The sequence below is a fragment of the Rathayibacter sp. VKM Ac-2801 genome (assembly GCF_009834245.1).
GTDB lineage: Bacteria > Actinomycetota > Actinomycetes > Actinomycetales > Microbacteriaceae > Rathayibacter.
The window spans coordinates 169,716-225,551 of the sequence record NZ_CP047183.1; the positions used below are offsets into that span (position 1 = coordinate 169,716).

Sequence of the window (55,836 nt, forward strand, 5' to 3'; positions counted from 1 at the left end):
TCGCCGGCGTCGCTCTCGTGGCGCTCGCCGCGGAGCTCGCCATCCGGAGCGGCACCCTGCCCCGCTTCGACTACCCGCTCGTCTCGCCCGGCCTCGTGCTGCCGCTGATCGCCGTGGTCGCCTCGACGGTCATCGCCTCGTGGTCCGGATCGCGCCGCGTGCTCGCGGTGGCGCCCTCGCAGGCCGCCGGATCGTCCGCCGAGCCCCGCTACGAGGAGCTGCGCGGCCGCACCGCGCGCAACGTCACGGCGATCGTCTTCGTCGTGGTCGGCGCGCTGCTGCTCGCCGCCGGCGTGGTCCTCGGGCTCACCAACCCCGGCGGCGTCCTGCTCGGGCTCGTCGGAGGCATGGCGTCGTTCACCGGCGTGATCCTCGGGGCGCCCGTCCTGCTCCCTCCGCTCACGGCCCTCGTGGGCCGCGCCTTCGGCCGGGGCCCCGTCGCCCGACTGGCGTCGGCCAACGCCGTCCGCAACCCGGCCCGCAGCGCCCGCGCCGTCATCGGACTGGTCATCGGAGTGTCCCTGGTCACGATGTTCGCGGTCGCCGCCGCCACCTTCGGCTCGATCATGCAGCTGACGGGGGAGACGAACCCCGACGTGATCGCGGCGTTCGAGCAGTTCATCCAGGTGAGTACCGCGGTGATGAGCGTCCTGCTCGGCTTCTCGGTCGTCCTGGCGGCCGTCGGCATGGTCAACACGCTGTCGCTCAGCGTGCTGCAGCGCCAGCGCGAGCTGGGCCTGCTCCGCGCGCTCGGCTTTACCGGCTCGCAGGTGCGGTCGATGGTGGTGCTCGAGGCGGCGCAGATGATCATCGCTGCGGCGGTGCTCGGCATCGTGCTCGGCATCGTCTACGGATGGTGCGGTGCGATCTCGGTCTTCGGCTCGCTGCCGGGCGTCGGACTGATCCCGCCGACCGTCCCCGTGCCGATCCTCGTGGCGGTGCTCGTGGTGGGCGTCGTGATCACGGTCGTCTCGGCCGTGCTGCCCGCCCGCCGCGCCACGAAGGTGTCGCCGGTTGCCGCTCTCGCGGTGGCATGAGGGCCTGCGCGACCACGTCACGGAGAACCCGCGGCGTGTGATCGGCGCCCTCACCACGGAGAACCCACGGCCTGAGGGCCGGCGCCCTCACACCACTGAGAACCCCGCGGCGAGGGGCTCCCGCCCGCTGAGAGCGAGCAGGAGCTCCTCGCCGCGTCCGGCCCGGGCGGCCAGCCCGCCGGTCAGCGCGCAGCACGCCTCGACGGCCTCGGCGGGCAGCACGTGCGGGATCCCGGTGGCACGCGAGAGGTCGAGCGTGTGCACGACCAGCTCGAGCAGCCGGGTCCGGAGGTACTCGCCCAGCTCGATCGCGTGGCCGCCCACGGCGACGAGGCGTCCGGGACGCTGGGCGGCGACCAGCTCGACCGCGCGGCCCGCCGCCTCCGCCAGCACCTGCGCCGGCCGGTCGCCGAGCAGCCGCCCCGCCTCGACCCCGCGCTGCGCGACCGCCGCGGGGTCCGCGACGTTCCCGGCCAGCGCGGCGTAGTAGTCGAGGGCGTCCTCGATGGTCGGCTCGGGCGGCTCCGGAGCGAGGAGGTACGCCTCGACCGTCAGCACCGCCCGAGAGGCGTGGCCCGCGAGACCGCGGACGTCCCAGACGCCGAGCCCCGGCTGCTCCCACTGGTCGTCCCGCACCTGCGCGAGCAGGCCGACGAGGGCGGCTGCGGCGGACTCGAACAGCGCGGCGGTGCTCATGGAGCCATGCTGGCACGGTGCTCCACACTGGTCGCATGAGCAGTCCCCGCCGCCCCGGTCCCGTCACGCTCGTCGGCCGCTCGATCGTCCTGGAGCCGCTCGCCGCCGAGCACGTCGAGCCGCTCCGCCGGGCGATCGGCCGTCCCGAGGTGTTCGCGGGCGGCTACGGAGGAGGACCCGCCGGCCTCCCTCGCACGCCGGAGGACTTCCGCGCCTTCGTCGAGCGCTACTACCCGTGGGGCACAGGCCTGCCGTTCGCCGTGCTGCAGCAGGGGCGCGTCGTCGGCACGACCTCGCTGGCCGACTTCGACGAGACGCGCGAAGCGGCCCACCTCGGCTGGACCGCCTACGCGCCCGAGACGTGGGGCACCGCCGTGAACCCGGAGGCGAAGCGGCTGGTGCTCGGGCTCGCGTTCGACAGCGGCTACGAGCGGGTGAAGCTCCAGGCGGATGCGGTGAACGCGCGCTCGCGAGCCGCGATCCTCCGCCTCGGCGCCGTGCTCGAGGGGGTGCTCCGTCACGACCAGCGGCGGGCCGACGGGTCCTGGCGCGACACCGCCGTCCACTCGATCCTCGCGGACGAGTGGCCGGCTGTCCGCGACGCGCTCGATCGCCGGATCGACGCGGCGCTAGCGCTCCCTCCCGCAACCGCGCAACCGCTGACCGGCGAGCCGCGCGAGGAGTAGGAAGGAGGCATGGAACGCATCTTCTACGCCGGCAGCTCCGTGCTGACGGGTACCGTCATCGCGCGGTCGCTGCTGGCCTATGCGGAGGCGCTGGCACTCACCAAGGGCTCGGTCACGGTCGACATCCCGATCCGTCAGGAGTCCGGCAGGGCCGGACGGGCGGCGCTGCTCATCGGCCCGGCGAGCCAGCTGTTCTCGGAGTCCGAGGACGACGGGTCCGAGGAGATCGTCGACGAGGAGCTGGTCGAGCGCTTGACGCGAGAGACGGCCCGCCTGGGCGTCTCGCACCCCGTTCCCGAGCAGGACGGCGGCGCCGGACCCCTCTCCGCCGTCGACACCGAGATCCCGCGCTTCCACAGCGAGGACGACTCCTGGTGAGCGCTCAGCGCACCGGTAGGATCGAGACCCACGACTCCGCCCGTCCCTCCGCGGACGGGCGACTTCCCGAACGGAGCGCGGCCTGATGGGGCGTCTGATCTACGACTCGACCCTCGAGGCCGACTTCGACGACCGTCTGCTGGCGCACCTGCAGATCGTGATCGGCTCGAAGCTCGCGCGGAACGAGTCCTTCTACTTCTCCTGGAAGGACTCCCAGGCCGTCGGCGACGGCCGCACCTCGATCTGGCTGCACCCGGCCATCCCGCTGCGCTTCAAGTACCACGGCGGCCGAGCTCCGAACATCAATCCGGACTGGATCCGCCAGCTGCTGGCCGATTCGCACACCGCGCACGGGCTGCGGATCAGCGAGGAGCCGTCCGGCGGCGTCCGCCGTCCTGAGGAGGGTCTGCTGTGAAGCGCGTCGAGATCATCTACGGCGGGACGCCGTACAGCCTCACCGACACGTCGGCCGAGGAGGTCCGCCGTCGCGTCGAGCAGGCTCTCGACGGCTCCGCCTCGCGCTGGCTGATGGTGAACCAGGGCGAGGGGCAGCCGCGCGAGACGTCGATCCTCCTCACCCCCGGGGTCGAGTTCTCGGTCGCGGACGTCGCCGTCTGAGCGATCGGTGCTGCCCGACCGCACGTCGCAGGGCGAGCCGTCGGCGCTGAGCCTCCCGACCGGCCGCTGAGGTGCGGGCGGGACCGACCGCCCGCTCAGCGCGCCAGCACGCTGGGGAACTCGCCCGGGATCTCGCTCGCGAGGTAGCCGGCCGGGCCGATCCGCCGGGTGAGGAGCGTGTCCGCCTCCGTGTGCAGGTGCGCTCCCCACGCCGCCGCGCCCATCGGATCCACTCCGCGCGCTCGGAGGCCGGCCGTCGCTCCGGCGAGGACGTCGCCGCTGCCGGCGGTCGCCAGCCCCGGGTGCTCCTCGTCGATCCGCACCACGTCGCCGTCCGGGGACGCGATGGTGTTGAAGAGGCTCACGACCGCTCCGTAGCGCTCGGCGATGGCGACCGCCGCCTCCTCCAGGTCGCCGACCTCCTCGCCGAGCAGCCGCGCCGCCTCCTCCGTGTTGGGAGTGAGCAGGAGGCGTCCGGCGAGGCGCCGCGCCGCGCGCCGCTGCCCGGGCAGCACGCCGAGCGGGAAGGCGTCCAGGTGCACGGACGGCACGCCGTCGAGGAGGGGCGCCAGCGCGCGCAGGGTCGCCGTCGTCGACCGTGCGTCGTCCAGCCCCGGTCCGATCAGGGCGACGTCCGCCGAGGAGAGCTCGCCGGCGAGGACGTCGAGCCCTCGACCGGACACCGAGCCGTCACGGGTCTCCGGCAGCGCGACGACCCCGCACTCGGGCAGGGCGACGGCCGTCGCGGACGCCACGGACTCCGCGACGCAGAGCGTGATGCGCCCCGCCCCGGAGCGGAGGGCCGCGATGCCGGCCAGGATCGCGGCACCCGGCGTCTTGCGGGCCCCGCCGACGACGACCACGTCGCCGCGGGCGTGCTTCGATCCTCCCGGCTCGGGGAGGGGCCAGCGCTGCTCGAGCAGGGCCCGGGTGATCACGTCACTCATGGGGGTCTCCTTCTCCGGCTTCGCGGTCGTCGTGGCTGGTGACCGGGGCGCCGGTGTCCTCGAGGTGGCCGGTGCTGTTGAAGAGCGCGAGGCGCCATTCGCCGCCGTCGCGGACGAGTCGCGTCACGGAGGCGTTGGCGACCGGGGTCGACGCCCCGATGTCGAGGAGCTCGGTCTCGGTCAGCCCCTCGCAGACGTAGCGGAGGATCAGCACGACCGCGTCGTGGCAGAAGAGGACGACCGGACCCGCGGGGGCGGCGGCGTCGAGGTGGTCGAGCAGGGCCCGAGCGCGCAGGGCGAGGTCCGTCCACGACTCTCCTCCCGGCGGCCGGTAGTAGAACTTGCCGAGCCACTCGCGGCGCGCGGCCTCCTCGGGGTAGCGGGCACGGACGCCGGCGGCGGTGAGGCGGTCGGTGATGCCGAGGTCGCGGTCGCGCAGCCGCTCGTCGCTGCGCAGCGGGACGTCGATACCGGCGGCGTCGAACGCGAGCCGGGCGGTGTCGGCGGCCCGACGGTACGGCGAGGTCCAGGCGGCGGCCGGGGCGGGCTGGCCGGCGAGCCAGCGGCCCAGGGCGCGGGCCTGCTCCTCGCCGGCGGGCGAGAGCTCGACGTCGGCGTCGCGCCGGTCGACCGGGATCTCGTGGGCGCCCTCGGCCTCCGCGGCGCTCGCCGCCACGTTGGCGCGGCTCTCGCCGTGGCGCACCAGGAGGAGCTCGGTCGGGCCGGTCGTGCGGGGAGGAGTCATCCGTCCACGCTCCCTCCGTCGCGGGCTCGCGACCAGGGGTTTGCGCGGCGGTGGGAGGAGTTGCTACGAGGGCGCACCACCTTCGGCGCTCTCGGCGCGGTCCTCCGACTCCTCGGCGGAGACCGCCGCCACGACCGCGGCGAGGGTCTCGGGGTCTCCGAGGATGCGGAAGTGCCCGCCGGTCTCGATCCGCACGTTGACGGCGCCCTCGAGCATGCTGCCCTCGGGGATGTGCGGGTCGAACAGCCCGAAGACGGAGGTGATGCGGGCGTTCGCTCCCGACCGGCTCGTGAGCAGGAGCGTCGTGGCGTCGCGGGGGGAGAAGGCCCGAAGGCTCTTGAGCACCAGGTAGGGCGCGTAGCGGGAACCGCCGAACGGCGTCGAGACGGCGACCATCCGGTCGACCCGCCCGTCGGGATCCAGCTCGGTCATCACGTACTTCCCGATCAGGCCGCCCTTGCTGTGGGCCACGATCACCACGTCGCGCAGTCCGTGCTCGGCGAGGTATGCCGCGACGTCCTCGGCGGTGCTCGCGACCGGTCGGCCGTTGCGGCCGAGGCTGTCGAGGACGTGCAACGGGTGTCCGCGCTCGTGCAGCGGGTCGATGATCGGGCGGAGGAACGACCACGTCTCCCAGATCCCGGGGAGCACGACGATCGGCCGGCGGTCGCCGTCGAGGTAGTCGTCGGGGGCGCGGCGCGAGACGAAGCCGCGCACCTGCCAGGCGACGGCGTAGGCGTAGTCCTGGATCCACCAGGAGGCGTCGCGGACCACGCGCTGCACGCGGTTCATGCGGTGGCCTCGGCGGCGGCAGCCGCGGTGGGAGCGGGCGTGTCGCGGACAGCATCGGCGAAGCGGACGAGCTCCTCGGCCAGCCGGCCGGGCTCGGTCCGGGGGACGACGTGGCGGGAGGCCGCCGCTTCGACGAGACGGCCGTCGCGCGCGCGGGAGAGGAGCCGCTCGCACCAGTCGCGGGTCGCGATCGGGTCGCGGCGTCCGCGCACGATCAGGACGGGCCGCGTCACCTCGGCGAGCCGCTCCTGCACGGGGTAGTGGAGCATCTCGGGCAGCTGGGAGAGGTACCAGCGGAGGCTGCGCAGGTAGTCGGCCAGCAGGACCGCGTCGACGCCCACCGGCTCGCGGAGGCAGTCGCGGAGGAGGGCCATGCCCTGCCGTACGGCTCCCGGGCGCTCCGGGTCGACGACCGGGCCGATCAGCACTGCTCCCTCGACCAGCGCCGGGGCCCGCCGCGCCAGCTCGACGACCACCTGCGAGCCCATCGAGTGGCCGACGACCACGGCGGTCGTCACGCCGAGCTCGCGGAGCACGAGCTCGACCTGGCGGGCGTGGTCGTCGATGCTCACGCGCCGCCCGGGGCGCGGGTTGGCTCCGAAGCCCGCGAGGTCGACCCCGATCACCCGGCCGTGCGGCTTCAGCGCCGCGGCGAGCGGCGAGAAGGTGTGGTGCGACATCCCGATGCCGTGGATCAGGACGAACGTGCGTGCAGGGCCGGCCGGCCCGGTGTCGACCGTGCGCAGCGCGACGCCGTCGACCTCGTGTCGCACGGGAACGACTCTGCGGAGCGGTGGCGGTGGCATCGTCCCAGGCTAGGGATCGATGGCCGGGCGCGCGCGGGGGGTGCGCCCGGACCCGGCGTGGTCTAGGCCGGATCGGCCCTGTGGAGGGGGTCCCTTCCTCCAGCCCGCGGAACCGCGCGAGCTGCGGCGCGAGCACTCCGGCCCGGAGGCCGTGGTGCGCACCGGCGGCCTGCGGGCGCCCGCCGTGCGGGCTGTCAAGCGCCTCCTCCCCGGCGCCGCCTCTGCCTAGCCTCGGAGCAGGGGGTCGGCGCGCGTCGTCCCGCGGAGGGAGCACGACATGCGGATCGCGATCGTCGGGGCCACGGGCAATCTGGGCACAGCACTGCTGAGGCGCCTCCACGGCGAGGCCGGGATCGAGGAGATCGTCGGCATCGCGAGGCGGGCGCCGGGGCCGGGAGCCGAGGAGTACGAGGGCGTGCGCTGGGTCGAGGTCGACGTCGCCTCCAGCACGGCCCCGGGGCGGCTCCACGAGGCCTTCACGGGGATCGACGCCGTCGTGCACCTCGCCTGGGCGCTGCAGCCCAGCCACGACGAGCCGTTCCAGCGGCTGGTCGACGTCGGAGGCACCGCCGCGGTGCTCGCGGCCGTCGCCGCAGCGGGAGTCGGCCAGGTCGCCGTCGCCTCCTCGGTGGGCGCCTACAGCGCGGCGCCGAAGTCGGCCCGGGTCGACGAGGACTGGCCGACCGGCGGACTGCACACCTCGACCTACAGCCGGCACAAGGCGGCGAACGAGCGGGCGATGGACGCCTTCGAGGCCGAGCATCCGGAGATCGTGGTGACGCGGCTGCGTCCCGGCCTGGTCTTCCAGCGGGGTGCCGCCACCGAGATCGCCGGGCTCTTCGCGGGCCCGCACTACCCGACGCGGTGGCTGAAGGCCGTCCGCATCCCGGTCCTGCCGCTGCCCAGGACCCTGATCTTCCAGGGCGTGCACGCCGACGACGTGGCCGACGCCTTCTGGCGCGTGCTCGACCGGCGCGCGGGCGGTGCCTTCAACATCGCGGCCGAGCCCGTTCTCACTCCCGAGCGCCTGGCCCGAGCCGTCGGAGCCCGGCTGGTGACGGTGCCGTTCGGTCTCCTGCGCTCGATCGTCACCGCGACCTGGCACCTGCGCCTCCAGCGGACGGACGCGGGCTGGCTCGACATCGCGTGCAACGTCCCGGTGATGTCGACCGAGCGTGCCCGCGCGGAGCTCGGCTGGGCGCCGACGCGCACGGCGGAGGAGGCGCTCGCCGAGCTGATCGCCGGCCTCGGCGACCGGTCGACGGTGGCGGGGTCGCCTCCGCTGCGGGGCTGAGCCGAGCGGAGGCGACCCGTCGCGTCAGTCCTCGTCCGCCACGCGGATGAGGACCTTGCCGGTCGCGCCCTGCTCGACGGCGTCGTGGGCCGCTGCGGTCTCCTCGAGCGGGAACCAGGTCAGCGGGAGTCCCGCCTCCTCGCCCACCGGCAGCGCACCGTCGGCGAGGGCGGCGGTGATGTCCTCCGCCGCAGCTTGGAGCGCCTCCTCGCCGACCGTGTAGAGCAGCAGGCCCTGCCAGCGGGCGTTCTTGGCGAAGCTGGCGATGATCGGCGCGGTGAACGCATCGCCCTTGTCGTCGGCGTAGTAGCCGATGCTGCCGTGGTTCGCGAGGACCTCCACGTCGAGCGCGGCGTTCTGCGCGATGGCGACCTCGACGATGTGCTCGACGCCGTCGGGAGCGAGCTCGCGGATCCGGTCGGCGAGGCGCTCGTCGGGGTACTGCAGGACGTGCTGCGCCCCGGCGGCGCGGGCCAGCCGCTCCTTCTCGTCGCTGCTGACCGTGGCGATCACGGTCGCGCCCGCCCAGACGGCGAGCTGCACGGCCGCGTGCCCGACGGCTCCGGCCCCGCCCTGCACCAGGACGGTGCGGCCGGCGAGAGCGCCGGGGGAGAGGCGGGAGGGGCCGTGCTCGTGCACCGTGAGGGCGCGGTGAGCGGTCATCGCGGGGACGCCGAGACTCGCCGCGACGTCCATGCCGATCCCCTCGGGGAGGCGCACGACGTGCTGGGCGAGCAGCACGGTCGACTCCTGCGCGGTGCCGGTGGGCCGCTGGTGGGCCGACAGGTACATCCAGACGCGGTCGCCGACCGCCAGACCGTCGACGCCGTCGCCGACCGCGTCGACGACACCGGCGCCGTCCTGGTTCGGCACGACCTCGTCGAAGGCGAGAGCACCACCGGACCGCGCCTTCCAGTCGGTCGGGTTGACGCCGGACGCGAGGACGCGGACGCGGACCTCACCGGGCCCGGGCGAACGCACCTCCCGGTCGACGAGGGAGAGGACGGAGGAGTCACCGGTGCGGGTGTGGACGATGGATCGCATACCCAGGCCAAGCCCCGCCCGCCCCCCGCTATTCCCCGCCGCCCGTCCCGCCCCGATTCCCCGCCGCGAGATGCCAGTTGCGATCGCGACACGCCGAAGAACGCCGTCACAGGTGGCATCTCGCGGAGCGGAGGGCGGGGGGTGGGTACGCAGAAGGGCGGCGGACCCGGAGGTCCACCGCCCTGGCAGCGCTGACGGGTCAGTGCTGCACGTCCTCCTGGACGGCGTGCTTGGCCTCGCGGGCCGAGTCCTTCACGTCGTCGGTGGCGGAGGTCCCCGCCTCCTTGACGTTCTGCGCGGCGTCGGTCGCGGTCTCCTTGACGGAGGCGAAGGCCTGCTGCGCGGGCTCGCGCAGCTCGCTCGCCGCCTCCTTGGCCGCGTCGGTCACCTTGTCGACGACCGGCTGCGCCTGCTCCTTGACCCGGCTCGCCGCGTCCTTCTCCGCGTTCGAGGCGGGGAAGAGCGACGAGACCAGCAGACCGGCACCGAGGGCGATGAGGCCCACGGCGAAGGGGTTGCCCTCGGCCTTGGCCTTCGCCGAGCCGGCACCGCTCGAGAGCGAGTCGGAGGCGTCGTGCGCCGAGCCCATCACGCGGTCGCGGACGGAGCCGACGGCCGACTTGACCTTGTCGGTCTGACGCTGCGCGATGGCGCTCGGGCTGACCTTCTCGGCCAGCGCGTCGACGTCACCGCCGAGCTCGAGGCGCGTGCGCTCGATGTCGGCCCGGATCTCCTCGGGAGTCTTGTTCTGTCCTGCGTCGTACGTCATCGTCCTGCCCCGTTCGGCTTGAGGGTGTCGGGAATCTTCTTGAGGGAGTCGACCGTCTCGGGGACGCCGTCGACCTGCTTGAGGCTCTTGCGGCCGACCACGTACAGGATCGCGGCGAGGACGCCCCAGATCACTGCGACGACGACGCCCGACCAGCCGTTGCCGATCAGGGTCCCGAGGCCCCACCAGAGGGCGATCGAGAGGAAGAGCACGGCCATCAGCGCGGCGTAGCCCGCCCCGCCGAGGAGGCCGGCGCCCTTGCCCGCCTTGCCGGCGGACTCCTTGATCTCGGCCTTGGCCAGCGCCATCTCCTGGCGGATCAGAGTCGAGAGGTCCCGGGAGACCTCGCCGAGCAGATCACCGAGCGACGTCGAGCCGGCCCGCTGGTCGGCCGTGGGCTCCGTCGAGCGGTGCGCGCCGGAGAGGTCGCTCACAGCCGGGAGCCGTTCGGGAAGCCGCCGTCGAGCGGGTCGGCGACGGGCTCGGTCGGCGCGTAGTCGCGCTCGAGGGAGCTCGAGCCGACGGTGCCGTAGGCGGACGCGATGGGAGCGTCGTACGTGGACGCCGGGGTGGTCGAGACGGGGGCGTCGAACTCGGGCCCGTCGGCGTGGGTGGTCGCCGCCTTCTTCTCGTCCTTCGCGTCCGCGGTCAGGGCGCGGATGAGGCGCCCGCCGACCAGACCGGTCGCGGCGGCGATGAGGATGAAGGCGCCCGGACGGCGGCGGGCGAACGCGCGCACGTCGTCGAGGAGCTCGGACGGGTCGCGGTTCTCGAGCCATGTCGCCACGCCCTGCACGCGGGTGGCCGCCTGCGAGACGAGGTTCGATGCGGCGTTGTCGCTGCCGCCCTCGCCGTTGGCCAGCGCGGTCAGGTCGTCGCTGAAGGCGCGAGCACCCTTGGCGGCGTTCTCCTTCTGAGCGTGGGCCTGCTCGGTGAACTGGGTGCGACCCTGCTCGTAGAGGTCGCGGACCTGGACCTTGGCCTCCTGGACCACGTTGGCGGCCTCGTCCTTGCCGGTCGAGAGCACCTCGCCCGCGGCCTGCTTGGCATCGCCGGCGACGGCGCCGGCCTGGTCCTTGGCGGTGCCTGCGGCGGCGCTCGCCTTCTCCTTCGCGGAGTCGACCGCGCCGGAGCTGGAGTCGGTGGAGGCGGCGTGAGCGCCGGTCTCATAACCGGTGGTGCCGGTCGGGGTGTCGGTCGCGCCGAAGTTCGCGGCGCCGTCTCCGAAAGGAGGTGAAGCGGGATCGATGTTCGACATCGTCTGCCCTTCCAGTAGTCGAGTGGGGTGCCGCAAGTCTGGGCGGGGCGTCCCGGAAGCAGGAAGGGCGTAGCGGTTGACCCCCGGAAAGGGCTAGCATCCCGCGCCCCCGAGACGGTGCGTGGTCAGGGCCTCGTCCGGCCGTGGGAGCAGTCAAGCCCTCCTGGCCTGCGCCGGGTCTGCCTACTGTCGAAGGAGACATCGGACGTCCGCACCCGGATCCGCTCAGCTCCCCGGAAAGGCACAACCAGTCATGCTCTCCTCCCGCCAGGCATTCCCGCTCTCCCCGTCCCGCTCCTCGCGCGCCCGCGTGCTCGGCGCCCTCGGAGCCTCCGCTCTGCTGATCGGCCTGCTGGCCGGCTGCAGCGGTGACGCCCAGACGCCGAACCAGTCGGGGAGCGCGGTGCCCACCAGCGCCGACGACGGATCGTCGCAGACGCCCACGAACGCGCCCTCCCAGTCGGCCCCGTCGGAGTCCGCCACTCCCGCGACCTGATCCCGCGCCCTCGACCGGCTGGCCCCGGTCGAGGGCGCGAATCATGGCAGTCCAGCGGGCGCTCGGGCAAGCCCCTTCCCGCTCCCAGGAAGCGGGCAGTTCCCGGTCCTACGGTCGTGCCAACGATCAGCGAAGGAGGCACCACCATGGGGCTCGATGACAAGATCAAGAACGCCGCTCAGGACATCGCCGGCAAGGCGAAGGAAGCCCTGGGCGACCACAAGAACGACGACAGCCTGAAGGCCGAAGGCCAGAAGGACCAGGCCGCGGCCTCGACCAAGAAGGTCGGCGAGGACGTCAAGGACGTCTTCAAGTAGGTCTCGGCAGTACAGCGAAGGCGGCGCTCCCCTCGGGGGCGCCGCCTTCGTCGTTCGCCGCTAGGGCTGCAGGACGACCTTGATGCAGCCGTCCTCCTTCTTCTGGAACGTCTCGTAGAGGCCGGGAGCGTCCTCGAGCGGTGCGCGGTGCGTCACCAGGTCCATCACGCCGAGCGGATCGGACGGGTCCTCCACCAGAGGCAGCAGCTCGTCGATCCAGCGCTTCACATTGCACTGGCCCATCTTCATCGTGACCTGCTTGTCGAACATCGACTTCAGCGGCATCGGGTCGGCCTCGCCTCCGTAGACCCCGCTCAGCGAGACGGTGCCGCCGCGGCGCACCAGGTCGAGGGAGGCGTGCACGGCGGCGAGCCGGTCGACGCCGACCGTGTCCATCGCCTTGCGGGCGATCGGGTCGGGCAGGAGCCCCGCCATCGTCTGCGCGAAGGAGCCGACCGGCGATCCGTGCGCCTCCATGCCGACCGCGTCGAGGACCGAGTCGGGACCGCGCCCGTCGGTGAGGTCGCGGAGGCGGTCGGTCACGTCGTCCGAGAGGTCGAAGACCTCGACGCCGTGGCGCGCGGCCATCTCGCGGCGCTCCGCCACCGGATCGATCGCCATGACGCGGTAGCCCTTGTGGACGCCGATGCGCGCGGCGAACTGGCCGACGGGGCCGAGCCCGAAGACGACGAGCGAGCCGCCGTCCGGCACCTGCGCGTAGTCGACGCCCTGCCAGGCGGTCGGCACGATGTCGCTGAGGAAGAGGTAGCGCTCGTCGGGGAGGTCGGTGCCGACGACGACGGTGTTGTAGTCGGCGAGCGGCACGCGCAGAAGCTCGGCCTGGCCGCCGGGGACCTGCCCGTACATCTTCGTGTAGCCGAAGAGCGCCGCTCCCGACTGGTACTCGGTGACCTGCGTGGTCTCGCACTGCGACTGCAGTCCGTTGCGGCACATGAAGCACTCGCCGCAGGAGATGTTGAAGGGGACGACGACGCGGTCGCCCACCGAGAGCTTCGAGACGGCCGAGCCGACCTCGACGACGACGCCCATCGGCTCGTGGCCGAGCACGTCGCCCTTGTCGAGGTAGGGGCCCAGGAGGCGGTAGAGGTGCAGGTCTGACCCGCAGATCGCCGTCGAGGTGATCTGCACGATGGCGTCGGTCGGCTGCTGGATGCGGGGATCGGGGACGGTCTCGACCGAGACCTTCTCGATGCCCTGCCAGGTGAGTGCTCGCATGCTCGTGTCCGTTCTCCGGCTCGCGCCGGTCGGGGTCGGTAGACCTCCAGCGCACACCCGGACGCCGTCGGACGGGAGGGGCTTGACGCTCCCTCCGCCGAACGCGGGGCGGATTCCCGGGAGAACGCACGGACGTGCATGGCGCGTTCACCCGACTCCCGGCGGCCGGGTGATGGGATGGGGGGATGGATGCTCTCTACACCGCCATCGCCCACGCCTCCGGTGGAGGACGCGACGGCCACGTCCGCACCGAGGACGACCGTCTCGACCTCGACACCCGCGCCCCGCAGGAGCTCGGCGGCTCCGGCGAGGGGACCAACCCCGAGCAGCTGTTCGCGGCCGGCTACTCCGCCTGCTTCCTCAGCGCACTGCACGGAGCCGGCCGCCAGTTGAAGATCGACACGACCGACGCGGCCGTCTCGGCCAGCGTCTCGATCGGGAAGAACGACTCCGACGGCTTCGGTCTCTCGGTCGAGCTCGACGTCTACGTGCCGAAGGCGGGCTCCGAGGACGCGCAGAAGGTCGCCGACGCGGCGCACCAGCTCTGCCCGTACTCCAACGCCACCCGCGGCAACATCCCCGTGCAGATCAACCTGGTCGACTGACCGACCCCTCTCGACGGCCCCTCCCGGACTCCGGGCAGGGGCCGTCGTCGTGTCCGGGGGCGGTCCGTTAGGGTCGGGGCATGACCGAGGAGCTGTCGCACGAGGAGTCGTCGCACGAGGAGTCCCTGGCGCGAGCCGAGCTCGTGCAGATCCGTCAGAGCATCGACAACATCGACGCGGCGCTGATCCACCTGCTCGCAGAGCGCTTCAAGTTCACGCAGAAGGTCGGCCGGCTGAAGGCCGCGCACGGGCTGCCCGCCGCGGACCTCGAGCGCGAGGCGCGCCAGATCGCGCGGCTCCGGGCGCTCGCCGAGGAGTCCCACCTCGACCCGGCGTTCGCCGAGAAGTTCCTCGGCTTCATCGTCGCCGAGGTCATCCACCACCACCAGCGCATCGCCGACGGCGCCGAGGACTAGGCCTCAGCCCTCGATCCGCAGCAGCCCCGCCGTGCGCTCGCGCAGCACGCCGAGCAGCAGCGGGTAGTCGGGGAACAGCTGGTCGCGCCGCAGCGTCGGCACCCGGAGCCCGAGGGGGACCTCCGTGATGCGGCCGTTGGTCTCGGTGAGGGTCAGGCGGAGGCTCCGGCTCCCTGTCGGGCTCGAGGCGACGACCGAGCGCAGGGCCTCGAGCGGGAAGATCAGCCCGTCGATCTGGATGGCCGACTCCGACACCACGATCGACCCCGGCAGCCCGGGCCGCAGCGCCAGCCGCGCGGCGATCAGCCCGAGCGGGAGGGAGAGCGCCACGACCACCGCCCCCAGCGCGATCTGCGCGCGGTCGCCCGACGGGGATCCCGCGAGGGCGACGGCCAGCACGCCGGCGGCGAACGCCTCCGTGGCGACGACGACCAGGGCGACCGCCCGGCGCTGGAGCGGAGCGCGGTGCGGCCGGAAGCGGACGGCCGAGGCGGGCCCGGCCAGAGCGGGCGGCAGCGCGTCGCGGACGCGGGCGGCGGCGCCGAGGTCGGCGAGCAGGGCGGCGAGGTCCTCCGGGCGGAAGTGGGCGCAGCGCACCTCGACTCCGTCTCCGCGGCACCAGGCGACGAAGCCGTCGCCGTCGGCGGACTCGAGGAAGCGGACCGACCGGCGGGGCCACTGCTCGCGGCGGCGGTGGCCGCGCATCAGCACGACCTGCGTCTCGGTCGTCATCACGCGGGTGGGGGAGACGACGAAGAGCGAGACCGCCGAGACCAGTCCGATGACGACGGTGAGGGCGAGGAGGCCGAGCGCGAGCACCGACTCGTCGAGGACGCCGCGGCGGTCCGCGAGGACGGCGAACGGGATGAGCACGGCCGCGAGGCCGGCGCCGAGGAGCCGCAGGAGGAGGGCGCGGAGGCGCCTGAGGACCGACGGGCCGTACACCCGTCGCGTCCGGATCGCCATCGGTTCCGACTCCATCGCGTCAGGCTAGCCCCGGCCGGGGCCGGTCGCCCGGAGAGGCGCGTCGGTGGCGCGATCCTCGCGCCACCCGTCCCCGCTTCGGGGGAGGAGCGGCGCGAGGCGCAGCCTACGCCTCCGCGGTGCGGTGCAGGGCGCGGACCGAGACGACCCGGCGGCGGGCGATGGCGGCGACGGTCAGCAGCAGGCCGAACAGCAGCCAGATCACCAGGCCGACGACGGCGCCTGCCGTGCCGTCGGTGCCCTCGACCACTCCGGACAGAGCGTTCTGCGCCGCCGAGAGCGGCAGGAACCCGAGCACGTCGTCGAACAGCCCGGGGACCGTCGAGATGATGCCCGCGCCGAGCGCGATCACCGCAGCGACCATCGCGAGGAAGCGGCCGATCCCTCCGAGCAGCGCGACCAGCCCCTGGTTCATCGCGGCGAACGAGGCGCCGGTGAGCATCGCGAGGAGGGCGAAGCCGACCCAGCGGCCCGGCTCCAGGCCCGCGACGCCGCTCATCACGATCGCGACCGCGAGGCCCTGCACGACGCCGATCAGGAGCGCGGGCACGTAGGAGGAGAGGGCGAGCGCCGCGGAGGAGCGGGTCGAGGAGAGCGCGCGGTGCGAGAACGCGGCCAGCACCAGGAACGTCGCGAGGGCGCCGAGCCAGAGGGCGATGGTCGCGAAGAACGGGACGCTGGAGGCTCCGAACAGGTCGGTCGCGCTGCTCGTGTTCTCGACCGGGTCCGAGACGACGTCGGCGAGGTTCGTCGACTCCGACTCGGTGTAGGTCGGGAGCTGCGCGACGGCGGCGTCGAGGCCGGTGGCGAGCGTGCGGGTGCCGTCGGCGAGCTGCACGGCGCCGTCCGAGACCCCGCTCGCGCCGTCGGCGAGCTGGTCGGCTCCGTCGGCGGCGGAGGAGGCTCCCGCGGCGAGGTCGGCGGCGCCGCCCGCCGCGGTGGTCGCGCCGGTCGCGAGGTCGCGGGCGCCGGCCGCGGCGGTGGTGGCGCCGGTCGCGAGCTGCGCGGACCCGGCCGCCGTGGTGTCGAGGCCGTCGGCGAGCTGGGACGCTCCCCCTGCGGCGTCGTCCGCGCCGTCGGCGAGCTGCGTCAGGCCGCCGGACAGCTGTCCGATGCCTCCCGAGAGAGTGCGCGCTCCCGTGGCGGACTGCCCGACCGCGTCGATCAGCGAGGGCTGCCCGTCGCCTCCGAGGCGGATGCCCGCGTCGATCCCGGCGACGGCTCCTGCGGTCGTCGTGGCGAGGGTGGTCGCGCCGGTGGGTCCGTCGGCCGACGCGATGACGGCACGCGCTGCGAGGCACTGCGTCGTCTCGCAGCCCTCGAGGGCGTCGCTGAGCGCCTGGAAGGTCCCCGCGGTGGCGGCGGCGGCGCCGGCGCTGAGGGCCGCGACCTGCTGGGTCCCGTCGCCGGTCCTCACCACTCCCTCCCTCAGCTGGTCGAGCCCGTCGGCCAGGTCGGAGGCGCCGCCCTGCAGCGCGGTCGCCCCGGTCGCCGAGTCGCGGGCGCCCGTCGCGAGCTGTCCCACTCCGCCGGAGAGGCCGCGCGCGCCGGTGGCCAGCTGCGCGACTCCGCCGGAGAGGTCGGAGGCACCGGTGCCCAGCTGCCCTACGCCGTCGGCGAGGGACGAGGCACCGGTGCCGATCTGCCCGACGCCGTCCGAGAGCGAGGAGGCGCCGGTGGCGAGCTCGTCGATCCCGTCGGCGAGGCTGCTCGTGCCGTCGGCGAGGGTGGAGGCGCCGGTGCCGAGCTGGTCGGCGCCGTCGGCGAGCGTGCCCGCGCCGTCGGCCGCCTGGCCGATCTGCTCGTTGAGGGTGTTGAAGCCCACGTAGACGTTCTCGAGGTAGGCCGTGGTCAGCTGCGTGTTGAGCAGCGAGGTGGCGGTGCTGGTCACCGTGGCCGAGATGGCGTCGTCGACGAGCTTGGCCTTCTCGCTGGTGGCGATGTCGATGGTCGCCTTCGTCGCCTCCGCGGCGTCGCCGGAGTACGAGGTGGCGGCGGCGGAGAAGGAGGAGGGGATCGTCACGACGGTCGCGTAGCTGCCGTCGGCGAGACCCTTCGCGGCGTCGTCCTTGTCCGTGAGGACCCAGGTGAAGTTGCCCGTCGAGTCCGAGCCGGAGACGTTGGGCACCGGGGTCGCGCTCGCGGACGGCGTCGCGCTCGCCGAGGGTGTGGAGGAGGGGGCGTCCGAGCTCGCGGAGTCGGTGCCGCCCGTCACGAGGCCGGCCGCGAGCTGGCGCCCGAGCGGCACGGTCTGCCCGTTGATCTCGACCGGGGTGTCCTCGTTGACCACGGCGGCCGTGATCGTGTCGAGGCGCTCGGTCGGGTTCCACAGCGCCCACACCAGGAGGCCGCCGATGACGAGGGGGACCAGGACGATCCCGAGAAGGGTCAGCCAGGACACCTTCTTGACGCCGCGGGGGCGTTCGAGGGAGAGGAGAGCCATCTGTCAGAGGACCTTTGCGATCGCGCGGCGCTCGGCCGCGGGCGAGACCGCGAGCACGCCGCGGTCGGAGGGGAGGAGGTCGTCGAGCGCCTCGGCGTCGACGGAGGAGGCGACCACGGTGAACGCGTCGTCGGCGGCGCGGGCGGCGTCGAGCTCGGCCCGGATCGCACTGCGCAGCTGCGGGTCGGTGACCGTGTCGAGGTCGTCGAGCACCAGGATCGGCGGGGCCGACTCCAGAGCCGACCGGACGTCGGCGACGGGGTCGGCGGCTCCGGCGAGGCGCACCAGCCCGACCTTCCCGCGCACGGCGGCGGAGCGGATCGGCACGACCAGGCCCGCGACCTTCAGGCGCCCGGAGTCGGGGGCGAGCCGGCCGGCGATGCTCAGCAGCAGCGCGGTGCGGCCGGAGCGGTGCGGCCCGTGGACCACGAGGGAGGAGCCGGGTGCGACCCGCAGCGAGACGCCGCTGTAGACGGGGCCGTCGGGTCCGTCGAGGCGGAGGTCCTCCGCCGCGATCACATCGGTGGATCCGGGCTCCGGCCAGTCGGCCAGAGCGAGCTCCTTCGTGAGGCCCTCGCCCTCGACGTCGAAGGACGGCAGGACGCGGTCGAGCCAGCGCGGCATGTGCCAGGCGCGGTCGCCGAGCAGGTGCAGCACGGCGGGCACCAGCGTCATCCGCACGAGGAACGCGTCGACGAAGACGCCCACGGCGAGCCCGAGCGCGATCGGCTTGATGTTGGTGTCCCCCTCCGGCACGAAGGCGGCGAAGACCGAAAACATGATGACCGCGGCGGCCGTGACCACCTTGGCCGAGCCGACGAAGCCCGACTCGACGGAGGCGCGCGCCGGCCTCCCGTGCACGTAGTCCTCGCGCATCCGCGAGACCAGGAACACCTCGTAGTCCATCGCGAGACCGAAGAGCACGCCCATCAGGATGATCGGCATGAAGCTGATGATCGGGCCCGTCTTGTCGACGTGCAGCGCGTCCGAGAACCATCCCCACTCGAACACCGCCGCCACGGCGCCGAAGGACGCGCCGACCGACAGCAGGTAGCCCAGCGTCGCCTTGATCGGCACCCAGAGCGAGCGGAACACCATGGTCAGCAGCACCAGCGACAGGCCCACGACGAGCAGGCCGAACGGCAGGAGGGCCTTGGCGAGGGTGTCCGAGATGTCGATGCCGACCGCGGTCTGGCCGGTCACCGCGAGGTCGACGCCGTACTCCTGCTGGAAGTAGTCGTGCTTGTCGCGGATCTCGGCGACCAGCGCCTTGGTGGCCTCGGAGTCGGGGCCGCCCTCGGGGATCACCTGGATGATGCCGGTGTCGGCGGTCTCGTTGGGCGTCGCGAGCGGCACCGAGGCGACTCCGTCGAGCTTCTCGATCTCGCCCTTGAGGTCGTCCATGAGGCCGAGCGGATCGGTCGAGCCGATGATCGTGCCGGTGACGATGAGCGGGCCGTTGTAGCCGGCGCCGAAGTTCTCGGCGAGCAGGTCGTAGGTGGTGCGCGCGGGCGTGCCCTCGGCCTGGTACCCGGCGTCCGGCAGCGCGAGGCGGAGGCTCAGCGCCGGGATGCTCGCGACGCCGAGAACGCCGATCACCGCGATGATCGTCACGATCGGGAACCGCGTGACGACCCGGACCCAGCCGCGGAAGAACCCGCGCGGGACCTCGGCGTGCGCGTGGCCGCCGGGGGAGGCGGTCGCCGCCTCCTCGTGCGCCCCGGTGTCGACGTGGGTGCCCGCAGCGGCGGCGGCCTTCGCGGCCCTCTTCTTCGCGCGGCGCTCCTTGGGGCGGAGCCGCGCGCCGGCGAAGCCGAGGAAGGCGGGGGTCAGGGTGAGCGCGATGACCACGGCGATCGCGACTCCGCCCGCCGCCGCGACGCCCATCGTGGTGAGGAACGGGATGCCGGCGACCGAGAGGCCGACGAGCGCGATGATCACGGTCAGGCCCGCGAAGACGACGGCGGAGCCCGCGGTCGCGGTCGCCCGCGCGGTCGACTCCTCCGGGTCCATGCCCTGCTTCAGCTGGTCCTGGTGGCGGCTGATGATGAAGAGGGCGTAGTCGATGCCGACCGCCAAGCCCAGCATCAGCGCCAGGAGCGGCGTGGTCGAGGAGATCGAGGCGAAGCGGGTGGCGATGAAGATCGCCGACATCGAGAGGGCGACGCCGAGCAGCGCGGTGACCAGCGGCATGCCGGCGGCCAGGAACGAGCCGAAGGTGAGCACGAGGACCACGAGGGCGACCACGAGGCCGATCGCCTCCGTGATCGTCACGCCGGGGAGGTTCTGGGCGAAGAGGTCGCCGCCGAGCGAGACCACCGAGCCGGCGGGCAGCGCGTCCTGGAGGGTCGTCGCCTCGGCCTTCAGCGCGTCGCGGCTCTCGGGGCTCGTGGTGGTGGCGGAGCCGTCCATCTGCGCGGTGATGACGAGGGCGTTCCCGGCGTCGGAGATCGTGCCGGAGACGCTGTCGGAGTAGGGGTCCGTGACGGCCGCGACCTCGTCGACGTCGCCGAGCGCGGTGACGGCGTCGCTGACCGGGCCCTTCACGTCGGCGTCCTGGACGCTGCCTCCGTCGGGCGCGACCACCACGTACCGCGCGGACGTGCCGCTCACCTGGGGGAAGGTGCGCTCGAGCTGGTCGAGGGCGGTCTGGGACTGCGTGCCCGGGATGGAGAACGTGTTGTCGGTGCCCTGGTTGAGCAGCAGTGCTCCTCCGCCGCCCGCCACCACGATCAGCAGCCACAGGACGGCGACGAGGCGGTGGGCGCGGTACACGCGACGACCGAGACGGTAGAGCAGCGACGACACGCGGTCTCCTGACGATGGGTGGGGAGGGTGGCGATACGTCTCTGTACCAGGGCGGAGCCGGGCTCCGATACGCGAGCGTATCCGATACAGCACCGTATTCGATACGTGAATGTATCGGATAAGGTGAACGGCGTCGAAGGTGTTGACAGGACGGGCAGGAGGCTGGTGATGACGGCGATCGACTCCACTCCTCCCGAGACCTCCCGCCGCGGCCGCACCCGCGAGCGCCTGCTCGACGCGGCCTACGACGTCTTCGCGGAGACGGGCGTGCACAGCGCGTCCGTCGAGCAGATCTGCGAGCGCGCCGGCTTCTCGCGCGGCGCCTTCTACTCCAACTTCTCCACCAAGGAGGAGCTGTTCTTCGCGCTGATGGAGCGGGAGAACGGCGCCCGGGTGACCGCCCTCGTCGAGCAGATGGACCGCACGATCCCGCGCGTCGTCTCGGCCGACGAGCCGCTGACGGCCGAGACGCTGGCCGTCGTCATCCTCGACTTCCTCCAGGGCCCGGCCACCGACAACCGCCGCTGGTGCGTGGTCGAGTCGGAGTTCGAGCTGCTCGCGCTGCGCGACCCGCGGATCGCCCCGCAGTACCGCGACTTCCGCGCCGGCTTCGACGCCTCGCTCGTGCAGATCGTGCACGGGGCGCTGCGCCAGGTGCGCCGCGAGTTCTCCCTCGAGCCGACGACGGCCGTGCGCCTGCTGGTGGCGGGCTTCGACGACGCGGTGAAGCAGTCGATCCTCGAGGACGAGTCGGAGCCGGAGTCGCTCGAGCGCCTGCGCACGACGCTGACGGCGATCGTCCTCGCGATCTCGTCCGCCGACGCCTGAGCCGAACCGGCTCTCCCGCCGGCTGCGTCCGTGCCCGGCGGCCGCTGCGGAGTGCCGGGTCCGGTCCCCGCTCCTCCGCCCGCGCGACGAGGATGGACCCATGGAACTGCGTCAGCTCGAACACTTCCTCGCCGTCGCGAAGGAGCAGCACTTCACCCGCGCCGCGAGCGCCCTGCAGATCTCGCAGTCGGGGCTCTCGGCGTCGATCCGCGCGCTCGAGAGCGAGCTGGGCAGCCCCCTCTTCACCCGCAGCACGCGCCGGGTCGAGCTGACGCCGGCCGGCCGGGCGATGCTCGCGGAGTCGGAGCGCTCGGTCGCCAGCGCGCTCGCCGCCCGCGACGCGGTGCTCGCCGTGCAGGGGGTGCTCCGCGGAAGCCTCGCTGTCGGCACGGAGGAGTGCCTCGGCGGCGTGCACCTGCCGCGCGAGCTCGCGACCTTCCGCGAGCAGCACCCGGGAGTCGCGCTGCGGCTGATCCACGAGGGGTCCGGCACGCTGCTCGACTCCGTCGCCGCCGGCCGTCTCGACCTGGCGCTGGTGGCCGACATCGGAGCCGTGCCGAGCGGCGTGCGGACGATGCCGCTGGCGAGCGAGGGCTTCGCGGTGCTCGTGCGCCCGGGCCACCCGCTCGCGAGCCGCGTCGGCTGCCGCATCCCGGACCTCGCGGGCGAGACGATCGTGGGGCTGCAGGAGCACTGGGCGGCGAGCCACCTGGCGGCGCGGGCGTTCGCGGCGCACGGTCTCGCGTTCGAGGTCGAGCTCGAGGTGAACGACGTGCACACGCTGCTCGATCTGGTCGAGTACGGCATGGGGATCGCGGTCGTGCCCGCGCACTTCGCCGAGAAGCGCCCGGCCGGGCTGCGAGCGGTAGCGCTCGCCGATCCGCTGCTGGTGTGGCGGACGATGGTGGCGGTGCCCGAGCGGCCGAGCGCCGCTGCCCGCGCGTTCGTCTCGGCCCTCCCGCAGCCGCTGCAGGACGCGGTCTGAGCCGGGCCTGTCCACACTGCAGGAAGGATTCGTCGCGGCGTCCTCCGATCCGCGTCGATCGGGTGTCCGATCCGAATCCTTCCTGCATCGTGAACAGGATCAGTCGAGCGAGGCCAGCTCCTCGGCCGTGAGCTCCAGGTCGGCCGCGGTGGCGGAGTCGCGGATGCTCTCGGGGCGGGAGGCGCCGGGGATCGGCAGCACGACCGGGGCCTTCGCCAGCTCCCAGGCGAGGCAGACGACCTGCGGCGTCACGCCGCGGGCCTCGGCCACCGCCGCGAACGCGGAGTAGCGCGAGCCGAGCTCGCCCGCCGAGGAGATGCCGCCGAGCGGGCTCCACGGCAGGAACGCCAGTCCCAGCTCGGCGCAGAGCTCGAGCTCCGGCTCGCTGGAGCGGAACGACGGCGAGAACTGGTTCTGCACCGAGACCAGGCGCTCGCCGAGGATGCCGTGCGCCTCGCGGATCTGGTCGGGGTCGGCGTTCGAGATGCCCGCGCGGAGGACGACGCCCTCGTCGAGCAGCTCGGCCAGCGCGCCGATCGAGTCGGCGTAGGGGACAGTGGGGTCGGGCCGGTGGTACTGGTAAAGGCCGATCGCGTCGACGCCGAGGCGCTTCGCGGACGCGCGAGCCGCCTCCTTGAGGTACTCGGGGCGGCCGTCCTGGTCCCAGGGCCCGGGCTCGCGCCGCAGGTGGCCGCCCTTGGTGGCGACGAGCACGGCGGAGGTGTCGCCGCCGTAGCTGCGCAGCGCCTCCGCGATGAGCACCTCGTTGTGGCCGAGGTCGTCCTGGGTGGCGAGGTGGTAGGCGTCGGCCGTGTCGATCAGGGTCACGCCGGCGTCGAGGGCCGCGTGGATCGTGGCGATCGAGCGCTCGCGGTCCGGACGGCCCTCGATCGACATCGGCATGCCGCCGAGTCCGATCGCGCCGACCTGGACGTCGCCGAGAGTGCGCTGCTTCATGAATGCTCCTTCGCAGTGGGGTGGGTGGTCACCAGGCGTAGTCCTCGGGGGCGGTCCGGTGGCCGGGGAAGATCTCGTCGAGGCGCGCGAGGGCCTCGGAGTCGAGGGTGATGTCGACGGCGGCGACGGCGCTCTCGAGCTGCTCGAGCGTCCGCGGCCCGGTGATCGGACCGGTGACGGCGGGCTGGTGGAGGAGCCACGCCAGCGCCAGCTCGCCGGGCGCCTCGCCGCGCTCGCGCGCGAACGCCTCCCACTGCTCCAGCGCGGGGCGGTGCTCCTCGATCGCGGCGAGGGTGCGCTCGGAGGAGCGGCGCCCGCCCTCCGCGGTCTTCTCGAGCACGCCGCCCAGCAGTCCACCCTGCAGCGGCGACCAGGGGATGACGCCGAGCCCGTAGTGCAGCGCGGCGGGCAGGACCTCGCGCTCGACGTCGCGGACGAGCAGGTTGTAGATCGACTGCTCGGAGGCGAGGCCGGTGAAGCGGCGGGCGCGCGCCGCCTCCTGCGCCTGGGCGAGGTGCCAGCCGGCGAAGTTGCTGGAGCCGACGTAGAGGACCTTGCCCTGCTGCACGGCGACCTCCATCGCCTGCCAGATCTCGTCCCAGGGCGTCGTCCGGTCGACGTGGTGGAACTGGTACAGGTCGATGTGGTCGGTCTGCAGGCGGCGGAGGCTCTCGTCGAGCGCGCGGCGCAGGGTGAGCGCCGAGAGGCGGCCGCCGTTGGGCCAGGAGTCGCGGCCGCGCTCGGCTCCGGGAGCAGCGAACTCGCCCATGTCGCCGAAGACCTTGGTCGCGAGGACGGTGCGCTCGCGGCGCTCGCCGCCCTGCGCGAACCAGCGGCCCACGATCTCCTCGGTGGCGCCGCGGCCGGCCTCGCCTCCGTAGACGTTGGCCGTGTCGAAGAAGTTGACGCCGAGCTCGTGCGCGCGGTCCATGATCGCGAACGAGTCGGACTCCTCGGTCTGCATGCCGAAGTTCATGGTGCCGAGGACGGTGCGGGAGACGGACAGGCCGGTGCGGCCGAGGTGCGTGTACTGCATGGTCCCAGTCGACTCCGGTCCGGGCCGCGTGTCCAACAGGTGCTCGGCATGGGTGCGATCGACGGGGGAGGTCAATCGGGGTCGCGGGGCCGAGTCGTCCGTGTGCTGCTCGAGCCGAGCCTCGGTCGGGCCTGTCCGTCGGTCGGCTCCTGCGGCCCCGGTCGGATCATCGGCGCGCGCGCCCCGCAGAGCGCCCCGCTGGGCGCGGTGGCGCCCGGCCGCGCGGGTGCCGGGTTAGAGTCGCGGAATGGTCCGGACGACGCAGCGCCTCGTGATCGCCCTCTCCGCCGTGGTCCTGCTCGCCGGCTGTACGGCCGAGGCGACGAGTCCCGCCGCCGCACCGGCGGAGACGACCGCCTCCACGGCGCCGCCCGCCGCCGGAGCGGAGTCCACGCCGCGGCCTGTGCCGAGCGTGTCGACCACTCCCGCGCCGGTCGAGGACGTCTCGGGCGAGTGCGTGGTCCAGGCGCTCGACGAGGGGACGCTCGACGGCGTCGACCTCGAGCGCGTGCGCGACCGCGGCACCCGCGCCGGCGCGACCGGGACGGCGAGCACCGCCTCCGACGGCACACCGGCCTCGTACCTGGTGGCCGCGGGCGACATCAGCGAGCGGATCGCGGACCGCTTCTGCATCAGCTCCGACTACCTCTCCGCGCTGAACTCGGTGCGCCGCGACGGCGTCGGCATCGACAACCTCTACGGCGGCGATACCCTCAACCTCCGCCCGACGACCGTCCTGAGCGTCGGCGACCAGAACGGCCGCGTCCTCGACAACGCTGAGCCCGACGACCTCCCCGCGCAGACCGGCTGACGAGGGCGGACGTCCCGGCGCAGGTCGCCCGGCCGGCCTGCGGGCGGCGCCGTCGTCAGCCGAGGACGGCGAGCAGAGCGGCGGACACCGCGACCGTCGCGGCGAGACCGGCCGTGCGGGAGCGGCGGCGCGCCGGGTCCTCGACCCACGGGAGCGCCTCCCAGCGCAGCACGGCGCAGGCGGCTCCTACCGCGGCGACCGCCACCAGCAGGAACCACGGGAGCAGCGTGAGCGTCGACCAGTCGATGAACGCCCGGCCGAGCAGCAGCACCGCCGCCGCTTCCACCCCGCGGGCGAGCGTGCGGAGCCGGTCGCGGTCGAGCCGGGCCGCGGTCCGCCGCCACGGGATGCTTCCCAGGGCGAAGCGGCCCACCGTCCAGGCGACGACGACCAGGGCGACGATCGAGGCGATGATCACGACTCCTCCTTCAGGACGCGCTGCAGCAGCCGGAGGCCGAGATCGTCGACCGAGCTCGCGGTGTCGCCGTTGACGAACACCGCGACGCCGCGCTCGCGGTCCATCGCGAGCATCGTCGAGTAGCCCGCGGTACCGCCGTTGTGCCACGTGGTGAAGCCTCCGCCCGCCGCTTCCGAGGTGTACCAGGCGAGACCGATGCGGTCGCCCCCGCCCGCATCGAAGCGCGGATCGAGCACGGCGGAGCCGGGTACTCCGAGCGCCGGGTCGTCGGTGAGCAGAGCCTGCGCGTAGCGGCCCATGTCGGCCGCGGTCGAGCGCACCCCGCCGGCGGGCGCATAGCCCTCGAGCGTCCAGGGGGCGACGGAGCGGCCGCTCGCGGAGTACCCGGACGGAGCGCCGGGAGCGAGGGCGTCCGCGGTGACGGGGACGGTGGTCGCGGTCATCCCGAGGGGCTCGAGGACCCGCTCGCGCAGCAGATCGGCGGAGTCGCGGCCCTCCGCGCGGGCGAGGGTCTGGCCCAGCACGGCTGCCCCGAGGTTCGAGTAGGCGGCCTCCTCCGGGCCGAGGTCCGCCTCCGCGGCGTGGCGGAGGGCGTCGTCGGCCGTCCAGCCGGCGTAGGGATCGGTGCCGCGCAGCTGCGCGAGGAGGGTCGCAGCCGTGTCGCCGAGGCCGGACGGGAGGCGGGGGAGGCCGGAGCGGTGGCTCGCCAGCTCCTCGAGCGTCCCGGGGAAGCCGCCGACGTCGGCGTGCTCCGCGGCGGGGTCGTCGAGTGCGACGGTGCCCTCCTCCGCGCTCTGAGCGAGGAGGAGGGCGGTCATCGTCTTGCTCACGGATCCGATCTCGACCTCGGTCCGCTCGTCGGCGCCGAGCCCGCCGTAGCGGACGCCGTCCGGCGTGACGACGGCCGCGACGAGGTGATTCCGCGCGCCGTCGCCGACGTCCGTGCGGAGCCACTCGGCGATCCGGGCGTCGCCGGTCGCGTCGGGCGAGAGGGTCGGGGCGGAGGGCTGCAGCAGCACTCCGCCGAGGAGGACGGCGGCAGCGGCCGCGGCGGCGAGGACGAGTCGGCGGCGGGTCATCGAGGGCCTCCCGAGGCGAGCAGGATCACGAGCAGGGGGACGAGGCGCTCGGGCGGCACGCCGTAGCGGCCGCGGCCGCGCGCCTCGAGCCAGCCGGCAGCGACCAGCTGGTTGACGTGGTGGTAGATCTGGCCGGTGGTGCCGGCGCCCTCGCTCTCGGCGAGCTGCGCGACGGTCTCCACCCCGCCCGCGATCGCCTGGAGGAACCGGAGCCGGATGGGGCTGCCGAGTGCGGCCAGCGCGGTCGGGCCGGGGCTCGAGCCCCAGTCCCGCTCGAAGAAGGCGTCGGTCGTCAGGCCGTACTGCCACTCGACCGGCCCGGTCGGAGTCGTGACGGCGCCGGCGAAGACGACGCCGCCGGGGGAGGGGAGCCGCTCCTTCAGCGCGGAGAGGGCCCAGAGCGGATCGCCGCCGACGGGTCCCGCGGTCGGCCCGGCGTGCTCGAGGAGGTCCAGCCGGATCCGGAGCTCGTCGATCTCGCGGGCGAGGTCGCGGTCGTCGGAGGTCATGCCTCCACTCTTGCAAAGATTCCGTAATAACGGAACCGGCTGTCCCGCTCAGCGAGGAGGAGCCGCGGAAGCGACGTCCGCGGCTCCTCGCGGGCGGGAGCCGCGTCAGGCGAAGTGGCGGGGCAGCACGGCGCCGTTCACGGTGCGCAGCTCGTCGAGCGGCAGGGTGAACAGCCCCTGGACCTCGACCGCGGGCGTCGCCGCGTCGGTCACGCCGATGCGCAGCACCGGGTAGCCGCGTCCCTCGCAGAGCCCGCGGAACTTCACGTCGTCCTCGCGCGGCACCGACACGAGCACGCGGCCGGTCGACTCCGAGAACAGCGCGGCCGTCGCGTCGACGCCGTCGCGCTCCATCAGCTCGTCGAGCCAGATGCGCGCCCCGACGCCGAAGCGCAGAGCCGACTCGGCCAGCGCCACCACGAGCCCGCCGTCGGCGAGGTCGTGCGCGGAGGCGATGAGCGACTCCTTCGCGCCCGCCGAGATCAGCTCGGCCAGCGCGCGCTCGGCGGCCAGGTCGAGCTGCGGGGGCAGCCCGCCGAGGTGGTCGTGGATCGTGCCGGCCCACGCGGAGCCGTCGAGCTCGTCGCGGGTGGTGCCGAGGAGGTAGAGGTTGTCGCCCTCGTCCTGCCAGCCGGAGGGGATGCGGCGCGCGACGTCGTCGATCACGCCGAGCACGCCCACGACGGGGGTGGGGAAGATCGGAACGTCGCCGGTCTGGTTGTAGAACGAGACGTTGCCGCCGGTGACGGGGATCTCGAGCTCGAGGCAGGCGTCAGCGAGTGCGCCCACGGCCTCGCGGAACTGCCACATCACCTCGGGGTTCTCGGGGCTGCCGAAGTTGAGGCAGTCCGAGACGGCGACCGGGGTCGCTCCGGTGACGGCGACGTTGCGGAACGCCTCGGCCAGCGCCAGGCGCGCGCCCTGCGCCGGGTCGAGCTGGCACCAGCGCCCGTTCGCATCGGTCGCGACCGCGAAGCCGAGCCCCGACTCCTCGTCGACGCGGACCATGCCGCCGTCGTCGGGGTAGCTGAGCGCGGTGTTGCCGAGCACGTAGCGGTCGTACTGCGAGGTGATCCAGCTCTTGTCGGCGAGGTTCGCCGAGCCCAGCAGTGCCAGGGTCTCGGCGCGCAGCGCGTCGCCGCCGGTCGAGCGGGGGAGACGGGAGGAGGAGTCGGCCTGCAGCGCGTCGAGCCACGCCGGGTACTCGATCGGCCGCTCGTAGACCGGCCCGTCGACCGCGACGGTGCGCGGGTCGACGTTGACGATCTCCTCGCCGTGCCAGTTGATGATCAGGCGGCCGGAGTCGGTGACCTCGCCGAGCACGCTGGTCTCGACGTCCCACTTGCCGACGACCTCGAGGAACGCGTCGAGCTTCTCGGGCGTGACGACGGCCATCATCCGCTCCTGCGACTCCGACATGAGGATCTCCTCCGCCGTGAGCGAGGGGTCGCGCAGCAGCACAGAGTCGAGCTCGATGAACATGCCGCCGTCGCCGTTGGAGGCCAGCTCCGAGGTGGCGCACGAGATGCCCGCGGCGCCCAGGTCCTGGATGCCCTCGACGAGGTCCTTGCGGAACAGCTCGAGGCAGCACTCGATGAGCACCTTCTCGGCGAACGGGTCGCCGACCTGCACCGCGGGGCGCTTGGTCGGTCCGCCGTCGGCGAAGGTGTCGGAGGCGAGGATCGACGCGCCGCCGATGCCGTCGCCTCCGGTGCGCGCCCCGAAGAGCACGACCTTGTTGCCGACGCCGCGGGCGTTCGCGAGGTGCAGGTCCTCGTGGCGGAGGACGCCGACGGCCAGCGCGTTCACGAGCGGGTTGCCCTGGTAGACGGAGTCGAAGTAGGTCTCGCCGCCGATGTTCGGCAGGCCGAGGCAGTTGCCGTAGAAGGAGATGCCCGCGACCACGCCGTGCACGACGCGCGCCGTGTCGGGATCGTCGATCGCCCCGAAGCGCAGCGCGTCCATGACCGCGACCGGCCGGGCGCCCATCGAGATGATGTCGCGGACGATGCCGCCCACTCCCGTCGCCGCACCCTGGAAGGGCTCGATGTAGCTCGGGTGGTTGTGGCTCTCGATCTTGAAGGTGACGGCCCAGCCCTCGCCGACGTCGACCACTCCGGCGTTCTCGCCCATGCCGACCATGAGGTTCTTCTTCATGGCGGGCGAGACCTTCTGCCCGAACTGGCGGAGGTACATCTTCGACGACTTGTAGGAGCAGTGCTCGCTCCACATCACCGAGTACATCGCGAGCTCGCCGCTCGTGGGGCGGCGGCCGAGGATCTCGCGGATGCTCGCGTACTCGTCGGGCTTGAGTCCGAGGGCCGCGTAGGGCTGCTCCCGCTCGGGCGTCGCCTCCGCGTTCGCAGTGGTGTCGGGAACGGCGGTGCGGCTGTCTGCCATGTGCTGGAGGCTCCAGGGGAGGGGGACGGGATGCGCGTCGATCCTACCCGCCGCCGGTCCCGAGGCTCCGGGCGCCGGGCGCTGCCGCCGGAGGGCAGCGCCTAGGATCGGGCGGGTGAAGCGGGCGGCTCTGATCGGGACCCTCCTCTGGGGGCTCTACCAGTGCTTCGGGAACCTCGGCGCGGCGAACATCTCCTCCGACGAGCCGGTCTACCTCGCCGCCGGCTGGGACTACCTGCACGGCGACATGAGCGCGAACCTCGAGCACCCGCCGACGGCGAAGTACCTGATCGGTCTTGCGCAGCTGCTGCTCGGCGAGGGGCTGCTCGCGGGGAGGATCGCCGCCGGCGCGGCCGCGTTCCTCACCGGGGTGGTGCTCTGGCTCTGGTTCCGGCGCGAGCTGGGACCGACGCTCGCCCTCGTCCCGGCCGGCCTGTTCCTCCTCCTCCCGCGCACCGCCGTGGGAGCCGGCACTCGGATCGACCGCCTCGCGCTCCTGGAGCCGTTCATGGTGCTCTTCGCCGTCGCGGCGATGGCGGCGGCGTGGACCTGGTCGCGCGCCTCCCCGGGCAGGCGGAGCGGAGGGCTGATCGTGCTGGCCGGTGCGCTGCTGGCGCTGTCGGTCACCTCGAAGCTGACCACCGCGGTCCTCGCGCCCGTGCTCCTGCTGCCGCTGCTGTGGTCGGGGAGCAGGGCCAGGGCTCTGCGGGGCGGCCTCGCCCTCTCCGTCGCGTTCGTCGTCACCGGGGTGCTCGCCTATCTGCCGGTGCACCCGGTCGAGGCGATCCGGTACCTGCTCGAGTTCCAGTCCGAGCACAACGTCGACGGCCACCTGATCGAGGTCGCCGGGACCGCGTACGTCTTCCCTCCGTCGTGGGCGAACCTGTGGTTCATGCTCGTCGGCATCGGGCCGGCGGCGCTCGCCGTGCTGCTCCTCGGGACCCTGCTGGCCCTGCTCGCTCCGCGGCGTCGCGCGCTGGTGCTCTACCTGGGCGCCGCGACGCTGCTCCTCCTCGTGTTCCACCTGGCGATCAGCTCGGTCGCGCTGCCGCACTACTACGCGGCCTGGGCCTGGCTCCTCTGCGCGCTGGCGGGCATCGGCATCGCGGAGGCGCTGCGCGGCGCGATCGTGCTGCCCGCGCCCCTCGCCCGCGGCGCCGGCGCGGTGCTGCTGGCCGCCTCCCTCGTGATCGCGATCGCCACCTCGGCGGGGATCGCCCAGGAGCGGCCGACCGGGATCGCGCGGGTGGCCGACGTGCTGCGCGAGCGCGGCCTCGACGGCGGCCTGGTCCTCGCGCAGGGCATGTCCTCCGGCGTCTACGTGCCCTACATCGGCGACCGGGTGACCACCGACCCGTCGTCCGCCGGGATCGTCGCCATCGCGATCGAGCGCTCGGCGCGCTACCCCCTCGATCCGCGCGTGTCCGCCTACCTCGACTCGGCGCGACCCGAGACCGTGCGGCTCGACGACCTCACCCTCGTGCTCGTCACCACCCCCCTCCCCGCCCCCTGACCCCGCCCCACCCTCGCCATCTCGCGAAATTTCGCGAGATGGCGCCGCCTGGACGAGATGCCCCGCCGTGCCGGGCGATGTCGTCCGTACCGCGGCATCTCGCGGCGGCCGCGTCAGCGCGAGCGGCAGGCTCCGGGATCGACGGCGTCGGTCAGCGAGGCGGCCTGCTCGACCACGGGAGCGAGCACCGAGAGCGGGATGGCGTAGCCGACGTTGTCGACGGAGGCGGCCTTGCCGAAGACGACGCCCGACACGGTGCCCTCGAGCGAGAGCAACGGGCCGCCCGAGTTGCCCTGGTTGACGACGGCGGCGAGGGTCAGCACCTCGCGCGAGGTCGGTGCTCCGTCGACCATCAGCGAGACCGTGGCGTCGGAGGAGACCTCGGCCGAGCCGAGCGTCAGCGGGCCGCCGAAGGGGTAGCCCGCGACCACGGCGTCGTCCCCGGCGGCGACGGCGTCGTCGAGGGGGAGCGGGGAGGCGTCGAGCCCGTCGACGGCGATCACGGCGAGGTCGGCGGCGGGGTCGAGGTAGACGACGCGGCCGGTCCGCGGCGCCTCGCCCGGCGCCTCGACGACCGGCTGCGAGACCCCGCCGACCACGTGAGCGTTGGTGATCACGCGGTCGTCCGAGACGACGAAGCCGCTGCCCGTCACTCCGACGTCGCAGGCCCAGGCCGTGCCGGAGACGCGCACGACCGAGCGGGTGGCGGCGGCGACCTCGGGGTCGTCGGTCGAGACGTCCGGGATCGCGGGCGCCTCGGTCGGAGCGTCGAGCGCCTCGACGACCCACGAGGTGCCCTCGTCGACCACGGTCGACTGCAGCTGCGCGAGGAAGGCGCGGACGGGGGAGGGGGTGAGGTCGTCGATCGTGCGGATGACCGTCGAGCCGGCGACCGAGGTCGTGACCAGGGGGACGCCGAGGAGGGAGACGGCCGAGGTGACGGCGATCCAGACCAGGCCGGAGATCGCGACGCCCGCGACGCCGCCCGCGAGCCGGTCGAGCAGGCCGAGCTTCACGCGGTCGGCTCCCCGGCCGATGACCGCGCCGAGCGTCGCTCCGATCGCGTAGCCGACGCCCAGCAGCAGCACGGCGGTGCCGATCACGGCGAGCAGGCGCCACTCGCTGCCGGCCGCCCACGACGAGACGGCGGGCACGGCGAATGAGGCGCCGATCGCGCCCGCAACGATCCCGGCGAGACCGCCGAGGGTCCGGAGCAGGCCGCGCCGCAGGCCGTCGACGAGCGCGCCGATGAGGCTCAGCACGACGAGGACGTCGACGATCACGGATGCACCCACGCGGAACTCCTGCCGGTGTCGGGGACGGGTCCTCCAGCATGACCGACGCGGGATGCGCGGACGCCCGGAGGCGGCTGGCAGTCCGCGGATCCGCGGATCCGCGGTGCGGCGGGCGCGTGCGGTGCGCAGGGGGTGTGCTCGCGGTTGGGCGGCGTGCGGTTCGCAGGGGCCCGTGTGATTCGCAGGGGTGCGCTACGGGCGGGGTGCGCGATTCGCAGGGGAGTGTGCCGTCTGCAGGGGAACTCGGGCTCCAGCCGTCGTTCATGCGGAAGAATGCCCGATCACGCGCTGATCCCCTGCAGACGGCACGCTCGGCCCCTGCAGATCGCACGCTCGCCTGCAGACGGCACGTTCAGCGCCTGCAGATCGCACAGCCCCCTGCAGATCGCACAGCCGCAGAGCTCCGGAGGAACTGTTCGCAGCGGAGGGGGGAGCGCCGCGGAGCCCTAGAAGAACGAGATGCAGTACGGCGTCGCGATCGGCGCGAACAGCCGGTCCATCCGCCCCGCCTCGCCCGTGAGGCGCGCCAGCCCGGCCTTCGCCAGGATCGACGGCCGCACCGAGCCCAGCAGCAGCGAGCCCAGGTCGGCCACGTCCAGCGCGAGCTCGGCCTCGTCCTCGGTGCGCTCCACGGTGGCGGAGCCGCCCGCGGCGGTGATGCGGTAGCGGCCGTCGGCGAGCCCGAGCCCGTCGGCCACCTCGACCACGACCGAGCCGTCCGCGGTCCACGGCCGGGCCGAGAACGCGGCGGCGACGTCGAGGATCCGCAGCCAGATCAGGTCGCCCACGTGGCTCACCTGCACCACGCGCGCGTCGAGGAGCGCCCAGGTCAGCGGGTCGTCCACCGGCGCCATGTCCCAGGTCACCGCGGAGGCGAGGTCGACCGCGCCGAGGTAGCCCCAGAGCGCGAGGTAGGCGTCGGCGGTGGGGGCGACGAGGTCGACGATCTCGAGGGTCTTGTCGTCCTCGGGTCCGACCGCGCGGTACGTCACGAAGCCGTCGAGCGTCCCGTCCTCGTCGAGGTGGACGGCCGAGCGGACATCCAGGCCGGGAGTGGTCTCGCCGGACGCGGTGCCGACGGAGTTCGCCTCGTAGCGCGACTGCCGGGTCAGCGAGCCGGGGGTCGACGCCTGGAACGCGGCGAACACCGCGGGGATGCGCGGCTGCAGCCAGCTCGTCGCGACGACCTCGACGCGGCCGGCGGGCTCGGTCTGCAGGCCGAAGCGCGGCCCGGTGTCGACGCGGATCGAGCGGGTGAAGGCCGAGCGGCCGAACCCGAACCGGCGGTAGATGGAGGCCTCGCTCGCCGTGAGCGCGGCGACCGGGGTGCCGGCCTCCTTCGCCAGGCGCAGGTCCTCGGTGATCATCGCGCGCAGGATGCCGCGGCGCCGGTGCGTGGGCCGCACGGTCACCTGCGACACCAGGTGCGCCGGCAGCTCGCGTCCGCCGCCGACCTGCAGGGCGCCGGGGAACGCCGCGTAGGTGCCCACCGGCACGCCTGCGCCGTCGAGGCCCTCGGGGGCGGAGGAGTCGACGACCGCGGTGAGCACGCGCTGGTCGGCGACCATGTGCTCGGCCCAGTCCCGCAGCTTCTCCGGCGTGAACTCCTTCTCGTGGAAGCCCGCGTTGATCGCGGTGGCCCAGGCGGCGGTGGCGGCGTCGGGGCCGCCCTCGTCGTTCAGGGCGGCGGGGAAGCGGCGGAGGTCGAGACCGGTGAGAGGCATCCGTCCAGCCTATTCACCCGGGGTGCGCGGGGGCTGAACCGGTGCGCGAGCGGCCTCCGCGACCGGGGCGCCGGGACCGCCGTCCAGCGCTCCGGAGACCGGGGGCGTCAGAGCACGGTCCACCGCTTCTCGAGCGCCGCGTCCACCGCCTCCGCGAGCTCGTCCAGCCGCCGGGAGTCGAGGCGCCCCGGGTCCGCGGCCGCCCGGATCCGCCCGCTCATCACCGCGATCGCCGAGCGCCGCCGCGGCAGGGTCGCGGTGAACGCGCAGTCGCGCAGCAGCACCAGCAGATCGTCCGCCCGGCCCTGCGTCTCCGCGAGGACCTCGAGCCGCCGCTCGAACGGCGACTCCGGGACCGTCACGCGCAGGAACCCGTCCGGGTCCTGGAACGCCGCCGGCGGATCCGGGATCCGCGCGAGCAGCGCCAGCGCGGCTCCCAGCTCGTCGAGCGCACCCGTGCGGGCCAGCTCCCGCAGCCGCGAGTCCACGTCCTCCGCCGGCCCCGGCCCGAGCTCCACGGCGCGCAGCGAGAGTGCGTCGAGCCGGCGCTCCTCCTCCTCGCCCGGGACCGACGGGGTCGCCGACCACCACGAGAGCACCGGAGTCGCGGCCACGGCGTGCTCGCCGATCCGCCGCTCCAGCGCGAGGAGCAGGTCCTCCCGCGCGGCGAGCGCCACCAGCGCGTCCACGTCGACGTGGAGCAGGGTGCCCGAGACGGGCGGCTCCACGAGCCGGCGTCCGGAGGGAGGGACGGCCTCCGCCCGCGTCCTCGCCCCGGGTCCGCGCTCGCTCGCCCGCAGGATCTCCTCCTCGAGGGTCCGCCGGGGTCGTCGTCCGCTTCCGCGCGCCATGCCGTCACGCTACCGTCGGCCGCATGACCCGGTTCCTCGCCCTCCTCCGCGGAGTGAACGTCAACGGCCGCACGGTCCGCAGCGCCGAGCTCGCCGAGACGGTCGCCGGGATCGGCGTGGAGCGGGTGCGGACGGTCCTCGCCAGCGGCAACGCGGCCTTCGACTCCGACCGCCCGGCCGCCGAGCTGAAGCCCGCGCTCGAGGCGGCGCTCGCCGAGCGGTTCGGCTACGACGCCTGGATCGTGCTCGTGACGCAGGAGGCGCTCGCCGCGGTGCTCGCCGCCTACCCGTTCCCGCGGATCGACGAGGAGGCGCATCCGTACGTCGTCTTCGGCTCGGACGAGGAGGCGCTCGACGCCGCGCAGGCTGCGATCGGCGAGCCGGATCCGGCGGTCGAGCTGGTCGCTCGCGGCACCGGCGTCCTCTACTGGCGCTGTCCGCGCGGCTCCTCGACGGACACGCCGGTCGCGAGGATCCTCGCTCGGCCCGCCTACCGCTCGAGCACCACGACCCGGAACCTGCGCACTGTCGAGAAGCTCGCGACCGCCTGACGTCCGCAACCGAGGTCGGAATCCGCCCGGGGTCCTCGAGCGCCGTTCGGCGCGTTCCTGACCTCGGTTCGGGACGGCGGTCCGCTCTCCAGGGCTGAGAGCACGCACATTCTTTGGTTAGGCTGTCCTAAGTGCTGGTCCACTCGGACCCTGCGCCGCCTCCCGCACAGCCTCTTGAAAGGGACCCATGCCCCGCGCCACCACGCCCCTCGCCCTGCTCGCCGCCACCGCGCTGACGATCGGCCTCGCCGGCTGCAGCGGCTCGGCCGCCGGAGACGACGCCGCCTCGGACAGCGGCTTCACGCCGATCACGATCGAGCACGCCCTCGGCACCACCACCATCGAGTCGGCGCCGGAGCGCGTGGCGACCGTGAACTGGGCCAACCACGAGGTGCCGCTCGCGCTGGGCGTGGTCCCCGTGGGCATGGCCGCCGCCAACTTCGGCGACGACGACGGCGACGGACTCCTCCCCTGGGTGAGCGAGAAGCTCGACGAGCTCGACGCCGAGACCCCCGTCCTCTTCGACGAGACCGACGGCATCGACTTCGAGGCCGTCTCGGACACCGACCCGGACGTCATCCTCGCCGCCTACTCCGGCCTCACGCAGGAGGACTACGACACCCTGAGCGAGATCGCCCCCGTCGTCGCCTACCCCGAGACCGCGTGGGGCACCTCCTGGCGCGACATGATCACGCTGAACAGCGAGGCGATGGGCAGGGCCGACGAGGGCGCCGCCCTGATCACCGAGCTCGAGGGCGAGATCGAGGAGAAGGTCGCCGCGCACCCGCAGCTGGCCGGCACCTCGGCGATGTTCCTCACCCACGTCGACCCGACCGACCTGAGCCAGGTCAGCTTCTACACGTCGCACGACACCCGCCCCGCGTTCTTCGAGGACCTCGGCATGGCCACTCCGGGCAGCATCGCCACCGCGTCCGCCGAGACGGACAAGTTCTCGCTCACGCAGAGCGCCGAGCAGGCCGACGCGTTCAGCGACGTCGACGTGATCGTCACCTACGGCGACGACGAGCTCGTCGACACGCTCAAGGCCGACCCGCTGCTCTCGCAGATCCCCGCCGTGGCCGACGACGCGATCGTGCGCCTTCCCTCCACTCCGCTCGGCACCGCCGCCAACCCGACGCCGCTCTCGATCTCGTGGGTCCTCGACGACTACCTGGACCTGCTCGACGAGGCCGCCGCCAAGGCCGCGCAGAGCACTCCGGCCGCCTGAGCCGGAACCCGACCCGCGTGACCCTCGCCGCTCCTCCCGCCGTCTCGGGCGCCGCCGCCGTGCGCCGCCCGAGGCGGCTGCGCGCCCTCTGGCTGCTCGCGGCCGTGGCCGTGCTGCTCGCCGCCGCCGTGGTCTCGGTGCTGGTGGGGTCGCGGGAGGTGGCGTGGAGCGACGTGGTCGCCGCGTTCGGCGGGTCCACGGACGGATTCGCGCAGGCCGCTGTCGCCAAGCGCATCCCGCGCACCGTGCTCGCCGCGATCGCGGGCGCGGCCCTCGGCGTCGCCGGCGTGCTGATGCAGGGGGTGACCCGCAATCCGCTGGCCGACCCCGGCATCCTCGGGGTGAACACCGGAGCCTCGCTCGCGGTCGTGACGGGCATCGTCTTCTTCGGGCTGAGCAGCTCCGCCGCCTACGTCTGGGTCGCGATCGGCGGGGCCGCGGTCGCCGCGGTCTTCGTCTACACGGTCGGCTCGCTGGGGCGCGGCGGTGCGACTCCGCTCAAGCTCGCGCTGGCGGGGGCCGCCACCTCGGCCGCACTGGTCTCGGTGATCAGCGCGATCATCCTGCCGCGCGCCGACCTCGCGGGCGGCATCCGCTCCTGGCAGGTCGGCGGAGTGGGCGGCGCGACGTCCGCGAGCATCGCGCAGGTGCTCCCCTTCCTCCTGGCCGGCCTCGTGCTCTGCGTGCTCTCGGCCAAGAGCCTCAACACCCTCGCGCTCGGCGACGAGCTGGCTGCGGGCCTGGGGGAGCGGGTCGCCCTCGCGCGCGGCGGGGCCGCCCTGGGCGCGGTCGTGCTCTGCGGAGCGACGACCGCGGTCACCGGGCCCATCGGCTTCGTGGGCCTGGTCGTCCCGCACGCCTGCCGCCTGATCGTCGGCGTCGACCACCGCTGGCTGCTGCCGTTCTCGGCGGTGACCGGCGCCGTGCTCCTGATCGCCGCGGACATCGTCGGCCGCGTCGTCGCGCGCCCGAGCGAGATCGACGTGGGCATCGTCACCGCGCTGGTCGGCGCTCCGGTGTTCATCGCGATCGTCCGCCGCCAGAAGGTGCGCGAGCTGTGACCGCGCTGCTCGAGGCGCCCTCCGCCACAGCCCTCGCCGTCGCCGCTGGCCGCCGCCGCCGCGGGGCCCGCCGCCGGGTCGTCGTCGCCGTCCTCGCCGCCCTGATCGTCGCCGTCTTCGCCGTCTCGCTGCTGGTCGGGCAGACCGTCTACTCGCCCGACGAGGTGCTCCGCGTGATCCTCGGCGAGCAGGTCCCCGGCGCGAGCTTCACCGTCGGGCGCCTCCGCCTCCCGCGCGCCGTGCTCGCCCTGCTGGTGGGCCTGTGCTTCGGGCTCGGCGGCGTGAGCTTCCAGACCATGCTCCGCAATCCGCTCGCCAGCCCCGACATCATCGGCATCAGCGCCGGGGCGAGCGCCGCCGCGGCCTTCGCGATCGTGACGCTCTCGCTCGGAGCCGCACAGGTCTCGGCCCTCGCGATCGTCGCGGGACTCGTGGTCGCCCTGCTCGTCTACGCCCTGTCCTACCGCAGCGGAGTCGCCGGCACCCGGCTGATCCTGATCGGCATCGGCGTCGCCGCGATGCTCGACAGCCTCACCGCCTACGTGCTCTCGCAGGCCGCCGCGTGGGACCTGCAGGAGGCGTCCCGCTGGCTCACCGGGAGCCTCAACGGCGCGAGCTGGAGCGAGGTCGTGCCGGTCCTCGTCGCGGTCGTCGTCCTCACTCCCGTCCTGCTCTCCCGCTCGCGCGACCTCTCCGCCACGCAGCTCGGCGACGACACCGCCTACGCGCTCGGCATCCGCGTGCACGCCACCCGCCTCGTCGTGATCGTCGCGGCGGTCGGGCTGATCGCCTTCGCGACCGCCGCCGCCGGCCCAATCGCCTTCGTGGCCTTCCTCTCCGGCCCCATCGCCGCCCGCCTGGTCGGCCCCGGCGCCTCGCTCCTCATCCCCTCGGCCCTCGTCGGCGCGCTGCTCGTGCTCGTCGCCGACTTCGTCGGGCAGTTCGGGCTGGGCCTGCGCTACCCGGTCGGAGTGGTCACGGGCGTCCTCGGGGCGCCGTACCTCGTCTACCTCATCGTCCGCAGCAACCGAGCGGGAGGCTCACTGTGACCACCGCGCACACCCTGACGGCCGAGGGGGTCACCCTCGGCTACGGCGACAGGACGGTCGTCGACGGTCTCGACCTCGTCGTCCCGCCCGGCCGCATCACCGCGATCGTCGGAGCGAACGCCTGCGGCAAGTCGACACTGCTCCGCTCGATGTCGCGCCTGCTCGCGCCCCGCTCCGGCGCCGTGCTGCTCGACGGCAGGGCCGTGCACCGGACGCCGGCGAAGCAGCTCGCCCGCACGCTCGGCCTCCTCCCGCAGTCGCCGATCGCCCCGGAGGGCATCACCGTCGCGGATCTCGTCGGCCGCGGCCGCCATCCGCACCAGGGGATGCTGAGCCGCTGGAGCTCGCACGACGACGAGGCCGTCGCGACCGCGCTCGACGCGACCGGCACCGCCGCTCTGGCCGACCGCCCCGTCGACGAGCTCAGCGGCGGGCAGCGCCAGCGCGTCTGGATCGCGATGGCCCTCGCGCAGGAGACGGACGTGCTGCTGCTGGACGAGCCGACCACCTTCCTCGACGTCAGCCACCAGATCGAGGTCCTCGACCTGCTCGTCGACCTCAACCGCACGCGCGGCACGACGGTGGTGATGGTCCTGCACGACCTGAACTTGGCCGCCCGCTACGCCGACCACCTCGTGGCGATCGCGCACGGCGCGGTGCACGCCTCCGGCACCCCGGCCGCGGTGCTCACCGAGGAGACGGTGCTCGCCGTGTTCGGCCTCGACAGCCGCATCATCACCGACCCGACCTCGGGCGCGCCGCTCATGCTCCCGCTGGGTCGGCACCGTCTCGCTCCGGCGCGGATCGATGGGGCGGGCGGCGCGCAGATGTCGGACGTGTAAACGGTTCCAGGCGGCGGCCGGGGGGCGTATACGATACCTCCAGTCCGCGGCGGGCGTCCGTCACCGCTGGAACCGCCGAACGCCTGCCCCCGATCAGAGGTCCTCCCGCCGTGACCGCACTCCCGTCGAGCCCCCACGCCTCCGCCCTCCGCGGCCTCCGCGCGCTCCTCTTCGACCTCGACGGCGTGCTCACGCCGACCGCCGACGTCCACATGCAGGCCTGGTCGCGGCTGTTCACGGAGTACCTCTCCTCGCGCGGCGTCGCCGAGGGCTACACGGACGCCGACTACTTCCGCTCCATCGACGGCCGCCCGCGCTACGACGGCGTCCGGGCGCTCCTCGCCTCGCGCGGCATCACCCTCCCGGAGGGCACGCCCGAGGACGACCCGTCGGTCGAGACCGTCTGCGGGCTCGGCAACCGCAAGAACGACGCCTTCAACCGCACCCTCGCCGAGACGGGCGTCGCGCCCTACCCGGGCTCGCTCCGCTTCGTCGACGCCGCGATCGCCGCGGGCGTGCAGGTCGCCGTCGTCACCTCCTCCCGCAACGGCGTGCCGGTGCTCGAGGCGGCCGGCCTCCGCGACCGCTTCGAGGTCGTCGTGGACGGACTCCTCGCCGCCGAGCGCTCGATCGCCGGCAAGCCCGCCCCCGACACCTACCTCTACGCGGCCGAGCTCCTCGGCCTCCCGGCCGCAGAATGCGCCGTCCTCGAGGACGCGCACTCCGGAGTCGCGGCCGGCCGGGCGGGCGGCTTCGGCCTCGTCGTCGGGGTCGACCGCGGAGTCGGGGCCGACACCCTGCTCGAGCACGGCGCCGACCTGGTCGTGGACGACCTGGCCGAGCTGCTCCCCTTCCTCCCCACCGCTCCCGCTCCCGAGGACGCCGTATGAACCCCATCACCTCCGACCCGCTCGACCGGAACCGCTTCCCGATCGACGAGTGGGCCCTCGTCGAGACCGAGTTCGCCTCCGAGCTGCAGGGCCGCACCGAGACGCTCTTCGCCACCGGCAACGGCTACCTCGGCCTCCGCGGCAACGTGGAGGAGGGGCGCGACGGCTACGCCTACGGCACCTTCATCAACGGGTTCCACGAGACCTGGCCCATCCGCCACGCGGAGGAGGCGTTCGGCTTCGCCCGCGTCGGCCAGACCATCGTCAACGTGCCGGACGCCAAGATCATCCGCCTCTACGTCGACGACGAGCCCTTCGTGCTGAGCGAGGCCGACGTCCTCGCCTACTCGCGCCGCCTCGACTTCGCGAACGGCGTGCTCACCCGAGAGCTGGAGTGGCGCACCCCCTCCGGCAAGCGCGTCCTGATCCGCTCGCGCCGCCTGGTCTCGTTCACCGACCGGCACCTCGCGATCCTCGACTACGAGGTCGAGATGCTCGACGCCGATGCGTCCGTGCTGATCTCGAGCCAGATCCTCAACCGCCAGGACGGCGTGGACGAGTACCACGCCCCCTCCGGCAGCGAGGGCGCCGGCTTCGACCCGCGCAAGGCGGAGTCGTTCGAGGACCGCGTGCTCCAGCCCCGCCTCAAGCGCGTCAGCGGCACCCGCTACCTCCTCGGGTACCGCACGACCAACTCGCAGATGACCATCGCCTGCGGCGCCGAGCACCAGCTCGAGACCGAGAACGAGTGGGACCAGACCTCTCAGATCGACGACGACCTGGCCAAGCACGTCTACCGCGTGCAGGCCAAGGCCGGCCGGCCGGTGCGCCTGATCAAGACGCTGACCTACCACACGTCCCGCGGCGTGCCCGTGCGCGAGCTCGCCGACCGCTGCGACCGCACGCTCGACCGCGCCCGCGAGACGCCGGTCGAGGAGCAGTTCGTCAAGCAGCGCGAGTGGCTCGACGACTTCTGGACCCGCTCCGACGTGCAGCTGGACGGCCAGCCCGCGATCCAGCAGGCCACCCGCTGGAACCTCTTCCAGCTCGCCCAGTCGACCGCGCGCACCGACGGCGGCGGAGTCGCGGCCAAGGGCGTCTCGGGCTCCGGCTACGGCGGCCACTACTTCTGGGACACCGAGGTCTACGTCCTCCCGTTCCTCAGCTACACGGCGCCTCTCGTCGCCCGGAACGCCCTGCGCTTCCGGCAGAACATGCTCGAGGCCGCCCGATCGCGCGCCGCCGAGCTCAACCAGCGCGGCGCGCTCTTCCCCTGGCGCACGATCAACGGGCAGGAGTCGTCGGCGTACTACGCCGCCGGCACCGCGCAGTACCACATCGACGCCGACATCTCCTACGCGCTGATGCAGTACGTGGGCGCCACCGGCGACGACGACTTCCTCGCCCGCGGAGCGATCGACATCCTCGTCGAGACCGCGCGGATGTGGGCCGATCTGGGCTTCTGGCGCAGCAACGGCGACGACCACTTCCACATCCACGGAGTGACGGGGCCGGACGAGTACACGACCGTCGTCAACGACAACCTGTACACGAACGTCATGGCCCGGGCGAACCTCCGCTCCGCCGCTCGCGCCGTGGAGCTGCTGAAGGCCGTCGAGCCCGCCGCGTACGAGCGGATGGCCGACCGCCTCGCTCTCGACGAGGGCGAGGTGCTCGAGTGGGCGCGCGCCGCCGAGAAGATGCACATCCCCTTCGACGCGCGGGCGGGCATCCACCCGCAGGACGCGGCCTTCCTCGAGAAGGAGCTGTGGGACCTCGAGAACACCCCGGCGAGCAAGCGCCCGCTGCTGCTGCACTTCCACCCGCTGGTGATCTACCGCTTCCAGGTCCTCAAGCAGGCCGACGTCGTGCTCGCACTGCTGCTGCAGGGCAACGAGTTCACCGCCGAGCAGAAGCGCGCCGACTTCGAGTACTACGACGCTCTGACCACCGGCGACTCGACCCTGTCGGCCGTCGTGCAGTCGATCATCGCCGCCGAGGTCGGCTACAGCGATCTGGCCCGCCACTACTTCCTTTCTGCACTGTTCGTCGACCTCGCCGACCTGCACCGCAACACCGCGGACGGCATCCACGTCGCCTCGACGGGCGGCGTGTGGAGCGCCCTCGTCTACGGCTTCGGCGGGATGCGCGACCACGGCGGGCGGATCACGCTCGACCCGCGCCTTCCCGACGACTGGGAGCGCCTCGCGTTCCGCATCGCCCTGCACGGCACGCGCGTCCGCGTCGAGGTGACGCAGACCGAGGTCCTCCTGACGGTCGAGACCGGCGACTCCGCCGCGATCACCGTCCGCGACGAGCGCGTGCACGTGGAGGCGGGCAACCCGGTTCGCGTCGCCCTCACCCACCAGGGCCGCCGCCTGCACGGCGCGCCGACCACCTCCGACATCGAGGGCACGCGCCGCTCCGACGGCACCGTCATCACGGCGTCCATCCCCACCATCTCGATGACTCCGGAGCCCGAGGTCCTGACCGGCCCCTGACCGCCCCGCATCCCGCGAAATTTCGCGAGATGCCCCGGAACGGACGAGATCCCCAGCCTCGGCCGGGGATCTCGTCCGTCCACCCGCATCTCGCGGGCAGGAGGCGTCAGGCGGCGGCCAGCAGCGAGCGCAGCGCGGAGGTGAAGAAGGTCAGCCCGTCCACGCCGGAGCGCATCGCGGCGGCCGTGTCGGGCCCGAAGCCCTCCTCGACGGCGTGCTCCGGGTGCGGCATGAGCCCCACCACGTTGCCGCGGGCGTTGCTGATGCCGGCGATGTCGTTCATCGAGCCGTTCGGGTTGTGGCCGAGGTAGCGGATGACGACGCGCCCTTCGCCCTCGAGCTCGGCCAGCGTGTCGGCCGAGGCGATGTAGCCGCCCTCGCCGTTCTTCAGCGGGATCGTGATCTCCTGGCCGGGCTCGAAGCCGTTCGTCCAGGCGGTCTCGGTGCTCGCGACCATCAGGCGCTGGTCGCGGCAGACGAAGGAGCCGATGTCGTTCGCGATCAGGCCGCCGGGAAGCAGGTGCGCCTCGGTCAGCATCTGGAAGCCGTTGCAGATGCCGAGGACCGGGGTCCCCGCGTTCGCCGCGTCGATCACCTCGCGCATGATCGGCGAGTGGGAGGCGATGGCGCCGCAGCGCAGGTAGTCGCCGTAGGAGAAGCCGCCGGGGAGCACGATCGCGTCGACGCCGTCGAGGTCGTGGTCGCCGTGCCAGAGCGCGACCGGCTCCGCGCCCGCGAACCGGACGGCGCGCTGGGCGTCGCGGTCGTCGAGCGAGCCGGGGAAGGTGATGACGCCGATCCTCATCGGGCGGCCTCCGCCGGGTAGTGGATCCCGACGACGTCCTCGATCACCGAGTTCGACAGCATCTCGTCGGCGATGCGCTGCACCGAGGCGCGCACCTCGTCGGTCACCTCGTCGACGGTGATCTCGAAGCGCTTGCCCACCCGCACGCCGTGGAGGGCGGAGTGGCCCAGCCGCGCGAGAGCGCCGGCGACGGCCTTCCCCTGCGGGTCGAGCAGCTCGGCCTTGGGCATGACTTCAACGACGATCGTGGGCACCGTGTTCTCCGGAGTCTCGGGGGAGTGCGGTCTTCCGCGGCACCATCGTACCGGCGGCTCGCCGTCGGCCGCCGGGCTCCGCGAGATGCCGGGGTGCGGACGAGATGGCCCGCCGAGGCGCGGCATCTCGTCCGGCGCGGCCGATCTCGCGAAATTTCGCGAGATGGGAGGGAGGGGGTCAGGAGGTCGTGACGCGGATCGCGTTCGCCCAGGGGTCCTCGAAGGACAGGGTGCGGCCGTCGTCGCGGGTGGCGACTCCGGAGCGGGCCAGCCGCTCGCCGAGCGCGCCGAGGTCGTCGGCGGCGGGCACCACGATCTCGACCTGTCCGAGGCCGAGGGCCTGCTGCCGACGGCCGGCGCCCGCCGAGTTCCACGTGTTCATCGCCATGTGGTGGTGGTAGCCGCCCGCCGACACGAAGAGCGCCTGCCCGCCGTACGCGATCGTCGTCTCGAAGCCGAGCCGGTCGACGTAGAACTCCTTCGCGGTGGCGACGTCGCCCACGCTCAGGTGCACGTGGCCGACGGAGGCGCCGCCGAGGCGCGGCTGCGCGATCGACTCCTCGGTGAGGTGCTCCTGCAGGAAGGCGTTCGGGTCGAGGAAGAGCGTGCTCATCTCGATCCGCCCGTGCGTCCACGACCACTGCGTGCGGTCGCGGTCCCAGTAGAGCTCGACGCCGTTGTGCTCGGGGTCGTCGAAGTAGAAGGCCTTGCTGACCAGGTGGTCGGAGCTGCCGGTGAAGGAGCCGGGGTGCCGGGTCGCGACGCTGTAGACGGCCGCGGCGAGCGCCGCCTCCGACTCGAAGAGGATCGCCGTGTGGAACAGGCCCGCGCTGCGCGGCGAGGCGTGCACCAGCTCGGGCGCGTGCTGGAGGATCACGGCCGGCACTCCGCCGCGGCCGAGCACCGCGACCGGTCCGTCGTGCGAGAGCAGCTCGAGCGTCACGGCGTCGCGGTAGTAGGCGATCATCCCGTCGAGGTCGGCGACGCGGAGGGTCACCGCGCCCATGACGGTGTCGGGAGCGAGTAGATCAGGGGAGGAGGTTGTCACGGCGGAGACGCTACCCGCTTTTGGTTGCAGCTACAACCATTCGGAGAGGCGCGCGCTCATAGGAACCACATAAGCCGTGTCCAGGCGGCGCGGGGAGGCCGGGCGTCGAATGGGAACCGGTCGCCGTCAGGGGCGGCCCCGGCACGAGGACGACACCATGAACGAGCGACACGAATCCGACGAGCGAGAGCTCACCGACCAGCCCGGCACCACCGAGGCGACGGGCGCCGACGAGGTGCGCGCGCTGCGCGCGGACGACCGCCGCCGCCGTCGTCGGGCACTGATCGCCGGCGGCCTCGGCCTCGCCGTGCTGATCGGAGTGACGGCGGGCGGAGTCGCCACCGCCGGCCGCACCGAGACCGCCTCCTCGGCCTCGGCCGGCGCCATCACGATCGTCTACCCCGGCGGCTCGCGCGGATCCTTCGGCGGCGGGTACGTGATCGTCCCCTCCTGGGGCGGATCGACGCAGGGCGGATCGACGCAGGGCGGATCGACGCAGGGCGGATCGACGCAGGGCGGATCGACGCAGGGCGGATCGACGCAGGGCGGCTCGGGCCAGTACGGCTCGACCCAGGGCGGGTCCTCCGCGTCCGAGCCGGCCACCGGCGCGACCGACGCCGTGGCCGCCAGCACTGCGCAGACCGCCGGCGTCGTCACGATCACCTCCGAGCTCACCTACCAGAGCGCCCGCTCGGCCGGCACCGGCATGATCCTCACCTCCGATGGCATGATCCTCACCAACAACCACGTCGTCGAGGGCGCCACGGCGATCTCGGTCACGGTGGAGTCGACGGGCCGCAGCTACACCGCCCGCGTCGTCGGCACCGACGCGACGAACGACGTCGCCGTCCTGCAGCTGGAGGACGCCTCCGGCCTCACCCCCGCCTCGCTCGACACGGACGGGCTCGCCGTGGGCGAGGCCGTGACCGCCGTCGGCAACGCGGGAGGAACGGGCGACCTGGTCGCCGCCTCCGGCACGGTCACGGGTCTCGATCAGCAGATCACCACCCGCTCCGAGTCGGGGATCTCCGCCGAGACGCTGACCGGACTGATCCAGACGGACGCCGACATCGTCTCGGGCGACTCCGGCGGCCCGCTCGTCGACTCCGCCGGCCGCGTCGTGGGGATGGACACCGCCGCCTCCAGCGGGACGGCCGACATCACCGGCTTCGCGATCCCGATCTCGAAGGCCCTGGACATCGTCGCCACCATCGAGGCGGGCGCCGACACGGCCACCGTCGAGATCGGCTACCCGGCCTTCCTCGGCGTCTCCCTCTCCTCCGGCACCGCATCGCCGACCTCCCGCGCGCTCGCGACGACCGCGTCCGGCGCCGTGATCGGCGGAGTCGTCGAGGGCGGGCCGGCCGCGCAGGCGGGCCTCGAAGCGGGGGACGTCGTCACCGCGGTCGACGGAGTCGCCGTCTCCTCGGCCGACCAGCTGTCCGCGTCGCTCGCGCAGCGCGAGCCCGGGGAGTCGGTGACGATCTCGTGGACCGACACCGCGGGCGCAGCCCGCTCCGCCCAGGTCGTGCTGGTCGAGGGTCCGGTCGCCTGATCGGAGCCTCCGCGGGGCCGCCGGGGCGTTCCCGGCCGTTCACCGGGACGAGCGCGCCACGCCACCGGTTGTTTTGATCCGCTCAAGACAACTCGGGTAGTGTCCTCGTCATGACGACAGTGGACGAGCGGCTCCGAGCCTCCGGGCTCAAGGTCACCGCCACCCGGCGCGCGGTGCTCCTCGCTCTCGAGGAGCACCCGCACTCCGGGGTCGACGCGGTCCTGGCCCGAGTGCGCGAGGGCCTCCCCGAGGCCTCGGCGCAGGCCGTCTACGGAGTGCTCTCGGCGTTCACCGACGCCGGGATCGTCCGCCGCATCGAGCCGGAGGGCCACCCCCGCCGGTTCGAGCTGCGGGTCGGCGACAACCACCACCACGTGGTGTGCCGGCGCTGCGGGGCCGTGGCCGACGTCGACTGCGTTGTCGGGGAGGCGCCGTGCCTGCATCCGCAGACCGCGAGCGGCTTCACCGTCGACACCGCCGACATCACGTTCTGGGGCACCTGCCCCGACTGCCTGGCCCTGGCCCACTGACCCACATCCGCTACACCGCAGCGGCGGGCCCCGTGCCCCTCGCCGACAGGAGGAACATGACCGAGGAACGATTCACCACCACGAACTCCGGAGCACCGGTAGCGAGCGACGACCACTCGCTGAGCGTCGGAGCCGACGGACCCCTCGCGCTCCACGACCACTACCTCGTCGAGAAGCTGGCCCAGTTCAACCGCGAGCGCATCCCGGAGCGGGTCGTCCACGCCAAGGGCGGCGGAGCCTTCGGACGCTTCACCACCACCGCCGACGTCAGCGCCTACACCCGCGCCGCGCTCTTCCAGCCCGGAGTCGAGACCGAGATGCTGGCGCGCTTCTCCACGGTCGCCGGCGAGCAGGGCTCGCCCGACACCTGGCGAGACCCCCGCGGCTTCGCGCTGAAGTTCTACACGAGCGAGGGCAACTACGACCTCGTCGGCAACAACACCCCCGTGTTCTTCATCCGCGACGGCATCAAGTTCCCCGACTTCATCCGCTCGCAGAAGCGCCTGCCCGGCAGCCACCTGCGCGACCACGACATGCAGTGGGACTTCTGGACCCTCTCGCCCGAGTCGGCCCACCAGGTCACCTGGCTCATGGGCGACCGCGGCCTCCCCTCCTCGTGGCGGCACATGGACGGCTTCGGCTCGCACACCTACCAGTGGATCAACGCGGCCGGCGAGCGCTTCTGGGTCAAGTACCACTTCACGACCGACCAGGGCGTCGAGATCCTGAGCCAGGAGCAGGCCGACCAGATCGCCGGAGAGGACGCGGACTTCCACATCCGCGACCTGTACTCCGCGATCGACCGCGGCGACTTCCCCTCGTGGACGCTGTCCGTGCAGGTCATGCCCTACGAGGACGCGAAGAGCTACCGGTTCAACCCGTTCGACCTCACCAAGGTCTGGCCTCACGCGGACTACCCGCTGATCGAGGTCGGCACCATGACGCTCGACCGGAACCCCGAGAACTACTTCGCGCAGATCGAGCAGGCGGCGTTCGCCCCCTCGAACTTCGTGCCCGGCATCGCCGCCAGCCCCGACAAGATGCTCCTCGCGCGCATCTTCAGCTACGCCGACGCGCACCGCTACCGCGTGGGGACCAACCACGCGCAGCTTCCGGTGAACGCGCCGAAGTCGCCGGTGCACTCGTACTCGAAGGACGGCCCCATGCGGTTCGACTTCCAGAAGTCCGAGGTGCCCGTCTACGCGCCGAACACGATGGGCGGCGCCCACGCCGATCCCGCCCGGGCGGCGGAGTCGGCCGGCTGGGAGACCGACGGCGAGCTGACGCGCGCCGCGGCGACCCTCCACCCGGAGGACGACGACTTCGGTCAGGCGGGGACGCTCTACCGCGAGGTCCTCGACGACGATGCGCGCGCCCGCCTGGTCGCGAACATCGCCGGCCACGTGTCGAAGGTCACCCGTCCGGAGCTGCGCCAGCGCGTGCTCCAGTACTGGGCGAACGTCGACTCGTCGCTCTCGCAGCGCGTCGCCGAGGCGCTCGAGCCGTCGGCTCCCGGTGCGGACGTCTCCCCCGAGGCGGTCGGCATCAGGGCGTAGTCCCGACATCCCCCCGAGGAGCGCGCGGTACCGGAGTGATCCGGGCCGCGCGCTCCTCGTCGTTTCCGGGCGTGGTCCTGCCGCGGGCTGGGACCGATCCCGCCCGGGTGCGGGTGCCCGCCGCCCTCCCGTGCAGCCGGGCCGGAGCCCGGATCCCTCCCGCGGAACGGTGTGCCGGCGGGGAGGACCCCGATCCCGACACGCCCGGGATGCGCGATTTCGGCCCCTCGTTTGACAGCACCCCGATCGCTGCGTAACTTATTCCGAGTCGCCACAAAGGCCGCAGGGAAACGGAAAGAGCAGCAGCTCCTACGTCCCGGCCTCAATCGGGACCATCCACTCGGCAAGACAGCTTGTCGAAGCAGGTCTGCCGCACGGATGTAAAGCCTTCGCAGGATCCTTCGGGTCCAGTGACTTCGCCGCCCGGCGCAGGACTCAGGTTCTGAACCGAGCAACGTCGGAGCGCCTACGAGCGTGACGGCATCGCGAAGAAGCCGGATTTGACACGGCCTGCGGATGTGCTAAGTTATACAAGTTGCCACGGCGACAGGGAGAAAGAAACTCCTCCTAGTCTACCGAGAAGACGCGTATGACGCAAGCAACAACATCTTCGATCACTCTCGTTGTGAAGCACCGTTCTGGTGTGGAGGCGGGATGTGTCCGATTCTTGAGAACTCAACAGCGTGCACTATGTTCAATGCCAATTTTATACCCCGGCCTTGATCTTCGGATCGGGTTGGGATTCCTTTGGAAATTGATGTCAGCTTCCGGCTTTCGGGTCGGAGAGATGTCTTATTTGCTAGAGGTCAAACTTGACTCTCCTCGCTCTTCGGGGTAGGAGGTCGTAATTTTTTTACGGAGAGTTTGATCCTGGCTCAGGACGAACGCTGGCGGCGTGCTTAACACATGCAAGTCGAACGATGAAGCCCAGCTTGCTGGGTGGATTAGTGGCGAACGGGTGAGTAACACGTGAGTAACCTGCCCTTGACTCTGGGATAAGCGCTGGAAACGGCGTCTAATACCGGATACGACCTGCCCCGGCATCGGGTGCGGGTGGAAAGTTTTTCGGTCAAGGATGGACTCGCGGCCTATCAGCTAGTTGGTGAGGTAATGGCTCACCAAGGCGACGACGGGTAGCCGGCCTGAGAGGGTGACCGGCCACACTGGGACTGAGACACGGCCCAGACTCCTACGGGAGGCAGCAGTGGGGAATATTGCACAATGGGCGAAAGCCTGATGCAGCAACGCCGCGTGGGGGATGACGGCCTTCGGGTTGTAAACCTCTTTTAGTAGGGAAGAAGGGCTTCGGCTTGACGGTACCTGCAGAAAAAGCACCGGCTAACTACGTGCCAGCAGCCGCGGTAATACGTAGGGTGCAAGCGTTGTCCGGAATTATTGGGCGTAAAGAGCTCGTAGGCGGTTTGTCGCGTCTGCTGTGAAAACCCGAGGCTCAACCTCGGGCCTGCAGTGGGTACGGGCAGACTAGAGTGCGGTAGGGGAGAATGGAATTCCTGGTGTAGCGGTGGAATGCGCAGATATCAGGAGGAACACCGATGGCGAAGGCAGTTCTCTGGGCCGTTACTGACGCTGAGGAGCGAAAGCGTGGGGAGCGAACAGGATTAGATACCCTGGTAGTCCACGCCGTAAACGTTGGGAACTAGATGTGGGGACCTTTCCACGGTCTCCGTGTCGCAGCTAACGCATTAAGTTCCCCGCCTGGGGAGTACGGCCGCAAGGCTAAAACTCAAAGGAATTGACGGGGGCCCGCACAAGCGGCGGAGCATGCGGATTAATTCGATGCAACGCGAAGAACCTTACCAAGGCTTGACATATACCGGAAACTTCCAGAAATGGTTGCCCCGCAAGGTCGGTATACAGGTGGTGCATGGTTGTCGTCAGCTCGTGTCGTGAGATGTTGGGTTAAGTCCCGCAACGAGCGCAACCCTCGTTCTATGTTGCCAGCACGTCATGGTGGGAACTCATAGGAGACTGCCGGGGTCAACTCGGAGGAAGGTGGGGATGACGTCAAATCATCATGCCCCTTATGTCTTGGGCTTCACGCATGCTACAATGGCCGGTACAAAGGGCTGCGATACCGTAAGGTGGAGCGAATCCCAAAAAGCCGGTCTCAGTTCGGATTGAGGTCTGCAACTCGACCTCATGAAGTCGGAGTCGCTAGTAATCGCAGATCAGCAACGCTGCGGTGAATACGTTCCCGGGCCTTGTACACACCGCCCGTCAAGTCATGAAAGTCGGTAACACCCGAAGCCAGTGGCCTAACCGCAAGGAGGGAGCTGTCGAAGGTGGGATCGGTGATTAGGACTAAGTCGTAACAAGGTAGCCGTACCGGAAGGTGCGGCTGGATCACCTCCTTTCTAAGGAGCATCTGGACACCGCAGGGTGTTCCAGGCGCCAGATCAAAGCGAATGTCTTTGCTGGTAGCTCATGGGTGGAACATTGAACTAGGTGCTCGGTGAGATCGTCTCGCGTCAGTACAGCCTTCGGGTTGGGAACGCGTCGGGCGGTGGAGTCGGGTGCATGCACGCTGTTGGGTCCTGAGGGACCGGGCCGGCTGCCTTCGGGTGGCGGGGTCGACTCTCCGGATCCTTTTTTCACGCCTGGGTGTGTGGGAGAGGGATACCGCCCGTATTTTGAGAACTACACAGTGGACGCGAGCATCTTAGATTCACGGCTTCGGTCGTGGATCGACAAGATTCGCATGGCGCGGCTTTCGGGCTGCGGTCATGCAAATCATTGGATCTGCAACTTTTCGAGTTGTAGTTTCTTAACTCATGTGATTAGCAAGTTCATAAGAGCAAACGGTGAATGCCTTGGCATCTGGAGCCGAAGAAGGACGTCGTAATCTGCGATAAGCCTCGGGGAGCTGATAAACGAGCTGTGATCCGAGGATTTCCGAATGGGGAAACCCCGCCAGGCCCCTTGTGGTGACCTGGTGACTCCCGCCTGAATATATAGGGCGGGTAGAGGGAACGTGGGGAAGTGAAACATCTCAGTACCCACAGGAAGAGAAAACAACAGTGATTCCGTCAGTAGTGGCGAGCGAACGCGGAAGAGGCTAAACCGAGTCATGTGTCATACCCGGCAGGGGTTGCATGTCCGGGGTTGTGGGACTTTTCGTTCCGGTCTGCCGGCCGGTGAACGTTACAGCGCATCATAGACGAACAGGTTTGAACGCCTGGCCAGAGCGGGTGCGAGCCCCGTAGTCGAAATGGTGTTATGGCGTGAAGAGTATCCCAAGTAGCACGGGGCCCGAGAAATCCCGTGTGAATCTGTCAGGACCACCTGATAAGCCTAAATACTCCCAGATGACCGATAGCGGACAAGTACCGTGAGGGAAAGGTGAAAAGTACCCCGGGAGGGGAGTGAAATAGTACCTGAAACCGTTTGCTTACAAACCGTCGGAGCCTCCTTGTAGGGGTGACGGCGTGCCTTTTGAAGAATGAGCCTGCGAGTTAGTGCTCTGTGGCGAGGTTAACCCGTGTGGGGCAGCCGTAGCGAAAGCGAGTCCGAATAGGGCGATTCAGTCGCAGGGTCTAGACCCGAAGCGAAGTGATCTATCCATGGCCAGGTTGAAGCGACGGTAAGACGTCGTGGAGGACCGAACCCACTTCAGTTGAAAATGGAGGGGATGAGCTGTGGATAGGGGTGAAAGGCCAATCAAACTTCGTGATAGCTGGTTCTCTCCGAAATGCATTTAGGTGCAGCGTTGCGTGTTTCTTGCCGGAGGTAGAGCTACTGGATGGCCGATGGGGCCCAAAAGCTTACTGACGTCAGCCAAACTCCGAATGCCGGTAAGTGAGAGCGCAGCAGTGAGACTGTGGGGGATAAGCTTCATAGTCGAGAGGGAAACAACCCAGACCACCAACTAAGGTCCCTAAGCGCGTGCTAAGTGGGAAAGGATGTGGAGTTGCACAGACAACCAGGAGGTTGGCTTAGAAGCAGCCACCCTTGAAAGAGTGCGTAATAGCTCACTGGTCAAGTGATTCCGCGCCGACAATGTAACGGGGCTCAAGCACGCCACCGAAGTTGTGGCATTGACATTAGTGGTAGGCCTTCGTGGTCCAGCCGTGTTGATGGGTAGGAGAGCGTCGTGTGGCGAGTGAAGCGGCGGTGTGAACCAGCCGTGGATGCCACACGAGTGAGAATGCAGGCATGAGTAGCGAAAGACGGGTGAGAAACCCGTCCTCCGGAAGACCAAGGGTTCCAGGGTCAAGCTAATCTTCCCTGGGTAAGTCGGGACCTAAGGCGAGGCCGACAGGCGTAGTCGATGGACAACGGGTTGATATTCCCGTACCGGCGAAGAACCGCCCAAGACAATCCAGTAGTGCTAAGTATCTGAATCCCTTTGATGGATCCCTTCGGGGTGAAGCGTTGGGCCTAGCGTACGACCCCGTGCTGGTGCGTTTAGCGTATTAACAGGTGTGACGCAGGAAGGTAGCCGAGCCGGGCGATGGTTGTCCCGGTCTAAGGATGTAGGGCGAACGATAGGCAAATCCGTCGTTCACGTAGCCTGAGATCTGATGGGTAGACGCAAGTCGAAATCGGTGATCCTATGCTGCCAAGAAAAGCATCGACGCGAGGTTCTAGCTGCCCGTACCCCAAACCGACTCAGGTGGTCAGGTAGAGAATACTAAGGAGATCGAGAGAATCGTGGTTAAGGAACTCGGCAAAATGCCCCCGTAACTTCGGGAGAAGGGGGGCCTGAGGCGTGAACGGACTTGCTCCGGGAGCGTTCGATGGCCGCAGAGACCAGTGGGAAGCGACTGTTTACTAAAAACACAGGTCCGTGCTAAGTCGCAAGACGATGTATACGGACTGACGCCTGCCCGGTGCTGGAAGGTTAAGAGGAACGGTTAGCCGCAAGGCGAAGCTGAGAATTTAAGCCCCAGTAAACGGCGGTGGTAACTATAACCATCCTAAGGTAGCGAAATTCCTTGTCGGGTAAGTTCCGACCTGCACGAATGGCGTAACGACTTCCCAGCTGTCTCAACCGCGAACTCGGCGAAATTGCATTACGAGTAAAGATGCTCGTTACGCGCAGCAGGACGGAAAGACCCCGTGACCTTTACTATAGTTTGGTATTGGTGTTCGGTGTGGCTTGTGTAGGATAGGTGGGAGACTGTGAAGCGGGCACGCTAGTGTTCGTGGAGTCATTGTTGAAATACCACTCTGGTCACTCTGGATATCTAACTTCGGACCCTAATCGGGTTCAGGGACAGTGCCTGATGGGTAGTTTAACTGGGGCGGTTGCCTCCTAAAGAGTAACGGAGGCGCCCAAAGGTTCCCTCAACCTGGTTGGCAATCAGGTGGCGAGTGTAAGTGCACAAGGGAGCTTGACTGTGAGACTGACAAGTCGAGCAGGGACGAAAGTCGGGACTAGTGATCCGGCAGTGGCTTGTGGAAGCGCTGTCGCTCAACGGATAAAAGGTACCTCGGGGATAACAGGCTGATCTTGCCCAAGAGTCCATATCGACGGCATGGTTTGGCACCTCGATGTCGGCTCGTCGCATCCTGGGGCTGGAGTAGGTCCCAAGGGTTGGGCTGTTCGCCCATTAAAGCGGTACGCGAGCTGGGTTTAGAACGTCGTGAGACAGTTCGGTCCCTATCCGCTGCGCGCGCAGGAAATTTGAGAAGATCTATCCCTAGTACGAGAGGACCGGGATGGACGAACCTCTGGTGTGTCAGTTGTTCCGCCAGGAGCACCGCTGATTAGCTACGTTCGGAACGGATAACCGCTGAAAGCATCTAAGCGGGAAGCCGGCTTCGAGATGAGATTTCCATCCCTTCGGGGGAGAGGCTCCCAGCCAGACGACTGGGTTGATAGGCCGGATGTGGAAGACAGGACTAAAGACTGTCGGAGCTGACCGGTACTAATAAGCCGATAACTTGATAATCACTACACTCATACCGTTGTAAAGGCTGGTAGGAGTGGCCAGAGATTGCTTGCGTCCACTTTGTGGTTCCCAGAAGACGGGCACCCCGCGTCCTCCTTGGGGAGGAGCGGAACAATTGAATACACGCACGGCGTGTAACCCAGATTTGACCATGTGCCTTCGGGTGCGTGTGTCGCCAGGGTTACGGCGGCCATAGCGAGAGGGAAACGCCCGGTCACATTCCGAACCCGGAAGCTAAGACTCTCAGCGCCGATGGTACTGCAGGGGGGACCCTGTGGGAGAGTAGGACACCGCCGGACACCATTCACGATGGCCACCCAGAGATGGGTGGCCATCGCTGTTTAACCACCACCTCGGATCCCCGCTGCTCACTGGAGCGCGGTGCGGGTTAGGGTGGTGCGACGGCTGCGGCCGTCCTCCTCGCCCTCGGGCGGGTCAACTCCACAGAGCATCACCACGACAGGCGAGGAACGCATGGACGACTCAGGATCCGACCGCAACGACCGGGACTCCGGACGTCGTGACGAGCGGCCGCCTCGCGCCGGCGGCTCCGACCGCTCCTCGAACGACCGCGGCGGCTCGGGCGACTCCCGCCCCCGTCGCGACGGCGATGCTCGTCCTCCGTACCGCGGAGCCGGCGACTCCCGTCCGCAGCGCGACGGCGATTCGCGCCCGCGCCGTGACGGCGACTCGCGTCCTCTGTACCGTGGCGGCGGGGACTCGCGTCCGCAGCGTGACGGGGAGTCCCGTCCTCCTTATCGGGGTGGTGGCGACTCGCGTCCGCAGCGTGATGGCGACTCGCGTCCTCCGTATCGCGGTGGTGGAGAAACGCGTCCACAGCGTGATGGTGATTCCCGTCCTCCGTATCGCGGCGGTGGGGACTCTCGTCCGCAGCGTGATGGCGACTCCCGTCCTCCGTATCGTGGTGGTGGCGACTCTCGTCCGCAGCGTGACGGCGATTCCCGTCCTCCGTATCGCGGTGGTGGAGACTCGCGTCCGCAGCGCGATGGCGACTCCCGTCCTCCGTATCGCGGCGGTGGGGACTCTCGTCCGCAGCGTGATGGCGACTCCCGTCCTCCTTATCGCGGTGGTGGAGACTCGCGTCCGCAGCGGGATGGGGACGCGCGTCCTCCGTACCGTGGTGGTGGGGACTCTCGTCCGCAGCGCGACGGCGACTCCCGTCCTCCGTATCGCGGCGGTGGGGACTCTCGTCCGCAGCGTGACGGCGACTCGCGTCCTCCGTACCGTGGCGGTGGGGACTCTCGTCCGC

Annotated in this window: 49 protein-coding genes and 3 rRNA genes (1 of these 52 cut by a window edge); 27 read left to right on the forward strand and 25 right to left on the reverse strand. The window is 71.4% G+C overall.

Annotation, left to right across the window (positions count from 1 at the left end; translation table 11 throughout):
• Positions 1-1,037, forward strand: partial view of an FtsX-like permease family protein gene (locus GSU45_RS00760; protein WP_244248162.1) — the 3' portion only. 367 nt of this gene lie to the left of the window's left edge; only the last 1,037 of its 1,404 coding nucleotides appear in the window; the start codon falls outside the window, past its left edge; the stop codon is at positions 1,035-1,037.
• An 87-nt stretch (positions 1,038-1,124) separates the two neighbouring features.
• Here GSU45_RS00760 and GSU45_RS00765 read toward each other — a convergent pair whose 3' ends face one another.
• Positions 1,125-1,733, reverse strand: coding sequence for a maleylpyruvate isomerase N-terminal domain-containing protein (locus GSU45_RS00765; RefSeq protein WP_159911866.1), 609 nt, complete (start codon positions 1,731-1,733; stop codon positions 1,125-1,127).
• Positions 1,734-1,768: 35 nt separating this feature from the next.
• Here GSU45_RS00765 and GSU45_RS00770 point away from each other — a divergent pair, with 35 nt between their 5' ends.
• The 4 genes from GSU45_RS00770 (at position 1,769) to GSU45_RS00785 (ending at position 3,415) form a co-directional block, all read left to right on the forward strand.
• Positions 1,769-2,419 carry a GNAT family protein gene (locus GSU45_RS00770; protein WP_159911868.1) on the forward strand — a complete coding sequence of 217 codons (651 nt, stop codon included), beginning with the start codon at positions 1,769-1,771 and terminating at the stop codon, positions 2,417-2,419.
• Between the two features lie 9 nt (positions 2,420-2,428).
• A complete protein-coding gene (locus tag GSU45_RS00775) occupies positions 2,429-2,797 on the forward strand; it encodes a hypothetical protein (protein ID WP_159911870.1) in 369 nt (122 codons plus the stop codon).
• 85 nt (positions 2,798-2,882) lie between these two features.
• Entirely contained in the window at positions 2,883-3,212 is a 330-nt protein-coding gene (locus GSU45_RS00780; RefSeq protein WP_159911872.1) for an ATP-dependent DNA ligase, read from the forward strand.
• Complete coding sequence (locus GSU45_RS00785; RefSeq protein ID WP_159911874.1) at positions 3,209-3,415, forward strand: hypothetical protein; 207 nt, start codon at positions 3,209-3,211, stop codon at positions 3,413-3,415. Before GSU45_RS00780 ends, GSU45_RS00785 begins: the two co-directional genes overlap by 4 nt.
• A 95-nt stretch (positions 3,416-3,510) precedes the next feature.
• Here GSU45_RS00785 and GSU45_RS00790 read toward each other — a convergent pair whose 3' ends face one another.
• The 4 genes from GSU45_RS00790 to GSU45_RS00805 form a co-directional block, all read right to left on the reverse strand.
• Positions 3,511-4,362 (reverse strand): NAD(P)H-hydrate dehydratase, encoded by an 852-nt coding sequence (locus GSU45_RS00790; RefSeq protein ID WP_159911876.1) that lies wholly within the window; start codon positions 4,360-4,362, stop codon positions 3,511-3,513.
• Positions 4,355-5,107: a histidine phosphatase family protein gene (locus tag GSU45_RS00795; RefSeq protein ID WP_159911878.1), complete on the reverse strand. Its 753-nt coding sequence runs from the start codon at positions 5,105-5,107 to the stop codon at positions 4,355-4,357. Before GSU45_RS00795 ends, GSU45_RS00790 begins: the two co-directional genes overlap by 8 nt.
• A 63-nt stretch (positions 5,108-5,170) precedes the next feature.
• Positions 5,171-5,899, reverse strand: coding sequence for an alpha/beta fold hydrolase (locus GSU45_RS00800; RefSeq protein ID WP_159911880.1), 729 nt, complete (start codon positions 5,897-5,899; stop codon positions 5,171-5,173).
• A complete protein-coding gene (locus GSU45_RS00805; protein ID WP_159911882.1) occupies positions 5,896-6,672 on the reverse strand; it encodes an alpha/beta hydrolase in 777 nt (258 codons plus the stop codon). Before GSU45_RS00805 ends, GSU45_RS00800 begins: the two co-directional genes overlap by 4 nt.
• 310 nt (positions 6,673-6,982) lie before the next feature.
• Between GSU45_RS00805 and GSU45_RS00810 the strand changes: the two genes are divergently transcribed.
• Positions 6,983-7,999: an NAD-dependent epimerase/dehydratase family protein gene (locus tag GSU45_RS00810; protein WP_159911884.1), complete on the forward strand. Its 1,017-nt coding sequence runs from the start codon at positions 6,983-6,985 to the stop codon at positions 7,997-7,999.
• A 24-nt stretch (positions 8,000-8,023) separates the two neighbouring features.
• Here GSU45_RS00810 and GSU45_RS00815 read toward each other — a convergent pair whose 3' ends face one another.
• The 4 genes from GSU45_RS00815 to GSU45_RS17185 all read right to left on the reverse strand — a co-directional run bounded on the left by GSU45_RS00815 (position 8,024) and on the right by GSU45_RS17185 (position 11,070).
• Positions 8,024-9,043 (reverse strand): NADPH:quinone reductase, encoded by a 1,020-nt coding sequence (locus GSU45_RS00815; protein ID WP_159911886.1) that lies wholly within the window; start codon positions 9,041-9,043, stop codon positions 8,024-8,026.
• Positions 9,044-9,242: 199 nt separating this feature from the next.
• Positions 9,243-9,812, reverse strand: coding sequence for a DUF3618 domain-containing protein (locus tag GSU45_RS00820; RefSeq protein ID WP_159911888.1), 570 nt, complete (start codon positions 9,810-9,812; stop codon positions 9,243-9,245).
• The gene (locus GSU45_RS17180; protein WP_159911890.1) at positions 9,809-10,246 is read right to left on the reverse strand and encodes a phage holin family protein; all 438 of its coding nucleotides are present in this window, start codon (positions 10,244-10,246) and stop codon (positions 9,809-9,811) included. The genes GSU45_RS00820 and GSU45_RS17180 overlap by 4 nt, the downstream gene beginning before the upstream one ends.
• Positions 10,243-11,070 carry a hypothetical protein gene (locus GSU45_RS17185; protein ID WP_159911892.1) on the reverse strand — a complete coding sequence of 276 codons (828 nt, stop codon included), beginning with the start codon at positions 11,068-11,070 and terminating at the stop codon, positions 10,243-10,245. Before GSU45_RS17185 ends, GSU45_RS17180 begins: the two co-directional genes overlap by 4 nt.
• A gap of 253 nt (positions 11,071-11,323) precedes the next feature.
• Here GSU45_RS17185 and GSU45_RS00835 point away from each other — a divergent pair, with 253 nt between their 5' ends.
• Together GSU45_RS00835 and GSU45_RS00840 are read left to right on the forward strand one after the other, a co-directional pair.
• Positions 11,324-11,566 (forward strand): hypothetical protein, encoded by a 243-nt coding sequence (locus GSU45_RS00835; protein ID WP_159911894.1) that lies wholly within the window; start codon positions 11,324-11,326, stop codon positions 11,564-11,566.
• Between the two features lie 146 nt (positions 11,567-11,712).
• Positions 11,713-11,883: a CsbD family protein gene (locus GSU45_RS00840; RefSeq protein ID WP_085477811.1), complete on the forward strand. Its 171-nt coding sequence runs from the start codon at positions 11,713-11,715 to the stop codon at positions 11,881-11,883.
• A gap of 60 nt (positions 11,884-11,943) precedes the next feature.
• Here GSU45_RS00840 and GSU45_RS00845 read toward each other — a convergent pair whose 3' ends face one another.
• Positions 11,944-13,119, reverse strand: a complete 1,176-nt coding sequence (locus GSU45_RS00845; protein WP_159911896.1) for a zinc-dependent alcohol dehydrogenase — start codon at positions 13,117-13,119, stop codon at positions 11,944-11,946.
• A gap of 185 nt (positions 13,120-13,304) precedes the next feature.
• Between GSU45_RS00845 and GSU45_RS00850 the strand changes: the two genes are divergently transcribed.
• Together GSU45_RS00850 and GSU45_RS00855 are read left to right on the forward strand one after the other, a co-directional pair.
• Positions 13,305-13,724, forward strand: coding sequence for an organic hydroperoxide resistance protein (locus GSU45_RS00850; RefSeq protein ID WP_159911898.1), 420 nt, complete (start codon positions 13,305-13,307; stop codon positions 13,722-13,724).
• 80 nt (positions 13,725-13,804) lie between these two features.
• The gene (locus GSU45_RS00855; RefSeq protein ID WP_159911900.1) at positions 13,805-14,140 is read left to right on the forward strand and encodes a chorismate mutase; all 336 of its coding nucleotides are present in this window, start codon (positions 13,805-13,807) and stop codon (positions 14,138-14,140) included.
• Positions 14,141-14,143: 3 nt separating this feature from the next.
• On the opposite strand, the gene GSU45_RS00860 is transcribed toward GSU45_RS00855, so the two are convergent.
• The 3 genes from GSU45_RS00860 to GSU45_RS00870 all read right to left on the reverse strand — a co-directional run bounded on the left by GSU45_RS00860 (position 14,144) and on the right by GSU45_RS00870 (position 20,375).
• On the reverse strand, positions 14,144-15,121 hold the full coding sequence (locus GSU45_RS00860; protein ID WP_159911902.1) for a hypothetical protein: 978 nt from the start codon (positions 15,119-15,121) through the stop codon (positions 14,144-14,146).
• A 109-nt stretch (positions 15,122-15,230) separates the two neighbouring features.
• Positions 15,231-17,567 carry a YhgE/Pip domain-containing protein gene (locus tag GSU45_RS00865; protein WP_159911904.1) on the reverse strand — a complete coding sequence of 779 codons (2,337 nt, stop codon included), beginning with the start codon at positions 17,565-17,567 and terminating at the stop codon, positions 15,231-15,233.
• A 3-nt stretch (positions 17,568-17,570) separates the two neighbouring features.
• Entirely contained in the window at positions 17,571-20,375 is a 2,805-nt protein-coding gene (locus tag GSU45_RS00870) for an MMPL family transporter (protein ID WP_159911906.1), read from the reverse strand.
• 168 nt (positions 20,376-20,543) lie between these two features.
• Between GSU45_RS00870 and GSU45_RS00875 the strand changes: the two genes are divergently transcribed.
• Together GSU45_RS00875 and GSU45_RS00880 are read left to right on the forward strand one after the other, a co-directional pair.
• On the forward strand, positions 20,544-21,203 hold the full coding sequence (locus GSU45_RS00875; RefSeq protein WP_159911908.1) for a TetR/AcrR family transcriptional regulator: 660 nt from the start codon (positions 20,544-20,546) through the stop codon (positions 21,201-21,203).
• 100 nt (positions 21,204-21,303) lie between these two features.
• Entirely contained in the window at positions 21,304-22,188 is an 885-nt protein-coding gene (locus GSU45_RS00880; RefSeq protein WP_159911910.1) for a LysR family transcriptional regulator, read from the forward strand.
• 99 nt (positions 22,189-22,287) lie between these two features.
• Here the strand turns inward: GSU45_RS00880 and GSU45_RS00885 are convergent, their stop codons facing one another.
• Positions 22,288-23,145, reverse strand: a complete 858-nt coding sequence (locus GSU45_RS00885) for an aldo/keto reductase (protein ID WP_159911912.1) — start codon at positions 23,143-23,145, stop codon at positions 22,288-22,290.
• A gap of 28 nt (positions 23,146-23,173) precedes the next feature.
• Positions 23,174-24,181, reverse strand: coding sequence for an aldo/keto reductase (locus tag GSU45_RS00890; protein WP_104267809.1), 1,008 nt, complete (start codon positions 24,179-24,181; stop codon positions 23,174-23,176).
• Between the two features lie 247 nt (positions 24,182-24,428).
• Between GSU45_RS00890 and GSU45_RS00895 the strand changes: the two genes are divergently transcribed.
• Positions 24,429-24,992 carry a hypothetical protein gene (locus tag GSU45_RS00895; RefSeq protein ID WP_159911914.1) on the forward strand — a complete coding sequence of 188 codons (564 nt, stop codon included), beginning with the start codon at positions 24,429-24,431 and terminating at the stop codon, positions 24,990-24,992.
• A gap of 55 nt (positions 24,993-25,047) precedes the next feature.
• Here GSU45_RS00895 and GSU45_RS00900 read toward each other — a convergent pair whose 3' ends face one another.
• The 4 genes from GSU45_RS00900 to purL form a co-directional block, all read right to left on the reverse strand.
• Positions 25,048-25,410: a hypothetical protein gene (locus GSU45_RS00900; protein ID WP_159911916.1), complete on the reverse strand. Its 363-nt coding sequence runs from the start codon at positions 25,408-25,410 to the stop codon at positions 25,048-25,050.
• Positions 25,407-26,489, reverse strand: coding sequence for a serine hydrolase domain-containing protein (locus tag GSU45_RS00905; protein ID WP_159911918.1), 1,083 nt, complete (start codon positions 26,487-26,489; stop codon positions 25,407-25,409). The genes GSU45_RS00900 and GSU45_RS00905 overlap by 4 nt, the downstream gene beginning before the upstream one ends.
• Positions 26,486-26,998 (reverse strand): winged helix-turn-helix domain-containing protein, encoded by a 513-nt coding sequence (locus tag GSU45_RS00910; RefSeq protein WP_159911920.1) that lies wholly within the window; start codon positions 26,996-26,998, stop codon positions 26,486-26,488. Before GSU45_RS00910 ends, GSU45_RS00905 begins: the two co-directional genes overlap by 4 nt.
• Before the next feature lie 105 nt (positions 26,999-27,103).
• The gene (gene purL, locus GSU45_RS00915) at positions 27,104-29,398 is read right to left on the reverse strand and encodes a phosphoribosylformylglycinamidine synthase subunit PurL (protein WP_159911922.1); all 2,295 of its coding nucleotides are present in this window, start codon (positions 29,396-29,398) and stop codon (positions 27,104-27,106) included.
• Positions 29,399-29,513: 115 nt separating this feature from the next.
• Here purL and GSU45_RS00920 point away from each other — a divergent pair, with 115 nt between their 5' ends.
• The gene (locus GSU45_RS00920) at positions 29,514-30,911 is read left to right on the forward strand and encodes a glycosyltransferase family 39 protein (RefSeq protein ID WP_159911924.1); all 1,398 of its coding nucleotides are present in this window, start codon (positions 29,514-29,516) and stop codon (positions 30,909-30,911) included.
• A gap of 113 nt (positions 30,912-31,024) precedes the next feature.
• On the opposite strand, the gene GSU45_RS00925 is transcribed toward GSU45_RS00920, so the two are convergent.
• The 3 genes from GSU45_RS00925 to GSU45_RS00935 all read right to left on the reverse strand — a co-directional run bounded on the left by GSU45_RS00925 (position 31,025) and on the right by GSU45_RS00935 (position 34,781).
• Positions 31,025-32,206 (reverse strand): MarP family serine protease, encoded by a 1,182-nt coding sequence (locus GSU45_RS00925; RefSeq protein ID WP_244248163.1) that lies wholly within the window; start codon positions 32,204-32,206, stop codon positions 31,025-31,027.
• A 446-nt stretch (positions 32,207-32,652) separates the two neighbouring features.
• The gene (locus GSU45_RS00930; protein WP_159911926.1) at positions 32,653-33,930 is read right to left on the reverse strand and encodes a GNAT family N-acetyltransferase; all 1,278 of its coding nucleotides are present in this window, start codon (positions 33,928-33,930) and stop codon (positions 32,653-32,655) included.
• 107 nt (positions 33,931-34,037) lie between these two features.
• Entirely contained in the window at positions 34,038-34,781 is a 744-nt protein-coding gene (locus GSU45_RS00935) for a DUF2254 family protein (protein WP_159911928.1), read from the reverse strand.
• 23 nt (positions 34,782-34,804) lie between these two features.
• On the opposite strand from GSU45_RS00935, the gene GSU45_RS00940 reads away from it, so the two are divergent.
• From GSU45_RS00940 to GSU45_RS00970, 7 genes are all read left to right on the forward strand, one after another.
• Positions 34,805-35,332 (forward strand): DUF1697 domain-containing protein, encoded by a 528-nt coding sequence (locus tag GSU45_RS00940; RefSeq protein WP_159911930.1) that lies wholly within the window; start codon positions 34,805-34,807, stop codon positions 35,330-35,332.
• A gap of 187 nt (positions 35,333-35,519) precedes the next feature.
• Positions 35,520-36,560 (forward strand): iron-siderophore ABC transporter substrate-binding protein, encoded by a 1,041-nt coding sequence (locus GSU45_RS00945; RefSeq protein ID WP_159911932.1) that lies wholly within the window; start codon positions 35,520-35,522, stop codon positions 36,558-36,560.
• A gap of 17 nt (positions 36,561-36,577) precedes the next feature.
• On the forward strand, positions 36,578-37,621 hold the full coding sequence (locus tag GSU45_RS00950) for an iron ABC transporter permease (RefSeq protein ID WP_159911934.1): 1,044 nt from the start codon (positions 36,578-36,580) through the stop codon (positions 37,619-37,621).
• Positions 37,618-38,670, forward strand: a complete 1,053-nt coding sequence (locus GSU45_RS00955) for an iron ABC transporter permease (protein WP_208543469.1) — start codon at positions 37,618-37,620, stop codon at positions 38,668-38,670. The genes GSU45_RS00950 and GSU45_RS00955 overlap by 4 nt, the downstream gene beginning before the upstream one ends.
• A complete protein-coding gene (locus GSU45_RS00960) occupies positions 38,667-39,512 on the forward strand; it encodes an ABC transporter ATP-binding protein (RefSeq protein WP_159911936.1) in 846 nt (281 codons plus the stop codon). The genes GSU45_RS00955 and GSU45_RS00960 overlap by 4 nt, the downstream gene beginning before the upstream one ends.
• A gap of 110 nt (positions 39,513-39,622) precedes the next feature.
• Positions 39,623-40,402, forward strand: coding sequence for a beta-phosphoglucomutase family hydrolase (locus GSU45_RS00965; RefSeq protein WP_159911938.1), 780 nt, complete (start codon positions 39,623-39,625; stop codon positions 40,400-40,402).
• Entirely contained in the window at positions 40,399-42,903 is a 2,505-nt protein-coding gene (locus tag GSU45_RS00970) for a glycosyl hydrolase family 65 protein (RefSeq protein ID WP_159911940.1), read from the forward strand. Before GSU45_RS00965 ends, GSU45_RS00970 begins: the two co-directional genes overlap by 4 nt.
• A gap of 106 nt (positions 42,904-43,009) precedes the next feature.
• On the opposite strand, the gene purQ is transcribed toward GSU45_RS00970, so the two are convergent.
• The 3 genes from purQ to GSU45_RS00985 all read right to left on the reverse strand — a co-directional run bounded on the left by purQ (position 43,010) and on the right by GSU45_RS00985 (position 44,968).
• Positions 43,010-43,708: a phosphoribosylformylglycinamidine synthase subunit PurQ gene (gene purQ / locus GSU45_RS00975; RefSeq protein WP_159911942.1), complete on the reverse strand. Its 699-nt coding sequence runs from the start codon at positions 43,706-43,708 to the stop codon at positions 43,010-43,012.
• Positions 43,705-43,962, reverse strand: a complete 258-nt coding sequence (purS, locus tag GSU45_RS00980; RefSeq protein ID WP_104222736.1) for a phosphoribosylformylglycinamidine synthase subunit PurS — start codon at positions 43,960-43,962, stop codon at positions 43,705-43,707. Before purS ends, purQ begins: the two co-directional genes overlap by 4 nt.
• A 178-nt stretch (positions 43,963-44,140) precedes the next feature.
• Positions 44,141-44,968 (reverse strand): VOC family protein, encoded by an 828-nt coding sequence (locus tag GSU45_RS00985; RefSeq protein WP_159911944.1) that lies wholly within the window; start codon positions 44,966-44,968, stop codon positions 44,141-44,143.
• 199 nt (positions 44,969-45,167) lie between these two features.
• Here GSU45_RS00985 and GSU45_RS17095 point away from each other — a divergent pair, with 199 nt between their 5' ends.
• The 6 genes from GSU45_RS17095 to rrf all read left to right on the forward strand — a co-directional run bounded on the left by GSU45_RS17095 (position 45,168) and on the right by rrf (position 54,865).
• Positions 45,168-46,565 (forward strand): trypsin-like peptidase domain-containing protein, encoded by a 1,398-nt coding sequence (locus tag GSU45_RS17095; protein ID WP_208543470.1) that lies wholly within the window; start codon positions 45,168-45,170, stop codon positions 46,563-46,565.
• Positions 46,566-46,675: 110 nt separating this feature from the next.
• Positions 46,676-47,095 carry a Fur family transcriptional regulator gene (locus GSU45_RS00995; protein WP_159911946.1) on the forward strand — a complete coding sequence of 140 codons (420 nt, stop codon included), beginning with the start codon at positions 46,676-46,678 and terminating at the stop codon, positions 47,093-47,095.
• A gap of 56 nt (positions 47,096-47,151) precedes the next feature.
• Positions 47,152-48,651, forward strand: coding sequence for a catalase (locus GSU45_RS01000; protein ID WP_159911948.1), 1,500 nt, complete (start codon positions 47,152-47,154; stop codon positions 48,649-48,651).
• Positions 48,652-49,503: 852 nt separating this feature from the next.
• Positions 49,504-51,026 (forward strand): 16S ribosomal RNA (locus GSU45_RS01005).
• Between the two features lie 424 nt (positions 51,027-51,450).
• Positions 51,451-54,566 (forward strand): 23S ribosomal RNA (locus GSU45_RS01010).
• Positions 54,567-54,748: 182 nt separating this feature from the next.
• Positions 54,749-54,865, forward strand: a 5S ribosomal RNA gene (gene rrf, locus GSU45_RS01015).
• The 16S, 23S and 5S rRNA genes sit together here, the layout of an rRNA operon.
• Positions 54,866-55,836 lie beyond the last annotated feature (971 nt).

Bases quoted from the DNA above. Each gene is read 5' to 3' on its own strand.
- GSU45_RS00765 (WP_159911866.1), bottom strand. From the start codon at position 1,733: ATGAGCACCGCCGCGCTGTTCGAGTCCGCCGCAGCCGCCCTCGTCGGC.
- GSU45_RS00770 (WP_159911868.1), top strand. From the start codon at position 1,769: ATGAGCAGTCCCCGCCGCCCCGGTCCCGTCACGCTCGTCGGCCGCTCG.
- GSU45_RS00775 (WP_159911870.1), top strand. From the start codon at position 2,429: ATGGAACGCATCTTCTACGCCGGCAGCTCCGTGCTGACGGGTACCGTC.
- GSU45_RS00780 (WP_159911872.1), top strand. From the start codon at position 2,883: ATGGGGCGTCTGATCTACGACTCGACCCTCGAGGCCGACTTCGACGAC.
- GSU45_RS00790 (WP_159911876.1), bottom strand. From the start codon at position 4,362: ATGAGTGACGTGATCACCCGGGCCCTGCTCGAGCAGCGCTGGCCCCTC.
- GSU45_RS00795 (WP_159911878.1), bottom strand. From the start codon at position 5,107: ATGACTCCTCCCCGCACGACCGGCCCGACCGAGCTCCTCCTGGTGCGC.
- GSU45_RS00800 (WP_159911880.1), bottom strand. From the start codon at position 5,899: ATGAACCGCGTGCAGCGCGTGGTCCGCGACGCCTCCTGGTGGATCCAG.
- GSU45_RS00810 (WP_159911884.1), top strand. From the start codon at position 6,983: ATGCGGATCGCGATCGTCGGGGCCACGGGCAATCTGGGCACAGCACTG.
- GSU45_RS00815 (WP_159911886.1), bottom strand. From the start codon at position 9,043: ATGCGATCCATCGTCCACACCCGCACCGGTGACTCCTCCGTCCTCTCC.
- GSU45_RS00820 (WP_159911888.1), bottom strand. From the start codon at position 9,812: ATGACGTACGACGCAGGACAGAACAAGACTCCCGAGGAGATCCGGGCC.
- GSU45_RS17185 (WP_159911892.1), bottom strand. From the start codon at position 11,070: ATGTCGAACATCGATCCCGCTTCACCTCCTTTCGGAGACGGCGCCGCG.
- GSU45_RS00835 (WP_159911894.1), top strand. From the start codon at position 11,324: ATGCTCTCCTCCCGCCAGGCATTCCCGCTCTCCCCGTCCCGCTCCTCG.
- GSU45_RS00840 (WP_085477811.1), top strand. From the start codon at position 11,713: ATGGGGCTCGATGACAAGATCAAGAACGCCGCTCAGGACATCGCCGGC.
- GSU45_RS00845 (WP_159911896.1), bottom strand. From the start codon at position 13,119: ATGCGAGCACTCACCTGGCAGGGCATCGAGAAGGTCTCGGTCGAGACC.
- GSU45_RS00850 (WP_159911898.1), top strand. From the start codon at position 13,305: ATGGATGCTCTCTACACCGCCATCGCCCACGCCTCCGGTGGAGGACGC.
- GSU45_RS00855 (WP_159911900.1), top strand. From the start codon at position 13,805: ATGACCGAGGAGCTGTCGCACGAGGAGTCGTCGCACGAGGAGTCCCTG.
- GSU45_RS00860 (WP_159911902.1), bottom strand. From the start codon at position 15,121: ATGGAGTCGGAACCGATGGCGATCCGGACGCGACGGGTGTACGGCCCG.
- GSU45_RS00865 (WP_159911904.1), bottom strand. From the start codon at position 17,567: ATGGCTCTCCTCTCCCTCGAACGCCCCCGCGGCGTCAAGAAGGTGTCC.
- GSU45_RS00875 (WP_159911908.1), top strand. From the start codon at position 20,544: ATGACGGCGATCGACTCCACTCCTCCCGAGACCTCCCGCCGCGGCCGC.
- GSU45_RS00880 (WP_159911910.1), top strand. From the start codon at position 21,304: ATGGAACTGCGTCAGCTCGAACACTTCCTCGCCGTCGCGAAGGAGCAG.
- GSU45_RS00885 (WP_159911912.1), bottom strand. From the start codon at position 23,145: ATGAAGCAGCGCACTCTCGGCGACGTCCAGGTCGGCGCGATCGGACTC.
- GSU45_RS00890 (WP_104267809.1), bottom strand. From the start codon at position 24,181: ATGCAGTACACGCACCTCGGCCGCACCGGCCTGTCCGTCTCCCGCACC.
- GSU45_RS00895 (WP_159911914.1), top strand. From the start codon at position 24,429: ATGGTCCGGACGACGCAGCGCCTCGTGATCGCCCTCTCCGCCGTGGTC.
- GSU45_RS00905 (WP_159911918.1), bottom strand. From the start codon at position 26,489: ATGACCCGCCGCCGACTCGTCCTCGCCGCCGCGGCCGCTGCCGCCGTC.
- GSU45_RS00910 (WP_159911920.1), bottom strand. From the start codon at position 26,998: ATGACCTCCGACGACCGCGACCTCGCCCGCGAGATCGACGAGCTCCGG.
- purL (WP_159911922.1), bottom strand. From the start codon at position 29,398: ATGGCAGACAGCCGCACCGCCGTTCCCGACACCACTGCGAACGCGGAG.
- GSU45_RS00930 (WP_159911926.1), bottom strand. From the start codon at position 33,930: ATGCCTCTCACCGGTCTCGACCTCCGCCGCTTCCCCGCCGCCCTGAAC.
- GSU45_RS00935 (WP_159911928.1), bottom strand. From the start codon at position 34,781: ATGGCGCGCGGAAGCGGACGACGACCCCGGCGGACCCTCGAGGAGGAG.
- GSU45_RS00940 (WP_159911930.1), top strand. From the start codon at position 34,805: ATGACCCGGTTCCTCGCCCTCCTCCGCGGAGTGAACGTCAACGGCCGC.
- GSU45_RS00945 (WP_159911932.1), top strand. From the start codon at position 35,520: ATGCCCCGCGCCACCACGCCCCTCGCCCTGCTCGCCGCCACCGCGCTG.
- GSU45_RS00970 (WP_159911940.1), top strand. From the start codon at position 40,399: ATGAACCCCATCACCTCCGACCCGCTCGACCGGAACCGCTTCCCGATC.
- purQ (WP_159911942.1), bottom strand. From the start codon at position 43,708: ATGAGGATCGGCGTCATCACCTTCCCCGGCTCGCTCGACGACCGCGAC.
- GSU45_RS00985 (WP_159911944.1), bottom strand. From the start codon at position 44,968: ATGGGCGCGGTGACCCTCCGCGTCGCCGACCTCGACGGGATGATCGCC.
- GSU45_RS17095 (WP_208543470.1), top strand. From the start codon at position 45,168: ATGAACGAGCGACACGAATCCGACGAGCGAGAGCTCACCGACCAGCCC.
- GSU45_RS00995 (WP_159911946.1), top strand. From the start codon at position 46,676: ATGACGACAGTGGACGAGCGGCTCCGAGCCTCCGGGCTCAAGGTCACC.
- GSU45_RS01000 (WP_159911948.1), top strand. From the start codon at position 47,152: ATGACCGAGGAACGATTCACCACCACGAACTCCGGAGCACCGGTAGCG.